Source organism: Pseudonocardia sp. WMMC193, assembly GCF_021728735.1.
In the GTDB taxonomy this organism is placed as follows: Bacteria; Actinomycetota; Actinomycetes; order Mycobacteriales; family Pseudonocardiaceae; genus Pseudonocardia; species Pseudonocardia oroxyli.
The window spans coordinates 1-57671 of sequence record NZ_JAKKDO010000002.1; the positions used below are offsets into that span (position 1 = coordinate 1).

At 71.0% G+C, this 57671-nt stretch carries 49 protein-coding genes (1 of these 49 running past the window's edge); 29 read left to right on the plus strand and 20 right to left on the minus strand.

Annotated elements, in window-relative coordinates:
* The first annotated feature begins 683 nt into the window (after positions 1-683).
* The 4 genes from L3X23_RS00620 (at position 684) to L3X23_RS00635 (ending at position 5834) form a co-directional block, all read left to right on the plus strand.
* Positions 684-1259, plus strand: coding sequence for a hypothetical protein (locus L3X23_RS00620; protein WP_237189975.1), 576 nt, complete (start codon positions 684-686; stop codon positions 1257-1259).
* 296 nt (positions 1260-1555) lie between these two features.
* Positions 1556-2680, plus strand: coding sequence for a MinD/ParA family protein (locus tag L3X23_RS00625; protein ID WP_237189974.1), 1125 nt, complete (start codon positions 1556-1558; stop codon positions 2678-2680).
* Between the two features lie 4 nt (positions 2681-2684).
* Entirely contained in the window at positions 2685-3896 is a 1212-nt protein-coding gene (locus tag L3X23_RS00630) for a glycoside hydrolase family 16 protein (RefSeq protein ID WP_237189973.1), read from the plus strand.
* Positions 3897-4529: 633 nt separating this feature from the next.
* On the plus strand, positions 4530-5834 hold the full coding sequence (locus L3X23_RS00635) for a transglycosylase family protein (RefSeq protein WP_237190055.1): 1305 nt from the start codon (positions 4530-4532) through the stop codon (positions 5832-5834).
* Positions 5835-5854: 20 nt separating this feature from the next.
* On the opposite strand, the gene L3X23_RS00640 is transcribed toward L3X23_RS00635, so the two are convergent.
* On the minus strand, positions 5855-7933 hold the full coding sequence (locus tag L3X23_RS00640; RefSeq protein ID WP_237189972.1) for a site-specific integrase: 2079 nt from the start codon (positions 7931-7933) through the stop codon (positions 5855-5857).
* Positions 7930-9033, minus strand: coding sequence for a tyrosine-type recombinase/integrase (locus L3X23_RS00645; protein WP_237189971.1), 1104 nt, complete (start codon positions 9031-9033; stop codon positions 7930-7932). The genes L3X23_RS00640 and L3X23_RS00645 overlap by 4 nt, the downstream gene beginning before the upstream one ends.
* 129 nt (positions 9034-9162) lie before the next feature.
* On the opposite strand from L3X23_RS00645, the gene L3X23_RS00650 reads away from it, so the two are divergent.
* From L3X23_RS00650 to L3X23_RS00700, 12 genes are all read left to right on the plus strand, one after another.
* Positions 9163-9330, plus strand: a complete 168-nt coding sequence (locus tag L3X23_RS00650; RefSeq protein ID WP_374204805.1) for a transglycosylase family protein — start codon at positions 9163-9165, stop codon at positions 9328-9330.
* Positions 9331-9419: 89 nt separating this feature from the next.
* A complete protein-coding gene (locus L3X23_RS00655) occupies positions 9420-10394 on the plus strand; it encodes a hypothetical protein (protein WP_237190056.1) in 975 nt (324 codons plus the stop codon).
* Entirely contained in the window at positions 10394-10729 is a 336-nt protein-coding gene (locus L3X23_RS00660) for a hypothetical protein (protein ID WP_237190057.1), read from the plus strand. The genes L3X23_RS00655 and L3X23_RS00660 overlap by 1 nt, the downstream gene beginning before the upstream one ends.
* Before the next feature lie 20 nt (positions 10730-10749).
* Positions 10750-11616 (plus strand): hypothetical protein, encoded by an 867-nt coding sequence (locus L3X23_RS00665; protein WP_237190058.1) that lies wholly within the window; start codon positions 10750-10752, stop codon positions 11614-11616.
* Between the two features lie 55 nt (positions 11617-11671).
* Positions 11672-13207 carry a hypothetical protein gene (locus tag L3X23_RS00670; RefSeq protein ID WP_237190059.1) on the plus strand — a complete coding sequence of 512 codons (1536 nt, stop codon included), beginning with the start codon at positions 11672-11674 and terminating at the stop codon, positions 13205-13207.
* Positions 13204-14727, plus strand: coding sequence for an SCO6880 family protein (locus L3X23_RS00675; RefSeq protein ID WP_237190060.1), 1524 nt, complete (start codon positions 13204-13206; stop codon positions 14725-14727). Before L3X23_RS00670 ends, L3X23_RS00675 begins: the two co-directional genes overlap by 4 nt.
* Positions 14727-16283: an ATP-binding protein gene (locus tag L3X23_RS00680; protein ID WP_237190061.1), complete on the plus strand. Its 1557-nt coding sequence runs from the start codon at positions 14727-14729 to the stop codon at positions 16281-16283. The genes L3X23_RS00675 and L3X23_RS00680 overlap by 1 nt, the downstream gene beginning before the upstream one ends.
* Before the next feature lie 13 nt (positions 16284-16296).
* On the plus strand, positions 16297-17460 hold the full coding sequence (locus L3X23_RS00685) for a C40 family peptidase (protein ID WP_237190062.1): 1164 nt from the start codon (positions 16297-16299) through the stop codon (positions 17458-17460).
* A complete protein-coding gene (locus L3X23_RS00690) occupies positions 17457-19331 on the plus strand; it encodes a type IV secretory system conjugative DNA transfer family protein (RefSeq protein ID WP_237190063.1) in 1875 nt (624 codons plus the stop codon). Before L3X23_RS00685 ends, L3X23_RS00690 begins: the two co-directional genes overlap by 4 nt.
* Positions 19332-19397: 66 nt before the next feature.
* Positions 19398-20021, plus strand: coding sequence for a DnaJ domain-containing protein (locus tag L3X23_RS36530; protein WP_374204804.1), 624 nt, complete (start codon positions 19398-19400; stop codon positions 20019-20021).
* Positions 20022-20327: 306 nt separating this feature from the next.
* Positions 20328-21077, plus strand: a complete 750-nt coding sequence (locus L3X23_RS00695; RefSeq protein ID WP_237190064.1) for a ParA family protein — start codon at positions 20328-20330, stop codon at positions 21075-21077.
* Positions 21077-21988 (plus strand): ParB N-terminal domain-containing protein, encoded by a 912-nt coding sequence (locus L3X23_RS00700; protein ID WP_237190065.1) that lies wholly within the window; start codon positions 21077-21079, stop codon positions 21986-21988. Before L3X23_RS00695 ends, L3X23_RS00700 begins: the two co-directional genes overlap by 1 nt.
* A gap of 1550 nt (positions 21989-23538) precedes the next feature.
* Here the strand turns inward: L3X23_RS00700 and L3X23_RS00705 are convergent.
* The 4 genes from L3X23_RS00705 to L3X23_RS00720 all read right to left on the minus strand — a co-directional run bounded on the left by L3X23_RS00705 (position 23539) and on the right by L3X23_RS00720 (position 25680).
* Positions 23539-23775 (minus strand): hypothetical protein, encoded by a 237-nt coding sequence (locus L3X23_RS00705; protein ID WP_237190066.1) that lies wholly within the window; start codon positions 23773-23775, stop codon positions 23539-23541.
* Between the two features lie 150 nt (positions 23776-23925).
* A complete protein-coding gene (locus L3X23_RS00710; protein ID WP_237190067.1) occupies positions 23926-24786 on the minus strand; it encodes a helix-turn-helix transcriptional regulator in 861 nt (286 codons plus the stop codon).
* A 22-nt stretch (positions 24787-24808) separates the two neighbouring features.
* Positions 24809-25381, minus strand: a complete 573-nt coding sequence (locus L3X23_RS00715; protein ID WP_237190068.1) for a DUF6879 family protein — start codon at positions 25379-25381, stop codon at positions 24809-24811.
* Positions 25378-25680, minus strand: a complete 303-nt coding sequence (locus L3X23_RS00720; protein ID WP_237190069.1) for a hypothetical protein — start codon at positions 25678-25680, stop codon at positions 25378-25380. Before L3X23_RS00720 ends, L3X23_RS00715 begins: the two co-directional genes overlap by 4 nt.
* Before the next feature lie 278 nt (positions 25681-25958).
* On the opposite strand from L3X23_RS00720, the gene L3X23_RS00725 reads away from it, so the two are divergent.
* The 8 genes from L3X23_RS00725 (at position 25959) to L3X23_RS00760 (ending at position 32686) form a co-directional block, all read left to right on the plus strand.
* Entirely contained in the window at positions 25959-26258 is a 300-nt protein-coding gene (locus L3X23_RS00725) for a hypothetical protein (RefSeq protein ID WP_237190070.1), read from the plus strand.
* Positions 26258-26581 carry a hypothetical protein gene (locus L3X23_RS00730; RefSeq protein ID WP_237190071.1) on the plus strand — a complete coding sequence of 108 codons (324 nt, stop codon included), beginning with the start codon at positions 26258-26260 and terminating at the stop codon, positions 26579-26581. Before L3X23_RS00725 ends, L3X23_RS00730 begins: the two co-directional genes overlap by 1 nt.
* On the plus strand, positions 26578-27822 hold the full coding sequence (locus L3X23_RS00735; RefSeq protein ID WP_237190072.1) for a hypothetical protein: 1245 nt from the start codon (positions 26578-26580) through the stop codon (positions 27820-27822). The genes L3X23_RS00730 and L3X23_RS00735 overlap by 4 nt, the downstream gene beginning before the upstream one ends.
* Before the next feature lie 32 nt (positions 27823-27854).
* Positions 27855-29486 carry a type IV secretory system conjugative DNA transfer family protein gene (locus L3X23_RS00740; RefSeq protein ID WP_237190073.1) on the plus strand — a complete coding sequence of 544 codons (1632 nt, stop codon included), beginning with the start codon at positions 27855-27857 and terminating at the stop codon, positions 29484-29486.
* The gene (locus L3X23_RS00745) at positions 29486-30337 is read left to right on the plus strand and encodes a hypothetical protein (protein WP_237190074.1); all 852 of its coding nucleotides are present in this window, start codon (positions 29486-29488) and stop codon (positions 30335-30337) included. Before L3X23_RS00740 ends, L3X23_RS00745 begins: the two co-directional genes overlap by 1 nt.
* Positions 30338-30982: 645 nt before the next feature.
* Positions 30983-31201, plus strand: a complete 219-nt coding sequence (locus L3X23_RS00750; protein ID WP_237190075.1) for a hypothetical protein — start codon at positions 30983-30985, stop codon at positions 31199-31201.
* Positions 31202-31680: 479 nt separating this feature from the next.
* The gene (locus tag L3X23_RS00755; RefSeq protein ID WP_237190076.1) at positions 31681-32151 is read left to right on the plus strand and encodes an Hsp20/alpha crystallin family protein; all 471 of its coding nucleotides are present in this window, start codon (positions 31681-31683) and stop codon (positions 32149-32151) included.
* A gap of 112 nt (positions 32152-32263) precedes the next feature.
* On the plus strand, positions 32264-32686 hold the full coding sequence (locus tag L3X23_RS00760) for a helix-turn-helix domain-containing protein (protein WP_308116850.1): 423 nt from the start codon (positions 32264-32266) through the stop codon (positions 32684-32686).
* Positions 32687-32776: 90 nt separating this feature from the next.
* Here L3X23_RS00760 and L3X23_RS00765 read toward each other — a convergent pair whose 3' ends face one another.
* The 4 genes from L3X23_RS00765 to L3X23_RS35820 all read right to left on the minus strand — a co-directional run bounded on the left by L3X23_RS00765 (position 32777) and on the right by L3X23_RS35820 (position 36748).
* Positions 32777-34057: an IS256 family transposase gene (locus L3X23_RS00765; protein WP_308116851.1), complete on the minus strand. Its 1281-nt coding sequence runs from the start codon at positions 34055-34057 to the stop codon at positions 32777-32779.
* A gap of 221 nt (positions 34058-34278) precedes the next feature.
* Positions 34279-35259 (minus strand): tetrahydrofolate dehydrogenase/cyclohydrolase catalytic domain-containing protein, encoded by a 981-nt coding sequence (locus tag L3X23_RS00770; RefSeq protein ID WP_237190077.1) that lies wholly within the window; start codon positions 35257-35259, stop codon positions 34279-34281.
* Between the two features lie 23 nt (positions 35260-35282).
* Complete coding sequence (locus tag L3X23_RS00775; protein ID WP_237190078.1) at positions 35283-35783, minus strand: hypothetical protein; 501 nt, start codon at positions 35781-35783, stop codon at positions 35283-35285.
* On the minus strand, positions 35780-36748 hold the full coding sequence (locus L3X23_RS35820; RefSeq protein ID WP_305080920.1) for an amidase family protein: 969 nt from the start codon (positions 36746-36748) through the stop codon (positions 35780-35782). The genes L3X23_RS00775 and L3X23_RS35820 overlap by 4 nt, the downstream gene beginning before the upstream one ends.
* Positions 36749-37046: 298 nt before the next feature.
* On the opposite strand from L3X23_RS35820, the gene L3X23_RS00790 reads away from it, so the two are divergent.
* Together L3X23_RS00790 and L3X23_RS00795 are read left to right on the plus strand one after the other, a co-directional pair.
* The gene (locus tag L3X23_RS00790; protein ID WP_237190079.1) at positions 37047-37766 is read left to right on the plus strand and encodes a hypothetical protein; all 720 of its coding nucleotides are present in this window, start codon (positions 37047-37049) and stop codon (positions 37764-37766) included.
* Between the two features lie 97 nt (positions 37767-37863).
* Positions 37864-38136 carry a hypothetical protein gene (locus tag L3X23_RS00795; protein ID WP_237190080.1) on the plus strand — a complete coding sequence of 91 codons (273 nt, stop codon included), beginning with the start codon at positions 37864-37866 and terminating at the stop codon, positions 38134-38136.
* Positions 38137-38267: 131 nt separating this feature from the next.
* On the opposite strand, the gene L3X23_RS00800 is transcribed toward L3X23_RS00795, so the two are convergent.
* From L3X23_RS00800 to L3X23_RS00810, 3 genes are all read right to left on the minus strand, one after another.
* A complete protein-coding gene (locus tag L3X23_RS00800; RefSeq protein WP_010227564.1) occupies positions 38268-38852 on the minus strand; it encodes a recombinase family protein in 585 nt (194 codons plus the stop codon).
* Positions 38853-39104: 252 nt separating this feature from the next.
* Complete coding sequence (locus tag L3X23_RS00805) at positions 39105-40526, minus strand: phenylacetate--CoA ligase family protein (RefSeq protein WP_139324237.1); 1422 nt, start codon at positions 40524-40526, stop codon at positions 39105-39107.
* A gap of 70 nt (positions 40527-40596) precedes the next feature.
* Positions 40597-41223 (minus strand): class I SAM-dependent methyltransferase, encoded by a 627-nt coding sequence (locus tag L3X23_RS00810; protein ID WP_237190139.1) that lies wholly within the window; start codon positions 41221-41223, stop codon positions 40597-40599.
* 158 nt (positions 41224-41381) lie between these two features.
* Between L3X23_RS00810 and L3X23_RS00815 the strand changes: the two genes are divergently transcribed.
* The 3 genes from L3X23_RS00815 to L3X23_RS00825 all read left to right on the plus strand — a co-directional run bounded on the left by L3X23_RS00815 (position 41382) and on the right by L3X23_RS00825 (position 45063).
* Positions 41382-41789 carry a helix-turn-helix transcriptional regulator gene (locus L3X23_RS00815; RefSeq protein WP_050802305.1) on the plus strand — a complete coding sequence of 136 codons (408 nt, stop codon included), beginning with the start codon at positions 41382-41384 and terminating at the stop codon, positions 41787-41789.
* Positions 41782-43776, plus strand: a complete 1995-nt coding sequence (locus tag L3X23_RS00820) for a cation-translocating P-type ATPase (RefSeq protein WP_029239386.1) — start codon at positions 41782-41784, stop codon at positions 43774-43776. Before L3X23_RS00815 ends, L3X23_RS00820 begins: the two co-directional genes overlap by 8 nt.
* A gap of 198 nt (positions 43777-43974) precedes the next feature.
* Entirely contained in the window at positions 43975-45063 is a 1089-nt protein-coding gene (locus L3X23_RS00825; protein WP_139324238.1) for a cytochrome P450, read from the plus strand.
* Between the two features lie 263 nt (positions 45064-45326).
* On the opposite strand, the gene L3X23_RS00830 is transcribed toward L3X23_RS00825, so the two are convergent.
* From L3X23_RS00830 to L3X23_RS00860, 7 genes are all read right to left on the minus strand, one after another.
* Positions 45327-46109, minus strand: coding sequence for a cytochrome c biogenesis CcdA family protein (locus tag L3X23_RS00830; protein WP_010242121.1), 783 nt, complete (start codon positions 46107-46109; stop codon positions 45327-45329).
* Positions 46106-46771, minus strand: a complete 666-nt coding sequence (locus L3X23_RS00835; RefSeq protein ID WP_083697440.1) for a TlpA disulfide reductase family protein — start codon at positions 46769-46771, stop codon at positions 46106-46108. Before L3X23_RS00835 ends, L3X23_RS00830 begins: the two co-directional genes overlap by 4 nt.
* An 89-nt stretch (positions 46772-46860) precedes the next feature.
* On the minus strand, positions 46861-47322 hold the full coding sequence (locus tag L3X23_RS00840; protein ID WP_202796465.1) for a signal peptidase II: 462 nt from the start codon (positions 47320-47322) through the stop codon (positions 46861-46863).
* A 295-nt stretch (positions 47323-47617) separates the two neighbouring features.
* Positions 47618-48226 carry a cadmium resistance transporter gene (locus L3X23_RS00845; RefSeq protein WP_029240027.1) on the minus strand — a complete coding sequence of 203 codons (609 nt, stop codon included), beginning with the start codon at positions 48224-48226 and terminating at the stop codon, positions 47618-47620.
* Between the two features lie 462 nt (positions 48227-48688).
* Positions 48689-51691 carry a Tn3 family transposase gene (locus L3X23_RS00850; protein ID WP_374204806.1) on the minus strand — a complete coding sequence of 1001 codons (3003 nt, stop codon included), beginning with the start codon at positions 51689-51691 and terminating at the stop codon, positions 48689-48691.
* A gap of 232 nt (positions 51692-51923) precedes the next feature.
* Complete coding sequence (mobF, locus tag L3X23_RS00855) at positions 51924-56432, minus strand: MobF family relaxase (protein ID WP_237190083.1); 4509 nt, start codon at positions 56430-56432, stop codon at positions 51924-51926.
* Between the two features lie 438 nt (positions 56433-56870).
* Positions 56871-57671: the 3' portion of a hypothetical protein gene (locus tag L3X23_RS00860; protein ID WP_237190084.1), read on the minus strand. Its footprint extends 18 nt past the window's final position; only the last 801 of its 819 coding nucleotides appear in the window; its start codon lies off the right edge, out of view — the gene reads right to left on this strand; it ends in the stop codon at positions 56871-56873.

Sequence of the window (57671 nt, forward strand, 5' to 3'; positions counted from 1 at the left end):
TCGTTTGCCCTTCCCCGCAGAAGCACCCTACTCAGCGATCGGCGCTGAGCACGTCCCGCCCGCCCTCCTGTATAGCTTCTTTCATTATCTATCGGTACAGTCGTACTCGCTTGATCACGACTCAGCCGTCCACTACGCCCCGAAGGAGGATCGGATGCCGCGGGCCGGACTCCCGATCACTTCGCATCGCCGCGGTGGCCACGCGCCCCCTACCGGAGTCCGCCGCGATCCGGTCGCAACGTGCTTCACCAGCATTGGCCCCTCAGGCACAGGGGGTTCCCATGCGGCGACGCAGTGAGGGTAGAGGCTCCAACGGCACCACAGAGGGGAACCACGGTGCGCCGCCTCCGTGGTGGCAGGATTCCCACGACGCTCCGCAGTCCGCATCTACCGCTGCGCAGACGCCGACGGCCAGTCCCGATGTACGGACCCGGGCGACAGCGATCGAGACACTCGGACTCCACTCCAAGGGTACGGATACGGAACCAGAAAGTCTGTACAGAGAGTCCGATCAACAGCGGCTGCTGACCCACGATGTCAGCGGCTACGGAGTTCAGCAGCCCACGCTGCTTCCCCGGGGGCAGTGGGTCGACCTTGAAGCTTCGTCGGCCAGCGGGGATGACCTTTGGGTCCCAGACTCTGCGGCGGTTCAGGCCACGTCCAAGAGGTCGACCCAGCTCGTCATGCGAGATGCCACCCCGGCAGGACCGGTTCTGACCGCGAGTCGGCCGTCCGACAGCCCTCGAAACGGGCGCAGGCGCACCACCGTGGATCGGCCTCTTCGTGCGCTCCGCCCCATCGATCCGGATGAGGCCGCGCAGCTCGCCGAGTGCTTCGCCCTGGACTATCTCTCCTGGGACGAAACCCTGCCCAGCCGCAGATCAGAGGCACTGCGTCACTACCTGCCCGGCCACGTCGACTCGACCCTGGGCTGGTCGGGATCCGGTCGACAGCGTGCAGACTTCGCCGCCGCAGGCGAGACCGTGCGCGAGGGGCACTGGCTGTCGGTCGATGTACGTGTGCGGGTGACGCCCTACGAACGCCTGGACGAGGAAGCAAGCGCCGAGGTCCCGAGCGAGCTGCCTGCTGGCGCACGTTGTTCGTCTGCACCGGCCCCGGAGGCCCCGGGATGGCGATCGGGCCCCTCGGTCTGGATGCGCCTGGCCATCCCGATCCGCCGCCACGACTCAGGCGAGCTCGTCGTCGACCTCGCCCCGATCTCCGACACCGACTACGACGAAGCCGAGGTGGACCTTTGAGCGAGCCGCAGGACAAGCCGACACCCCGCCCGCTTCAGCGCGGGTGGGACGACCAGCCGAGCAGCGCACCCCCAGCGTCGAGCCCGCCTCGGCGTCCTTCCCCCGCCGCGACTGACGTTGCCTCGCCGCCCGCGAAGCGCACCGACAGCGCCACGTTCGACGACACGGATCTCTCGACATCGCTGGACTGGCCGAGCCTGGACCCCCGAGACATGCCCTGGATGAAGGAGATCGCCCCGCAGACCGCAGGACACGTCCCCAGCCCGGGCCCCCGTCGCGCCGAGGAGCCAGCAACGATGACCGAGCCGAAGCAGCAGGAGCAGGCTCCGCCTACCGCCGAGCCCTGGCGTCCGCCTGCGGGTCGGCCGCACGAGGAGCCCCTGCACGACCGCGACCGCGACCTCGACCGCGACCGCGACCAGGCCTCGCCGCCGCAGAGCCCGGCCCTACAGGCCGACCACAGCCACGTCGAGACGCCCGCAACGAGCCTCTCGTTCGACTCGATCGTGACCCGCCGTAGCGCTCGCCCCGCAACGGGCTGGCGAGCCGCGGTCTACGCGTTGACGGCCGGGCGATGGAACCCCGGCCCCTCCAGGGCCGAGGAGCAGTACCTCGAGCGGGTCAGTCAGATCCGGACGCTGCTTCCCGGGCGCCATGTAGTGACCGTGACCTCGATGAAGGGCGGGATCGGCAAGACGACCACGGCTGCACTGCTCGGTCTCGCGCTCGCCGAGTACCGCGGTGACCACGTGATCGCCCTCGATGCCAACCCTGATGCAGGCACCCTCGCCGAGCGGCTGCTCGGGGTCCAGCCGATCCGCAATGTCCGAGACCTGTTGGCCAACGCTGACCGGATCGAGTACTCGACTGATCTGGCTCGTGTGACCGAGCGAGCGGGCAGGCTGCAGGTGCTGGCGTCGGAGCAGGATCCGCTGCTGAGCGAGGCGTTCACCGCCGCGGAGTACCACCGGGTGATCGGCGTGCTGCGCCGCTTCTGCGAGGTCATCATCACCGACACCGGGACCGGGCTAGTCCACTCGGCCATGCAGGGTGCCCTCGCAGAGACCCACAGCATCATCGTCACGGGTGCGCCCACTGCGGACGGCGCCAGCCTGGCCAGCCGGACCTTGGACTGGCTGGAGCGCAACGGGCATCGGGATCTGGTCGAGCGCGCGATCGTGGTCCTCTCGTGCGACCGCGTGTCTCGGGACATCAACCTCGGCGCTCTGCGACAGCACTTCAAGAGTCGCTGCCGCGACGTCGTCGAGATCCCACCCGACCCGCACCTGGCGAAGGGCCAGCAGATCCACCTCGACGAGCTCCGCCCGCGTACGCGAGACGCCGCCCTTCATCTCGCCGGCCTGGTCGCGAGTCAGTTCAAGGACATCAACGACCTGACTCACGGCCGAGAGCTCGGCTGACGGAATGGGCGTGGGTCTGATGGCGGTCGCGTCTGCGCTGGCCGTGGGGAGCACTCTGCTTCCCGCGGCCGCCCCGATCGACGACGCCTCATGCAGCTGGAGGTTGACCGCGAGGGTCCTCTACCAAGAGGTCCGTCTCGAGGCGACGGCTCGCGCGGTCGAGCTACGCAACATCCTTGAGGACGCCGGTGTGGGTGCCGCGGACTTCCTTCCCTCTTCCTGCACCGATGGCACAGCTGCCGGAGCCGGCGGCGGTGGATCCGGCGACGGGAGCTCGGGTCGGCAGGGAACAGGGTCTTCGGGCTCGTCGGTGGGTTCAGGCGGTGGCTCGCCCCGGCCGGGTTCTGGTGGGGCCGGGGCGGGCGGGGGGACAGGCGCGACCGGCGCCGGTGCGAACGGAAACTGCCCGACCACAGCTGCCGACGCCCTGGGTTGGGGAACACCGAACCGGGAGGACGACTTCGAGGGCGGCGTCGACGGCTGGGGCATCTACGACGGCGCCGGACACGCTGGCAACGGGACCCGCTCGCCCGCCGCGATCACCACCGCTGACGGGATCTTGACCATCACCGGGACCCCGGACGGTCAGAGCGGCGGCATGGCCTGGAACCCCGGCCAGATGTACGGACGTTGGGAGGGCTGCGCGCAGTCCCCACCCGGCGACCCCGACCTGCACTCGCTGTTCCTGCTCTGGCCGGATGCGGAGAACTGGCCCGAGGGCGGCGAGACCGACTTCATGGAGATCTCAGACCCGACCCGCCAGACCGTCGAAGGCTTCTTCCACTACGGCGCGGACAACCAGCAAGAGCACGCGTCGGTCGACATCGACGCCACCCAGTGGCACGCCTTTGCCGTGGAGTGGACCCCGCAGGGCGCGACTTACTTCGTCGATGGCGAGGAGTGGTGGAGCACCACCGACACCTCGATCCTCCCGCCCGGACCTCAGCACCTGACCATCCAGCTCGACAACTTCGGCAACCCGCAACAGGAGACCCAGATGCATGTCGACTGGGTCCGCCAGTACTCCCTCGACGACACAGGCGGCACAGGCATCGACGTCGGCGTCGGCGTCGGCGTCGGGGGTGCTGGTAGCAGCCAGAACGGATCCAGGGCAGGGCAGGACACCGGTGGTGGCCGCTCCGGCGGCAACGCTGACGACGGTCAGGACGGTGGCGAAGGCGACCAGTCCGGTGATCGCTCCGGCTCGGACGGCTGACAGCCGCGCCCCTCGCCTTCCCTCGGACTCACGTCGTCAGGAGATGACTCCATGTCAACCCCCCGGAGAGCAGGCACGGTCCTGCTCATCGCCGCTGCGCTGACAGCCGGGCCCGCAGCTGGCGCTGCCTGGGCCGAACCCACGCTCACCGACGGTGCGACCTGCACCCAGTCCACGAAGAGCGGGTCCGGCGTTCAGACCGCCGACCCGACAGGCCCTGACGGGTCACTCGATCCTCAGGTGCTCGCGCAGGCGCAAGAGCTCGTTGCGCAGACGCGGGCGCTGCTGACCACCCTGATCTCTTCGGACGACCCTCGGGCTGCTGCGCTCGCCGAGCAACTCCGCGGCATGGGAGTCACGCCTGCCGTCGCATCGGGTTGGCGTCAGCAGGCCCACGACGTCGCCGACTCGCTGCTGGCGCAGCAGTCTCCAGTCGCGCAAGAAGCAGCGGTCGTCCTCGCGAGCGCTGGGTTCTCTCCAACCCCCGCTGACCTTCGCGGCCCGTCGGACGCACAAGCCGTAGTCGAGCGAGACTCCCCGTCCCACGCTGCAGTTTCGAACGCCTCGCTGCCCGCCATGGCGGCTACGGCGCCCGTCTCGGGCACTCAGGCAGGGGCCACACCCATGAGCGCGATGAGCGCCGTCCTCGCGGGCGCAACTGAAGCCGCGGCGTCTCAGAGTGGAGATGGGCCCGTCCAGGTATGCGGCCAGGGACCAGTACAGGGCGCTCGGGGGTCGCTAGAGGATGACGAGGCCTCGCAGTCTGAGGACCGCGATGGTTCGTCGAACGGCGGCACGTCAGCAGACCTCCCGGACGACAGAGCCCCAACTGGCGGGCCATCGTCCGAGACAACCGAGGCCGGTTCCTCTGTCGGGACGTCGCCCTCCGCCTCCTCGGCATCGGGTGAAGCGACGGACGGGACTGCGAGTCAGGAGGAAGGCGATGACTCCGCGTCCGGGGGCAGGAGTACCTCGGCCTCGGACGAAGCGTGGAGCAAGGATCTGCAAGCGTTGACCGACGAGCTGAGCGCTCGGGTGGACGACCCCGACGCGCAGGCACTCGCTCAGCGGCTGCGCGGGAGCGGGCTCGATGAGAGCGCCGAGCCGAGCAGCGCCGACTCTGACCCGGCGTCGACTACGAGCGGAGCGGGCGCGGCCAGCTCGGGAACGTCGTCCGCTCCGAGGTCGCTCTCGCCAGGCCGTTCCACAGGCCCTGCTAGCTCGGCGGTCCCCGGAGGGGCGAGTGGCGATCTCGACGTCGAGATCGGCCAGCTGGCCAATGAGCTCGCGGCCGCACCCGACGATCCGGTCGCACAGCAGCTATCCCAAGCCCTCGGTTCAGCCGGGTTCGCCGGTTCCGAGCCCGGAGGCGCAGCAGACCGTGACGGGGGCTCCGGGAGCAGCGGCTCGACAGGATCCGCCACCAGTTCGAGCCCCGGCGGGGGTGTCTCCAAGCCGCAGAACGACCCCTCGAGCGACAGCAGTTCGTCTTTGAGAACTGGCGAAGGTGGCGGGGGCGGATCTGGCGAGGCTAAGAGCGCCGCGGCGAGCCCTTCATCCGCGTCCACCGGCGGCAGGGAGGCCGAGCCCACGTCCTCTGAGACGGATCCCGAGAGCTCTCCATCCGCCGACGCCTCCCCCCAGGACAGCAGCGAGCGGGAGAGCGACGGCGTCCCTCAGGCGACGCCCAGTGGCAATGACGAGACGGCCCCGGACCAGGCTCCGACTGCGACAACCGACGGAGCGGTCTGGGAACAATTGGCGAAGTGCGAGAGTAATGGGAACTGGGCCATCAATAGCGGAAACGGATACAGCGGCGTTATCCGAACAGCTGAGGTCGGCAGTGATGCAGATCACTGCGGCCCAGGGGAGCCGGCGGCTCTCCCGAGCAGCTGGTGGGCCAGCTTGAGCGCCCTTGCAAGCTGGTGGTCGAGATGACCCGCTCCCCCGGGCCGATGTCACTCAGCCTGAGCAGGGCGGGTGCCCTCGAGTTCATCGAGCAGCGTTTGGACGCGACTTGCTGTTCGTCGGTGCCGTTCGGCCTCACGATCCCATCCACGTGCTTCTGCGTCGCAGACGAGCTGCTGTTCGGTGTCGAGCCGGATGCGGAGTCTCGGGGTGTAGTCGGGGGTGGTGACGAACTTCGAGCAGGTCAGGTAGAGGTCGCACTCGCATGGCCCTTCCTGGGGCAGGCGCAGGCAGCGGCCGAGCTCGAGCTCGGTCTTGAAGAAGTTCGTCGACAGCCAGTTGACGGCCTCTGTGGTGAGGTCGCCGTTGCGGATGGCCTCGGCCTGCGGCCCGGCCAGGATTGCGCCGGGGGCGAGGACGGCCTGGTAGTCGGCGAGGACGACGGGGTCGGACAGGCTGGTGTAGGTCATCGACATACCCGCGGAGCGGTGCCCGAGGACCTTCATGATGGTCTGGATCTTCGCGCCGCGTTCGCCGAGCTGGGTGCCCATGGTGTGCCGGAAGCGGTGCGGGTGGACCAACGCCTTGCCGTCGTCGTCGACCAGGCCCAGCGCGCGGCAGACCTCGGTCAGGCCGGCTTTGAACAGGTAGTCCGGGCTGGCCAGGCGCCCGTTGCGCAAGAACAGGTAGCGAACCGTCCGGCCGAGTCGCTGGTCGAACAGCGGCTGGTCGGTCTGGGCGCGGCGACGGGTGATGAGGTCGCGGACGGCCTCGGCGGCCTCGGGGTGGATCGGGACGACCCGTTCCTTGGCGGATTTGCCCGCGGCGAGGCGCAGGCGGTGGGTGCTGTCGGGGTAGGTGTCGAGGCAGTCCAGGTCGAGCTTGCGGATCTCCCCGCTGCGGGCGCCGCTCCAGCGGGCGACCAGCAGGGCGGTGCGCTGCAGTGGGTCAGCCAGGGCGCGGATGCCGTCCATGAGCGGGTCGAGTTGCTCGGCCGGGATGAACCGTGGGACGCGCTCGATCCCGCGAGGAACGTCGGAGCTGGTCAGCGGGGGTCTGGTGGGCATGTGCGGCCACTCGTTGATCGCGGCGTGGCGGAAGAACCGGGCGACGTGGCCGATGACGTGATCGCGGTAGACCGCCGAGAGCGGCTGGTCGGGGTGCTTCCACTTGCGCTGGTGGGGCAGCCAGGCCAGGAACTCCAGCAGGGCGGGCCGGTCGAGCCCGGCCAGGGTGGTCTGCTCGGGCCGGGTCTCAGCGTGCCAGGCCGCCAGGCGCAGCAGGCCCGAGCGGGCCTGGGTGACGGTGCCGGGCGCGCGTCGGACGGCGAGCTCGCGCAGGTAGCGCTGCATCGCCTCCTCGACCGCCGAGACGGTGCTGATCGCGGCCAGCGGGCGGGGTTGCTTGCGCAGTGGCAGGGCTTCGATGAACCCGGCGTGGAACAGCGCGACCCCGGTCTGGGTGACGCTGCTGTGCCAGGCCATCGGGAACCCGGACCGCATCTGGACCTTCAGGTCGAGCTGCTCGATCTCGGGCAGCGAGGCAACGGTGCGGATGGTCGTGCGCAGCTCGTCGATCTCGGCGAGAGACAACGTCGTGAGATCGGGGTCGGCGCGGTGCAGGATCAGCCGAGGCAGCGCCCAGGGCAGGCTCTTGTTGACGCTGGGAACCGAGACACCTCGTCCGAGCTCCTGCTCGCGCAGGGCGGCCATCTGCGCGCGCAGCGGCAGACCCAGCCCGTCGGCGATCGCGAGGATCCGCAGGTTCGCGGCCCCGAACAACCACGGCCAGTCCAGACGCAGCCGCCCGGTCAACGACAGATAGAACAGGTAGGGCCGCGCTCGGAAGCTCGCCGCCGCGCCTGCCGGGTCGACCAGCGTGCCCGCCGGGGCGGGGCGCGCGTGGATCGTGGGACCGACGCGTTCCGCCAGCGGGCGACGGGCCCATCGCGTCATCGACGGGTAGTGCTCGACGAACTCGGCCCTGGCCTGCAGCAGCATCGGTGTCCAGTTCTTCGACCCGCGCAGCCCGACGCGCAGGAACCGCTCGTACTCCTCGACCGAGGCGTGCGAGGGACCCGAGTAGCCGTCAGTGGTGCGCGGTGACCGCGAACGTCCTGGCGCGCTCATCGCGCCGTCTCCGGCTGCGGGCCCTGCTCCAAGGCGGTCCGGTAGTCGTCTCGGACCTGGTGGTCGGTGAGCCGGACGTAGACCTTGGTCGAGTCCGGGTGGGCGTGACCGAGGCGGCGCATCAAGGTCAGCTCCCGCATCCCGAGCTCGGTCATCCGGGTGGCGTGGGTGTGGCGCAGGCTGTGTGGGGTCAGCCAGGGCTCGCGCACTCCGGCGCGGGTCGCAGCCCGCTGGAACAGCCGGACCAGGCCGTCGTAGCTCAGTGCGTGGTCTCTGCGGGCGCCTCGGCCGCCGATCAGGAACAGCAGCGGTGTCTGGGCGTCCGGGGGGCGTTCGAGCAGCACGTAGCGGTTCAAGGCCGGGAGTGCCCGGTCCTCGAGCAGGTCCACCACCCGATCTCGGCGGGACTTCTGCCGTGCGCCCTGCGGGTGATCGTCGCGGTGGCGGACGGTGACCCGTTTCCGACCGTAGGAGATGTCCTCCAGATGCAAGCCCAGCACCTCACCCGGTCGCAGGCCGCCCTCGTGCATGAGCTCAAGCAGCGCCCGGTCGCGCAGCTTGTCCAGCTGCCCCAGCAGCGCCAGATAGGTCTCGTCCGGGATCGGGCGCGGCAGCGTGTCGACGGTGCGGACCCGCAAGATCCGGCGGACCGGGCGCTGATCGGCGCTGGTCAACAGCGGTGGCCGATGCCGGCCCAGCACGCGGGACGAGGCCTGGTCGGCCTCGCGCAGGATCGGGTTCTCCACCTGCGTGTAGCCGCCGCAGCTGATCAGGAACTCGTAGAACGACGACACCGCAGCCAGCACCCGGTTGCAGGTGCGCGCCGACAACCGACGCCCGTCCCCGCTGACCAAACCGAGCTGGCTGCGCTGCGCCCGCCCGGCCGAGGACTGAACCCGCAGCCAGCCCAGGAACTCCGTGGCCAGCATCGGGGAGAACCCACTGACCGGCTCGCCACGCTCGTCGAGGAACTGCAGCAGCTTCATCAGGTCGTAGGCGTAGGCCCGGACTGTGTTCGGCGAGTACTCCCGCACCGCCAACGACGACAGGAACGCCGACACCTCTGCCACCGGCACCTCGCAGTCGTCGACCACAGCCACCGTCGGCTCTCCTGGCCGCTCCGGTTCGCATTTCACCACTCGCATGACCGCGAACTAGATCATGAACCGTCGTCGTCTGACCTGCAGCTTCCTCGTCGTGGCGTAGGAGATGTCCAGATAAGTGGTGGCCTGCAGTTCGACGACTCCACCTGGAAGGCCTACGGCGGCGATGCCTACGCCCCGTCCGCGGCGGCGGCATCGCGCGATCAGCAGATCGCGGTCGCGGAGAAGCTGCGCGAGGACCGCGGCGGTTTCTCGGCGTGGCCGGCGTGCAGCCGAAAGCTGGGGCTGCAGTGACCGCCATGGCCGAACGGATCACCCGACCGGCACAGGTGGCTGCCCCGTCCGCGTTCAGGCCTCAGGCGCCGGCAACGGTCGATGGCCTGTTGCACCCGATCGCGGCCGAGTTGCTCGCCGGAGCCGAACGCGAGGTCGACGATCTGGACGTCGAGCAGATCGTCGACGTCAGCGCCGGGATGGTGGCCGCCGGGCGCGGGGACGAGGTCCTCGCGGCCGTGCGGGAGGCCGGCCGAGAGCTTGGCGCAGCTGCCTCCCTGCAACTACCGGCGAGTGCCCACCAGCCGATCGACTGGGCTCCGTTCGGCACCGTCGTCCCAGTCCTCGCCGGGTCACCTGGCGCGGGTGCATCGTGCGTCGCTGCGGCCTTGGCCGACGCACTGCAGCTGGCAGCCCGCTGTGTGCTGATCGTCGACGCCGCCGATCCCGCCCGCTCCGGGCTCGCCGGCGCAGCCTCGGCCGAGGGCCCCTGGACCAGTCAGATCTCCGCGCACACAGCGATCCGCTTCTCCTGGCGGGACCAGGCCCTACTCGCCCGGGTGGAGACGGATCTCCCCGCGATCAGTCCGGGTCTGGTGCCGCCGCCGCCGGAGTGGCTACCCCGGGTCGACCCGCTGCATGTGACGGTGGTCGACATAGGCCACGACGGCTGGCGGACGACCGCGAATCCCCTGCTCGGGGCGGGGGGTTGGCTCCGCAACGGGGCACCCGCGCCGCGCCCGGTCTTGGTGGTGCGCGCGACCCGCCCCTCGCTGCGGCACGCCGAGCAGGTCCTGGCCCGCCTCGATTCCTGGGTGAGCTCCGGGATCGCCGTCCCTCCGGCACAGCTCGCCGTGGTGGGGGCGAAGAAGTGGCCGGCCGGGGTCGCCGGAGCCGCCGGACGACGCCTGGATGGGCTGCTCGACGACGCCGTGTTCGTTCCGCTCGAGCAGAGCCTGGAGATCGGCGGCATCACCGACGAGCTCCTCCCGGACAGGGTCCTCGACGCCGTCACTCCACTGCTCACCGGCCTGGGGCTGTTCCCAGAGTCGGATCGCTCGCGCTCACGAAAGGCACGCCGCTGATGTCCGCATTCGCCGCGATCACCACCGCGCTCACCACCGTTGCCCCGGGCCTCGAGGACCCTTTCGGCGCGGTGCTCGCTCTTCCCGGGAATCCGAACCCGCAGGCCCCGCCCGGAGCACAGAACATCGAGAACGTCCTGGGCTACATCAAGTGGGGTGCGGGCGCGGCCATCGTGGCCGGCTTCTTCGCAGGCGTCGCGCTCTTCGCCGGGGGCCGGATCGCCGATCATCACCGCTTCGGGCGGATGGGAGCCATCACCATGTTCGCCAGCGTCGGAGCCGCGTTCCTCTACGCGATCGGCTACTCCGTACTGACCACCTTCGCCGCGGGCTGAGTCGGACCAAGACCGAGTCGATGAACATGTACTGGCCCAACACCCCCGGAAATCGGACGCAGCAGGCCGACACTCCGCGGCCTGATGCCGCGGTGGCCCGCCGTCGGGCGCTCATCGTTCTCGTCGGCGGCGGCGTGGTCGCGGTGCTGCTCGTCGTCGGCCTGGTCTGGCTGGTGCTCGGACTCGGCGGAGCACCGGCCCCAGACCCCATAACCGTCCCGGCTCCCCAGGTGGCCGAGCCGGGTTGGGACACCACCGGACAGTACGAGCTGGCCACCCGCCCGATGCCGGCGTTCCCAGAGTCCGCTTCAGCCCCGCACCCGCTCGCCGCCGAGACCGCCGGTTCGACGATTGCCCTGCCGCAGCCCGGGACCACCGAAGGGCGCTACGTACCCACCGGCTTCCCCGCCACCGTCGAGGGCGCGATCGCCCAGCAGGCTGCACTACTCACCGCGGGACTCGCCGGCGGGGACCCGGCCACCTACACCGCCGCCTACGACTCCCTCATCGCCCCCGGAACGCCCCCGGCTTCGAGTAGCCGGATGGTCGAGCAGCTGCAGACCTTCCGCGCCCGCGCCGGACTGCCACGGTCCGGGGCCGAGCCCGGCCTGCAGATCACCTACACACCCACCTCCGCGCTGGTGAAGGGCACCACCGACGGTGGCCGCTACACCGTGGTCTGTGTGCTGGGCGAGATGACAGTTCAACGCAACGGCCAGCTCACCTCCGGCGGGATCGGAGACTGCCAGGCCCTGCGCTACTTCGCCCCCTCCCCCGCCGAGGCGCCGGACTGGCACATCGCCCCCGGCCCGGCCGCCGCCCCGTCGCCGGACCTGTGGCCCGGCACCGCCGAAGCCTTGGCCGCCGGGTTCCGCCCTCTCAGCTGATCCACGTCATGTCACCACTCCCCCCACCGCCCGTGCAGAAGGAAAGGAGCCGTCCGTGAACCTCCTCGGAGATGCGGCGGCTGGATTCGTCACCTCCGCCATGGACAAGATCGCCAAGGCGATGTGGAGCGCCGCGCTATGGGTGCTGCGGGGTGCCTTCGAGCTGATGGACTCCCTCCTCGGTTTCGGCGACGGTTCCGACCTCGTCGACGCCGACGGACGCCTCGCCGCGGGCACTCCGCTCGCCGGGATCTGGCCGACGCTGCTCTGGATCTCCGCCGCCGTGGCATTCGGGCTGTTCCTCTGGCAGCTCACGACCACCGTGGCCCGCGGCGGGGCCGGGTTCTGGCGGGCGGTGTCCGGGCCGGTCGCCTACGGCATCGCGATCGCGATGACCGCCGGCATTCTTGCCGCGCTACTCGGTGGGGCGGAGGGCCTGACCAGCATGCTGCTGCAGCAGGGCCTCGCCTCCGACAACTTTCAGACGATGTTCACCACCGGGAAGATGGCGGAGGTCTTCACCGACAACCCCGACCTGGGCGCGGCCGCCGCGAACACCGACGAGACCGTCCGTTCCCTGGTGTTGTTCATCGTCGCGCTGTTCGGCGTGATCCCGGCCGGCCTCGGCTTCGCTCTACAGATGATCTTCCGGCAAGGCGTCATCTGGATCCTGCTCGCCACGATCCCGATCACCGCGGCCGGGTTGATGACCCAGACGACCTCGGCGATGTTCTGGCGCAACGTCCGCTGGGCCCTGGCCGCGATCATCATGAAGCCCGCGCTCGCGCTGGTTCTCGTCGTCGGGGTCAACCTCATGTCCGCGCCCACCGGAGTCGGCGGGCTTCTCGTCGGCACCGGGGTCCTGCTGATTGCAGTGTTCTGCCCGATGACCGTCTACCGGCTGCTGTCTTTCGTCGAGCCCGGCACCCAGGCCGGAATGGCACTTCGTTCGCTGTCGAGTCAGGGCTCCTCGTCCGGCCCGGGCGGCGGCGGCTCCGGCGGCGGAGGTTCGGCCGAGCAGGCCAACACCGCCCGCTTCGACGCCGCATCCGGGGGCGCCGGGGGTGGGGCCGCCGCTGGCGGAGCCGCCGGGGGCGCGGCCCTCGGTGCGGCTGGAGCCGTCGGGGCCGTGGGCGCAGCGGTCTCGGGTGCTGCCCACGGAGCCTCCAACTTCGCCAACAGCCAGATGGACGCCACAGGGATGGGTGCGGGAGTCGGCGGCCGCAGCGGTGGTGGTGGAGATGGTTCGTCGCAGTCGAGTGGGGCGGGGTCAGGGGGGTCGTCCGGCCAGTCTGGAGGTTCGAGCGGTGGGTCCGATGGCCGCGATGTCGGGGGTGGGCCGTCGGGCGCGGTGCCGGGCGCACCCGAGGCGGCACCGCTCGAGGGCGGTGCGGCGAGCGGCTCCTCAGCGGCCGGCGACTCCGGAGGACCGCCTGCGATCGAGCCGGCGCCTGAGATCGGCGCCGGGGGCGCGCCCGGCGGGGGCGGTCACGCCGAGACGCCCCCGCCGGAGCAACCCACACAGGGCAGTAACCGCGGCGGCCCGAGCGCGGGTTCAGCGGGCGGAGCGAGTGAGGCGGTGATCCCGTGAGCCAGACGGTCGAGGGTCCGCGGGTGTATCGCGGGCTGAACTCCAAAGAGCGCGCGGGCTGGATCCTCGGCCTGACCCCGTGGCAGGCCCTCGCCTGCCTGGCGCTGGCCGCTCCGGTGCTACTGGCGATGTCGGCCGGACGGTGGTCTTCGGCGTTCGTGTGGCTGCTGCTCGACGGCACCCTCGCCGCGCTCGTCGTCGTCCCGATCCGGGGCCGCTCCGCGATGCGGTGGCTGGCCGATCTTCTGCTGTTCCAACTGGGGGTTCTCATGCGCTGGTCGCTCTGGCAGTCGCGCGCTGCAGCCGGAGATCCCGGCCCCGCGCAGGAACCCGATCTCCCCGGAGTGCTGGCTCGCCTGCGGTTTCCCGACGGCCCGCCACACCGGCAGGGCCGGATCTGTCTGATCCACGACACCGGGCAGGGACGTTGGGGTGCGACCGCGCGGCTGACCCACAACGGGGTCGGGATGTTGTCCGACGCGGACTGCGAGCGTCTCGCTGCCCGCCTCGGCACCCTGCTCATCGCTCTGGGCCACCGCGACGTCGTCGACCGCATGTCGCTGTACGTGCGCACCGTCCCCGACGACGGGACCGAGTACGATGTCTGGCGCGCAGCCCACGAGTCCTCGGCGGCTCCCCATCTGGCCAGGCTGGCGACCGACGAGCTCGACCGCACGATCGGGTCGGTCAGTGTCCGGACCGAGCTGTTCGTGACGATCTCCGGCTCGGAGACGGTGCTGGCCAAGCCGGCGAAGGCGGCGGGCGGCGGCACGAAGGGCCGCGCGTACGTGCTCTACCGGGTCCTGGACGGCATCGAGGACCAGCTCAAAGCCCTCGGTGTTCGCACGATCACCTGGCTGACCTCCGCCCAGCTGGCCGAGGCGATCCGCACCGGCTACAACCCGGCCGCGGCCGCGGGACTCACCGCCGCGCACCTGGCTCACCCCGATCCGGTTGGGGAGGACGGGCTCCCGATGGCTGCCGCCGGCCCGACGCTGGCCCCGACCCCGGCCGCGCGGGCCTATCACCACGACGGGTTCAGCTCGGTGTCGTATGCAGTGATGATGCCCGAGGCGGGCACCGTGTTCGGCAGCCTCGGACCGCTGCTCGCGGTCCGCACCGCCGGCGAGCGCCGCACCTTGGCCCTGCACTACCAGGTCTTGTCGCACAAGTCGGCGCAGCGCGCGGTCCAGCGCGGGCGGTTCCGCAATAACGTCATGACCGACTACAAGTCGTCCAAGGGTTTCACCACCACCGCCGTCGACGCCCGACGCGCCGGTGGCGCCCGCGCCCAGGAGTCTGCGGTGGCCTCCGGTCACGCGATGGTCCGGGTCAGCGCCGCGGCGTCGGTGACCGTCCCGGCGGACTGGAACCTCGAGGACCACGCCGCCCGGCTGGAGAACGACGCCTCGGGCCGCTTCCATCTGCTCCGTCTGGAGCTGGCACAGGATTCCGCGTTCGTCAGTGCCGCCGTCCCGGTAGGCCTCGGCCTGCCCCGGCTGAAGGGAGCCCTGAGCTGATGGCACGCAACCGACGCCCCAGCCGTGGCGATGTCCGGACCGCGTTCGAGCTCCTCGACTCCTTCGGCGGCGCACCGAACCTGTCCGGGCCGACGGTCGATCCGGCGGCTGCGGCGGAGGAACGCGACCGGCGGATCAACCGCCCTGCGGCGCCCCCGCGCGGGCCCGCCGAGCCCGGCCGCGGCTGGGCCCCGGTCGACGCCGCGACCCGGATGCCGGTCTACCAGGTCACCACTTCCGAGATCGGCGGTCTCTTCCCACTCTTGGCGGCCAACGGCGTCCCGGCCATCGGGGCCCGGATGGGATACGACGCCTTATCCGGTGGGGCGTTCTACTGCCACCCCATCGAATGGCTGCTGCGCGGGCTGGCCACCAACCCGAACATGGTGATCTTCGGCGAGCCCGGCCGCGGCAAGTCCAGCACCGTGGTGGCGTTCTGCCTGCGGATGATGCTGTTCGGGATCAAGACCCTGATCTCCGGCGACGTCAAGGGCGAGTACACCCCGCTGCTGCGCGCGCTCGGGATCACCCCGATCGCTCTGGGGCGCGGCTCCAGCGCCCGGCTCAACGCCCTCGACCTCGGCCCTCTCGCCGCGCGCTGGAGCACATGGCCGGTCGAACGCCAACGCGAGGAACTCGCCGGCGTGCTGGGGCGCTGGACCAAGCTGCTCGCCGCCCTCGCCGAGACCCAGGGCTACTCCCCCACCGTCACCGACGAGCTCGTGCTGGCCACCGTGCTGCGCCGCCTGGTCGGCGTCAGCGACGGCTACACCCGGCTACGCCCGGTCACCATCCCCGACGTCGCCCGCGTGCTGGCCGACCCCGACGACGACCTCTGGGCCGACGCCCGCTTCGCGAGCCGCCGCGACTTCCTCGACCACACCCGACTCATCACCGACGCGCTGTCCAACCTGGTCTCCGGGCCACTGGCCGGGCTGTTCGACGAGCCCACCAACTTCGAGCTCGACTGGGACGCCCCGATCCAGTCGATGGACCTGTCCCTGCTGCGCAGCCGCGGCGACCAGGCCATCGCCGTCGCCCTCACCTGTCTGGGCTCCTGGTCCTCGATGATCACCGATCTGCAAGACGACGGCGACATCCGCATCGTCGTCCGCGACGAGGTGTGGCGCCAGATGCGCCTTGGGCTGCGCGCGGTCCACGCCGTCGACTCCGACCTGCGCCTGTCGCGCGCCGAACGGAAGATCCAGCTCCTGGTCATGCACAAGCCCTCCGACCTGCTCTCGGTCGGGGCCGCGGGCAGCCAGGAGGTCGCGATCGCCAAGGACCTGCTCGCCCTGTGCTCGACCCGGATCCTGCTGGGCCAGTCCACCCGGGTCGCCGACGAGCTCGCCAGCGAGCTCGCGCTGACCGAACGCGAGCAGGACGTCGCGGGCGGCTGGGCGATGGAACGCCAGGGCCGCGCGCTGTGGAAGATCGAGAACAGCCCCGGCTACAAGGTCCAGACCGTGCTCTCCAGCACCGAGATGCGGATCTTCGACACCAACGCCCAGCTCCGTGCCGCCGCCCCGGCGGCGCTGGGCTCCTCGACCGGCTGATCCGGGTCGGTCAGTGAACTCCACGTCGGCGAAACTCGGTGCGCTCGTGGTCGCGGCCCTAGCCGTGATCACTGCGACGGTGCTGCTGATCGGGATGTCGCTGCTGGCCTCGTTCGGCGGGGGCGTGCTCGGGGGCGGTTGCGGCGGGGATGGCGGCCCCGGCGGCGGGACCGCGCAGGTGGGCCCGCGGGTGTGGTCGGCCGAGCAGATGACCAACGCCCAGACCATCGTGGGGATCGCCGTCGAGCGGCAGCTGCCCAAGCGCGCCGCGGTCATCGCCCTGTCGACGGTGATCGTCGAGTCCCGGCTGGAGAACGTCGGCTACGGCGACCGGGACTCCCTCGGACTGTTCCAGCAACGCCCTTCGCAGGGCTGGGGCAGCACCGAGCAGATCCTCAACCCCGCCTACGCCACCGCGACGTTCTACGACCGCCTGCTCGCCGTCCCCGGCTGGCCGACCCTGCCTCCCGGCCAAGCAGCCCAAGCCGTACAGATCTCCGGGTTCCCCGAGCGCTACGCACCCGAGGAGGCCGCAGCCGCCGCGCTGGTCGACCAGTTCTGGCAGGGCCCGGACAACCCGGTACCCGCCGCACCCGACGCCCCACCGGCCGGGCCGGGTGGAGGACAGATCGACCTCGCGGCCCTGGCGACCACTCTGTGCCCGGACCAGGGCGCCGGCGGGCTCCCGCCCGGCGGTCCCGCACTGGTCGATCCCGGGAAGCTCCCACCCGGGTTCGTACTCCCCGCCGACCCGCAGCAGCGCGCCGCGGTGTCCTACGCCCTCGCCCAGCTCGGCAAGCCATACGTGTGGGGAGCCAAGGGTCCCAACGCTTTCGACTGCTCCGGGCTGATGACCGCAGCGTGGGCGGCCGCCGGGGTCCCGATCCCCGCGGGCACGGTCAACCAGAAGTTCGCCGGCTCTCCCGCCGATTTGGCCCAGCTCTCCCCTGGTGACTTGATCTTCATCCCGGGGTCGCTGGGCTCCCCCAGCAACCCACGACACGTCGGCATGTATGCCGGGCAAGGGATCATCGTGAACGCCTACGACGACTCCAGCGGAGTCATCCTCCAGCCGGTCGCGAAATGGGCCGACCAGATCGTCGCGGTCCGCCACATCGCAGGCTCCACCGGCGAACCCACCGCCACCGACGTCCTCGCCCAGGAGGCCCCGGCATGAGGCGCTCCTCCCCCACCGCCGACCGAGACCTCGCCATGGCCGCGGTGGGCTTCGCCGGTCTCGTCCTCCTCGTCGGGGCCTCGGGGCTGCTCGCGGCCGCAGTGGTCCTCGCCGCTGGGTTCCTCGGCGCACCGCTGGCCTGGCCCGACGTCGGCGCCTGGTGGCCTTTGGTGTTTGCCGTGCTGGGTCATCCCGCTGATCCCGGGTCCGCCGTCGGCCCGCCGTGGGCCGACACTCTCGCCGGCCAACCGTCGACCTACTGGACGTTCGCGGCGTTCCTCGGTCTGCTAGGGCTGGCTGTGGCGATCGCTGCCGGGATTCTCGGGTGGCGGCGCTGGGGCCCGACCGGCCCGGGGCACGCCAGTCGACGAGAGATCCGACGCGACCTCTCCCTCGCCGCGGCCCGGCGCACCGCACGGTGGACCCGCCCGAGTCTGTCCACGCTGGAGTGCAAACGGGCACCATTGGAGGAGGTCGCGGCCCCACTACACCGCGGCGTCATCGGCGCGATGTGCAGCCCCTTGACCAGCCCCACCGGCACGCTCGCTCCGACCCAGACCGGCAAGAGCCGGCGCGACCTCGTCCACAAGGCGATCGGCGCTCCGGGCGCCCTGCTGTGCTCCACGACCAAGCCCGATCTCCTCGAGTTCGCCGGTCTCGCCCGCACCCGCCGCTTCCTCGCCGGCCCCGTCCTGGTCTTCGACGCCACCGGCACCACCACCTGGCCCGCGCAACTGCGCTGGTCGCCGATCCAAGGCTGCCAGGACTACGCGACCGCCGAACGACGGGCCCACACCATGGTCGAGGCCTCCGCGGTCGCCGTCGAGACCGGAGGGGGCGGTGGCGCCGGCAACGACAGGGTCTTCAGGGAGCGCGCCAAGGTCGTGCTCACCGCCTACCTCCATGCCGCCGCACTCCACAGCCGTGGCGTCAGCTCCCTCATCCGCTGGTCGACCGCCAAGCCCCTCGACCGCGAGCCCGTCGCACTCCTCGAGCACTACAGCCCCGACGTCGCCGCCAACCTCTCCGCCGAGATGGGCATGGTCGATCGCACCTCCGACGCCGTGTGGATGTCGGTGCGCCGGGTCATCGAGCCGCTCATGAGCCCGGCCCTGCGCGACCTGTGCTCTCCCGGACCCGGAGAGGGGTTCGACGCCCGCAGCTTCATCGGCAACCAGGGCAGCCTGTTCCTCATCGCCGGCCGTCAGCACGCCGCAGCAGCAGTCCCGCTACTCACCGCCCTCGCCGAGGAGTGGCTCACCACGGCCACCGAGATGGCCAAGTCCTATCCCACCCGACGCCTCGAACCGCCGGCCACGGCGGTGCTCGACGAGCTCACCAACGCCACACCGGTACCGAACCTGCCCGACATCGTCTCCGACTCCGCAGGTCAGGGAGTCGTGATCCACTGGGCCGCCCAGTCCCGCGCCCAGCTAGACGACGCGTTCGGCACACCCCGCGCCCGCCAACTCCTCGACAACACCACCACCCTCAGCCTCTGGGGTGGACTCAAGGACACCGACGCCCTCGAGTGGGCCTCCACGCTCAGCGGCCACCACGAACGGATCCGCCACCAGACCCATTCCGACGGGATCCTGTCCGCCGGCCGCGGCTCGATCGGCACCGAGACCGAACCCACCTATCGCCCGGGCGCCATCCGCACCCTCCAACCGAACAAGACCCTCATCATCCACAGAGCCTTGCGGCCGATCCTCGCCAAGACCATCGACGTCAGCCAACGGCGGGACTGGCCACAGCTGCGCGCAGACCAGGCCTCGGTTCGCGACGCCACGCCTGCCGTCTCCCAGCTGGGCTACGGGCTCGACGCTCCACACCGCCCAGATCAGCCTTCGGCTCGACTCCCGAGGTGACCGACCCGACCCTGACACGTGTGACGATCTACCGGCGAGGACCAGGACAGCAGGAGGAGAGGCCAGGTGACCCCTGACGAGGCCCGCGAGCTCCTCGGTGTCAGTGCAGCCGCGAGTCATGCTGAAGTGCGCGCGGCCTACCGTAGGCTCGCGAAGGAGTTGCGCCCAGACCTCGGGCGCAACGCCGCACTGTTCCGACTCGTAGTCGAAGCCCACTCGATCCTAACGACTGAACGAGACGCCACCTCGGACCGCGACGTGCGACCGTCGCCCACACGGCCGCCACGGCCGAGCACGTCCCAAGCTCCTCCCCCGCCGCCGCAAACCGGACCCTGTCGCGGAAGGCGAGATCCGAGCGGAGATTCGAGACGAGCCGCGGAGGCGCCCCTCATTCGTCCTTCCGCGTATCTCACGCGAACGTGGGAAGCACTGGTCAGATGCGCGCAGGCTCTACCCCTCCCCCGCACGCTTTACGGCGTCGCCGTGACGCTCGTCGGCTGGCTGATGACGTGCGCATTCGTCTCAGCCCTTGTGCGCGAGAGCGTCCCCAGTGCCGCAGTCGCTCCAGTCCGCGGAGTCGCCCTCGCCATCGTCATCGGCCTCCCCCTGACGCTGCTGGCCGTTCGCGTGCTCGCGGCAGCACGGACGAGACGGCAGCGCCGGGAGAGGCGCCCCGGAGTGTCGGAGTAACCGCGGTTACCCCGACATCCGGAGCTCTGCGCCTGATGCCCCTGAAGGCCTCGCCCTCCCTCAGGGGGTAACCGCGGTTACCCCCTGAGAACCGACCGCGGACGGACGGAGATGTGGGCGGGAACCGGTTCGGCGCGCGGTCGCCGTGAAGCGTGGCGGCAAGCCCCGTGACCACGGGGGAGGGGTAACCGCGGTTACCCCGACGAAGACCCGCGCGCCGCGAACGTCCGGGGGTGGAGCACCCATAGACTGCCCACGACCCCGAAGTACCGGCGCTCGCCGGGAAGTACACGGAGGTAGTGGCTGATGCCTACCCGAATCCATGTCGTCGCCAACCAGAAGGGCGGAGCGGGCAAGACGACGCTGGCGATGAACCTCGCCGCGGTCGCCTACGACGTCCTCGCTCGTCCGGAGCCGATACTGAGGCAGGCCGCTGAAGCGGTCGGAGATCCGGACAGTCCGGTCCTTGTCGCCTCGACCGACCCGCAGGCCTCGTCCCCGTGGTGGTCTGACCGTGTCCAGCGAAACGGAGGGCTTCCGTTCGACTTCACCGAGGTCGACCAGCCGGAGCAGCTGCAAGCGCTGCGCGGGCTGAGCTACGAGCACGTGTTCGTCGATACACCGGGCAGCTTGGAGAACGAGCACATCCTGGCGGCCGCGCTGGCGGTGTGTGACGACGTCATCGTGCCGATGCCGCCGGAGCCGCTGGCTTTCATCCCTACGGACACCACGATCAAGCAGGTGATCGAGCCGCGCGGGCTGCCATACCGGGTGGTGGTGAACAATTGGGACCCACGCGACGGGCGGATCGACCTCGATCAAACGGTCGAGTTCATCCAGGCCCGAGGCTGGCCTATGTGTTCCACGGTGGTGCGTCGCTACAAGGTGCACACTCGTGCGGCGGCTGAAGGGCGTGTGGTCACGCAGTACCCGAAGAACCGGGTCTCGATGGAGGCGCGGGAGGACTTCTTCCGGCTGGCCCTCGAGTTGGGTTACGGGGGAAGCATGCCCGTCCCGTCGGCTTACGCCTCGCTCGACTCGACCGAGGCGATCTGATGGCGGGGAAGAGGGTCAGTCTCGCCGACCTCGCCACCGCGGACACGCAACAGTTCTCGCGCGTTCCCGCTGGGCTGGCGGTGACGCCTCCGCCGTCCGAGCGTGTGGCCTCGCTCGGTGATGTCGCACCCAACCCGGTGAACGCTCGGGTCTCGCATCTGCGCGATCCCGCCTCGGTTGGAAGTCTCGCCGACTCCATCGCCCGTAACGGGCAGCTCGAGCCGTGCACCGTCGTCACCAGCAAGGCCTTCACCGCGATCTTCCCCGAGCACTCGGAAGCCATCGGGACCTGCCGTTTCGTGCAGGTCTCGGGCGCGCGCCGCCGCGCCGCCCTGAAGCTGCTGGGACGCGACTCGATCAACGTCCATGTATTGGATGCGGTCGCGTCAAGCCGCGCGAGCTTCGTCTCGGCTGGGGCGGCGGAGAACATCGACCGCGAGAATTACGACGCGATCGAGGAAGCTCACGCCGTGGCCATGCTGGTCAAGGAGGCCGGGTCGCGCCAAGCAGCGGCGGAACAGCTGGACCGGACCACGACGTGGATCACCCAACGGACCAATCTGTTGAAGCTCTGCGACGAGCTGCAGACTGCGGTTCGTGACGCCCGCATCCCGCTGCGGATGGTCCGTCAGCTTCACAACGTGGATACTCCCGCGCAGCTCGCAGCGCTGTCCCGATGGCAGGCGACCGCCGCACGTCGTGACCAGGCCGATCAGGCCCTGCTGGACGGAGATGGGGAGAAGAGGGCGTCTACGGTGCCTCGACGGTCGCGAACCGCCGCCGCGGTGGCCAAGCTCGGAGGCACACCGGAGAAGATCGCTGCCGCGCTGCGCTCTGAGCTCTCCGCGGACGACCGCCGTGAGTTGGCGACGGCGCTTCTGCGCGACGACGAGGCCGGGAGTCCCACGTAGCGGAGTTGGTCCCGGCCCACCATCTGCGCGCCGGGACCAACCGCGGTGAATCAGGCGTGAGACGGCTTATCCTGTCGACGAGTCCGGAGAGCGGCCAGGTGCCTCTCGACAGCAGCACGAGCCGCCTGGCGGATCTGGTCGCTCCCTGAGACCGACGTTGAGGGAGTGGGGGAGGGGCTTTGGTGATCGATGCGAGCGGCGAGATAGTCGCCGCGGCGGCCAGCGACGGCTGCGGGCAAGTCTCGAACCCGCCCCTGCCATGGGCGCAGCCGGTACCCGATGACACGGAGCGGATCACTCGCGCCACGGAGTGCGTCCCCTCGTGAGATGTCGGGACGGTCTGGGTGGTGGTCGATCGCGTACAACAGCCCGATCACCGAGAATCCCTCGTCCCACCACTGCTTGAGCAGCGCCCGGGCACGCCACGAAGGGACCTGGGATCCCCCCCGGCGGTCTAGGCCTGTCCTTTGTAGTAGCAGCAGCGAAGCTGCTGTCCGTTGTTTTGGTGACTCGGGGATACGGAACGCAGGCCAGGGGGGTGCGGTTGGTCTTTCTAGCCGTCTGCCGCCGCGCAAGGGGTTACTACTCACGTAAGACATGGGGAGGTCGCCAGTTTCATCCACAGGCGACAGGACAGGGTCCGAGGCGTTGCCTAAGGGCTGGGGGAGAGGGCGATCGCTCACGAAGGCGTAGCTGGGTGCACGGTTGGTCTGGCTGCCCAGGAACTCCTTGGAAGCTCCAGGCTCGACCACGACCAAGAGGCCCACGTCCCGGGCCCAGGCGAGCACCCTGCTGACGGTTCGCGATGCTCGTGCTCCGGCAGCTCCCAGGTGTTCCGCGGTCAGGCCGGTGACCAGGCCGCTGTCCCAGTCCATGTGGAGGACCAGCCTGCGCAGGATCTGACTCCAGCTGCGTCGTTTGTCGCTGCGCCAGTCCTCGGCGTCGACGAGCTCGGCGACCCGGGCGAGTGCGGAGGGCTGGGACGTGACGACGTGCCAGCCGGACTCGATGAAGTTGCGCCACCCGGGGTGCGGTGTGAAGCCACCCTTGTCGACCCTGGCACGCGCGCGGACACGGCCGCGGGCTCGGGCGCGCGACGCTGCGCGAGCTGACGCTTGAGGGCGGGTGCCCGGCCGGGTCGTAGACGGCTGAGAGGATGGGTGTGCCCGGGCCGCACGTCCACGTGGAACGCGTGACCCGAACGGCCGATCCGGCTGGACTCGCCCGAACGTGCACGGGTCGACCTCAGCGGTCGGAGAGGTGCGATGCAGAAGGCAGCGGTCATCATCACCAGCGGAAACGAGGGTGAAAGCGCCCTGCTCATGGCAGGGCAAGCACCATCCCGTGGCTTCGTGGGATTGAACAGCATCGTGTCGGGCTCGCGCACGATGCTGCCCAAGAGGTATCTTGGACACGCGAAAGCGCCCCTTTGCTGGCAAGCGGGGGTTTGGCCCGGCCTCGGCCGGGTGTCGCGTCGAACGGGAGTCGCGTCCCGGTCGGCGGTTAGCTAGACGAGGCGACCTCTTGGCAGGAGGTCGCCTCGTTCTGCGTTAGGAGGCCTTCGTCAGCGGCAGCTCCTCCTGAACAGGAGGAGGCAACGGGGTCGGCAGCGCCTCAGGGTGGCTGAAAGCGATCTGCACGAGGTAGGCGAGTGTGTCCGAATAGGTCCACTCGAGCGAGTCCGCCAGGTCCCGCACCCGCTTCCCATCCGTGAGCGAAAGTCGGGTCACCATGAGGTCGCGGGGGCCCTTGGAGGGCCTGCCGCCTCGTGCTTCCCGTTTAGCCATGCGCGCGATCATCGCCCAGTTTCTGATACAGGTCACGCGACACGCCGGTCCGCGCAAGCAGTTTCTGATACGAACCAACCCGAGTGGGTGATCCCGAACCGCTCCCGCGACGGGCGTAGGCGTTGCACACCAGGGGGAGTCGCGCGTCCGCTACTCGAAGATGCGGCCCTCGTGCTCACGGGCAAGGAGTTCGACGAGCTCCGTCGCCTGAGACTCTTTAACCGTTGCAGCCCAATAGATCTCATGGCGATGACGGTAGGCGCGTACACGATCAACCTCGCCTTCGCGGACCTCGGCGGCCTCGAGCTCGATGACCACGATGGACTCGTCATCGACGCCGTCGAGTCTCTCGAAGAGATCGAAGCTGACGCCGAAGCGGCTGGGCATGTCGGTGTCGAGGGGGATCACGCCCAGCTCGACAGTGGGCAGCCGGGATAGGTCCGCCAGCCGCCGTAGCTGCTCGGCCATGATCGCGGAGCTGCCCAATCGTTGTCGCAGAACGGCTTCCGTGACGATGACCCGGAGGTGCGTGTCCCGCTGATACAGCAGTCTCTGCCGCTCTATGCGAGTTCGCACTGCGTCCCCCAGCGCGTCTCTGTCGAGGCCGACGACCGTTTCCAGGAGGTAGCTGGTGTAGGCCGCGGTCTGTAGCAGACCGGGGATCAGCGCGTTCTGGAAGGTGAGCACCTGGCGGGCGCTGCGTTCGAGATCGGCGTAGTCGCGTTGATGGGCCTTCCAGCCGCGGGAGTGCAGGTCGCGCCAGGTCGACAGTTCGGAGTTCTGGCCGGCGAGCCGGCGGAGCTCGGCGGCGACGTCGCTCGGGGCCTCGGTGGCGGTGAGCCAACGCTCGATGAGCTCACTGTCGGCGCTGCGCTTACCGGCCTCCAGGCGGCTTACGGAGGTCTGCGAGATGTCGAGCGCGGCGGCCAGCTCGGCGCCGGTCAGCCCGGCTGCCTTTCGGACACCGCGTAGTCCGGCGCCGAGCTTCTCGCGGACGAGCAGGCCGCTCAATCAGGTCTCCAGTCGAGGTCGGTCAGCTTTGAATCGCAGGGATCTGCAGCCCGGGGGGTGGGCCGATGGGGGAGTCGACCCGCTGACGGGGGATGTCGTCGAGGTCGTACTGGGAGAGTGGGGTCGCCCGGTCTTGGAGCAGCCGGCGGATCTCGACGAACGGCGCGACGTCCTCGACTTGTTCCGCACCGAGGAAGGCGCCCTCGGCGTCGAAGAGCTGGACGAAGACCGTCTCGTCGTCGAACAGCCAGAAGTCCGGTACCCGATCCCACTCCGGCGCGAGCAGCGCTCGCTCGATCACCGCCACGTCTTCGCCCGCACGGACGTTGTCGGGGTAGGCGGCGAACTCGAAGCGGGTGTAGTCGGTGAGGGGATGACCGACGACGCGAACGCGCCCGATCCGGGCCTGCCGAGCCCGGATGTCCTCCACGGTCGCGATCCACCCGTTGTTCTCGCGGGTCTTGCGCGGCAGGACCCCACCGCGCAGGAACGTGGCGAGGCGTTCCTCTTCGCCGGTCACTGCGTAGGTGTCGCGACCTTCGTAGCGCCACGCCGTGTGTCGGAACGTCCCGTACATCTGGGCCAGAGTCGTCATGCGCGCGCCAGCTCGATCTCGATCAGGCCTTCGTTCCGCGGCAGGGAGATGCCCGGTAGCTCGGTTTCACGCCCGTCGACCAGGACCCACCCGGGGCCGTCGGGTGTGGCCGGGCCAGCCCAGGTGTCGTCGCCTTCGGCGCGGGCGTGTCGCTGCAGCACGTCGACGGACACGCGGAGGCGTCCAGCGATAGCCGTGCGATAGCCCTGCACCACCACGGTGCCCTCCTTCCGGATGTAGGTCGTCGGGCAGTTCCCGCCCTCGCAGTCGACCGTCTCCGCAACCACTCGGAACTCCATGCTGCCTCCCGAACTTGCCGAATATTCCCAGATCCCGGCATCCACGCTACCGCCGGGGGTCGGCGTGTCGGAAGGCTCTACAAGGCTCCGACGTTCCGATCTACTGCCAACGTCGGTCCTGGGAGCTGCGGGTAACGCTACCACGGCTTGCAAATTCCGGAATATTCCGCCAGTCTGACGGAGCTCGATCTTGAATTCGGGTGCTCCGGCAGGTGTCTCACCACCTGCCGGAGCGGTGGATCGCGACACCCAACCGTCATGACCAGGAGGAACGATCCGTGTCCATGTTCTCGCGCCCTCGGCGGGCGCCGTTCACCGAGTGCGGCTGGACGCCGGCGGTGGCCAGTGGATGTCTACTGGCCGTCGGCGCCACGTTGTGCCAGCTCTTCCCCACAGTGGCTGCAGTCGTGGCAATCGGCGCGATAGCTCTCATCGCCGCCGGGCTGGCAGCCCGGTTGATTGCACGCGAGCTGCGGGTCCGTGGACGGCTCGCCGCGGCCAACAGTCAACTCGCGGCTGAAGACGCCACCGCGCCCCAACGCGAGCCGAGCTCGGCGAGCGTGGCGGAGGCTGCGTGATGGCCGGTCGTACGCCGCGCATCCTGACCACGGCCGTCGCCGACGCCGAGGCTCGTGTCTCGCACGAGATCGCGGAGGAGGATCTGCTCGCAGGCACGTCACTGGGCCGGTACCGCGCACTGTGCGGGGAGACGATCTTTCCCGCCGCGCTCGGGGAGTCCGCCCGAGCGATCTGCGCAGGCTGCGCCGCCGCTCGCCTGCAGCCCGAGCTCCCGCAGATACAGGACTGCTCGCGTGCTGCTCGCCGTGGAATCGCCGGCGTCCTGCGCGAATGCGTCGGGGTCGCCCGCTGTGCCCTGCAGACCTCCGTGACCACGGCATGAACGCCGGCCGCATTCCACCGAGGAGAGCAGCCATGTCTCAGATGCCCACCGGTCCGCTTCAGGCTTGGCTCGGCGACCGGACATCTCCGGCCCGGTCCTTCGACGACTCTGCGGCCGATCGTCCGACACTCGCCCCGGTCGACACCACCCTCGAGCTCAATGACGGCGCGGCGGCGCCGACGACCGCTCCGCCCGCGGCGCCGCTGCCGCCGCTCCAGGATGCGGAGCGGGAGAAGCTCGACAAGCTGGAGCGCCGCCTGACGCTGCTGCGTGGGAAGGCAGCGCTCCAGCGGGACCCTGCCTGGCTCCATGTGCTCTCGCCGGTGGAAGCTGGACAGGAGCGCTGGGCGGCGCTCCGGATCCGTGGGATGCAGCGCCGCCAGCAGGTCGCGGCAGCCACTGCGGCGGTGCGGTTCTCCGCTCGCGAGCGCCGTGGTGATCAGGAGATCGCGCGGCTCGACCTGGCCGACCGGTTGTGGCAGCGCCGGGCGCTCGCCCGCCGCGCTCGGCTCCTCGACCCGGTATCGAAGCTGGCCTCCCAACAGCGCACAGCCCGCCAGATCGGTGCCGCGCTGTTCCTCGCCACGATCGCCAGCCTGGTCTGGACCTCCGTCGGTGTGCACGACGCCCTGGTCGGGCCCGACGGTTCGCCGCTGGCCTACCTGGTCGAGGGCTTGTTCGCCGTGCCGCTGCTGGTGCTGATGGGGCTCCGTGCCCGTGCTGCGCTGTGGGGCCGCTCCTTCCCGGCGGCAACCGCGCGCCGCAGGATCGCGTGGCTCGAGGGGGTGCTGCTGTTCTCCTCCATCGCGATCAACACCACTCCGGTCCTACCTGTCGTGGGGGAGTGGCGGTCGGTGACCACCCTGCTGGCGCATGCGGGTCCGCCTGTGCTCGTACTGGTGCTGGTGTGGCTACAGGCCACGACCAGCGCCTACTTCGCGCAGCTGCTCGCCGACGCCCACGTCGACGTCCTCGACAACGGAGGTACCCGGCTGTCCTCGGACGCCTTCAACGTGATGACGCTGGTCAAGAAGATCCAGGCCGCGCGCTCCGCCGGGGAGCTGCCGGACTGGGAGAGCACCGGGCTGCCCAGCGTCTCGGCCATCGCCCGTTACTTCACCTGCGAGAAGCGCCGTGCGCAGGAGGCGCATGACGCGCTGGAGCTGCTGAACCTGCACACCCGGTCTGAGCACGCCGTCTCCAGCGGTGAGGCTGCTCCGATGCTCGGGAAGGCCGGCTGATGGATCGTGTGAAGACTCCACCCGCCACAGCCGTGCCCTCCGGATCCCGGCGGTGGACCCGCCGGGACGGCGTGGCCGCCGCACTACTGGCGACTGCGGCGTGGGCGTTCATCCAGCCCTGGACCGTCATGGTGGTCCTTTTGCTGCTGGTGATCGCCCTGACCGGTATCTGGGGTCTGCGCCGCCACCCGACTCTGCGGCTTCGACGCCGGATCGGTGTCGACGGTTTCCTCGACCTGCACCAGTACCGGACCGCCGCCGGACGCCGCGGAGCCCGCGGGGGCACCAGCGTGGGGCGGCTGGTGTCCGGGACGGCCCTGCTGTTCGGGCGCCGGGTCTATACCCCGCATCGCCGGGGAGTGTTGGTCGTCGGCCCGCAGGGAGCGGGGAAGAGCTCGCTTCTCGTCGACCCGATCCGCCACTTCCCTGGACCCGCGTACGTCACCAGCACGAAGACCGAGCTCGCCGATCTCACCGCCGCCACCCGCGCGCTCGCCGGCCCGGTGCACGTGTTCAATCCGACCGGGCTCGGCGGGGTGGCCTCGACCCTGCGTTGGGACCCGGTCGCCGGGTGCCGGGATCCGGCCGTCGCCGACGCCCGGGCGCGGGCGCTCGTGCGTGGGGGCGGGGGCGCCACCGGCACCCAGAACGCCGACTTCTGGGCGGCCAAGGCCTCGGAGATCCTGCGCTGCTACCTGCTCACCGCGGCTCTGACCGGGCAGACGATGAGCGCCGTCATGTCCTGGGCCCTGCATCCCGACGACACCACCCCCGCGAGCACGCTGGCGCAGTGGGGGCCGCACGTGCCCGCGGGTTGGCTGGGCACGCTGCAGCAGAACCTCTCCGCCGCCCCCAACACCCGCTCCGGCTACTTCGCCGCCCTCGGCCCGGCCGTGGCGTTCATGGACAACCCGACCGTCGCCGCCTGCTGTCGCCCCGGCCCTGACGAGAGCTTCGACATCGCCGGGTTCCTCCGCGACAACGGCACCGTCTACGTCGTCGCCGGCGACTCCGACCAGCGGCTCGCGCCGCTCTTGACCGCCTTCACCGAGGCCGTGTTCGCCACGGCCAAGCAGGTCGCCGCCGCTCGCCCCGGCGGGCACCTCGACCCCCCGCTGGGGCTGTTCCTCGACGAGATCGCCAACATCACCCCCGTGCCGCTCGACAACTGGGCCGCGGACTCGCGCGGCTGGGGGATCGAGGTCTGGGCCGTGGTCCAGGACCTCGCCCAGCTGGAGACCCGGTGGGGAGCCAGCCGCGCGAAGACCATCTTCGCGAACCTGCCCACCAAGATCGTCCTGCCCGGCGTGGTATCGCGGACAGACCTCGAGCATCTCGCGTTCCTCGCCGGCACCCGCACCATCACCCAGACCAGCCGGGGTCGCAGCGACTCCGGCGACGGCCGCACCAGCCGCTCGTCGAACACCAGCACCGCGCTGGAACCGGTGATCAACGGCCCGACCATCCACGCGCTGCCCCGTTGGCACGCCTACGTCCTCGGCCTCGGTCCTAAGCCGGCGATCATCCGCTTCCGCCCCGGCTGGCGCGGCGGCCGCCAGACCCCGCTCGACCAGGTTCTCGCCCACGCCGGCCTGGGCTCCATACAGACGACGCCGGGCCCGGCACTCACCTCGGTGCCGGAAGCGGTGGAGGATGCTGCCTGATGAACGACTCCACCCCGCCCGGGCACGACTCGCAGCGCGACGGCTCCGAACCGGAGCCCGACACCGCAGCCGGTGGCCGTTCCGCCCCCGACGGTGGCCCGCTCAACCCGACCCCGAGTGCGGCCGCGGCCGCGGCGCTGCTCGAGGTCCGGCGGATGCGGGACCGGCTGACCGACCTCAGCGGAACACTCGACCGTCTGCGAGACCTGCCTGGGCGCGTGGCGGAGTACACCGAGCATCACCAGCAGCTCGCCGCGGCCGTCTCCGAGGACCTCGCCCCCGGCCTCGCCGCCCTGCGCCAGTTCACCGAGGCCGAGTTCGACCGCCAGCAGGCGCAGCTCGAAGAGGTCCTCGCCGAGCTGCGCCGCGAACGCAATTCGCCCGTCGACTGGCCCGCACTCACCGCCGAGCAGGCAGAGCAGCAGTGGCCGGTCCTGGGCCGCTGGATCGCCGAGGTCCTCGTGCCCTGGTACGAGATCACCCGCGACGAGCTCCCCGACTGCTGGCCGCTGCACCGCCCCGCCCTCGTCGAGCTGTCCTGGCTACGCAGCGCCCACGTCCAGGCGTACCTGCGTTCCTCCCCGCCCAGCGTGGCAGGGGAGTGGCACCAACGCTGGCGTCCCGGGGTCGTCGAGCGCCTGCGCACCGTCATCGACCGCAACCTCTGCGGCCCCGGGTTCCACCTCGTCGCCGAGGCCGACCGACAGGTCCCGCGCCTCCCGCCGAGTCCCGGCGGCCGGGTGCCGATGTCGCCCGGCCGTCAGCTAGCGATGGCCCAGCACTGGCAGGCCAACTACGACCACGCGTTCCAGCAGGACCTCGCATGGCGTCATCAGCGCGAAGACGGCTGACACAGAGCCGGATGCCTGCCTGGGAGTTCGGGGCGTAGCTCTCCCCACCCCACGGAGTGCACCCGTGTGGCCGGCGGTGATCCCCGGTGACCGACTCGGCTCGCGGGAAGGTCGACGACGTCGCCCACCTACCGGGGTCGCCCGCTGCTGGTTGCGTCGCCAACCGAGCACGGACCGAGTCATCCGGACGGGCGCTGTGACGCGCCGACCGGGCGCCCGACCACCTGCCGGCCGAGCCTCTCGTCACGGGGAGCCCGGTCGGGGTGTCCGAATCCGATCTGAAGCAGCCAGTGCTCGTAGCGCTCGAGCAGGATGCAGCCGATCAGGATGGCGCCGGGTACCACGAAGGCTATCCACATGAGACGGCTGTACCCGGTGGAGAACGGCAGTGTGCTAGCCGGTGTGGAACGCCAGCCGATCGTGTCGCAGTGGGACCTGCCGTGGCAGAGCGGGGTGGTCGACGGCGGCAGAGGGCCCTCTCCGCCGTGTTGGGCGAGTTCCCCTTCGATGCGCAGCTCCGTGGTCGGGAACGTCCGGCCCCAACCCGCGGCCACGCCGTGGACCAAAGGCTCGCCGCTCCGTCGCAGAGCGCGAGGTGCGTGTTCTTCGCCTGTCGCTCTTGCTGGTCGCCGTAGGGTTCGGCCCATGCCAGACCGACCCGAGCTGCTGCAGCAGCACTGCGTACGCTGCGGCGCACGCTGGGCGGGCATGGACCGTGCCCACTGCCGGACGTGCTGTCACACCTTCGATGACACGGACCTGTTTGACGCGCACCGCCGCGCGGGGACCTGCCTCGCCGGGAGCGACCTCGACCTCGTGCAGACGAAGAACGGCATCTGGGTCCGGCTACTCGAGTCCGCCTGAGGACCGAACCCGATGGCGAGCCGACACCGCCACCGCGGTAGCCGGCGAGTGCGACCCCCGGTCGGCCCCGACAGGCCGCGGCGATGGACAGGCGCCGGCGATAGGCGGGCGCGCCGCGGGGAACCGGCCCGGGTCAGCCCGCTCGTCGAGCGCCTGCCCGAGGGCTGGGCGACCCCGCGTCGGAAAGGCGGGCGGCACGCTGTCCGGCGGCGAGCACCAGCGGGTGGGCGCTTCGCCGACTTCTGGCAGCGTCAGGCCGCCGCTGGCGGCTGGCGGCTGGCGGCTGGCGGCTGGCGGCTGGCGGCTGGCGGCTCAGAATCCCTCCCGTGGAGGCCGTGTGGCCCGTCCAGCCCTGCAGCCGGTCGCATCCGACCGTTGCGTGCGTGATCCCTAGACCAGCGGGTTGCGATAATCTGCAGTGCCCGCTATAAATATGTGCGTCACCTCTGGTAAGCAGCACCACGAGAGGAGAGATCACGATGCTGCTGAACTACGAGCCCTTCACCGACGCCGCCCGACTCTTGGACAGGGTGGCGACACAGGTCGGTGTGCCAGGTGGCATGCCGATGGACATCCAGCGGCTCGACGACCACTTCGTGGCGGCGTTCGATCTGCCCGGCGTCGACCCCGGATCCATCGACGTCACCGTCGAGAGCAACGCGCTGACCGTGCGCGCCGAGCGCAGCACCCCGCACGAGGGCGGGGAATGGCTGACCCGAGAGCGTCCCCGCGGCTCGTTCGGCCGCCGCCTCATGCTCGGCCGCGACCTCGACACCGAGCGCCTCACCGCGACCTACCGCGACGGGGTCCTCACGATCACCATCCCGGTCACCGCACGGGCCAAGCCACGACGAGTCGAGATCAGCCACCCCCACACCGGCCGCACCACCCTCGCCGCGGACCCGGCGCAGGACGGGATCGAGCAGCCCGAGCTGACCTCGAGCACCTGAGCCATGCTCACGCCCGGCCGACCGGCCCGCACGCAGCGCCGAAAGGTCGAGGACCAGCAGGGGACCACCAGCACCACGGGAGGACTATGACGAGACCGGAGACCGAGAACCCTTGACCGACAACCTGCGCAGGCTGGACGACGAGGACTACCCGGCCATCTCGATGGGACAGGCCGCCGAGCTCCTCGCCGTCCAGCCTGCCTTCCTGCGTAGCCTCGACACCGCCGGGGCCCTCCACCCCCACCGCACCGACGGCGGACACCGCCGCTACTCCCGACGTCAGCTACGTACGGCGGCACGACTGCGCGAGCTCCTCGACACCGGCCACCCCCTGATCTCCGCCCAGACCATCCTCGACCTCGAGGACCGCCTCGACGACACCACTGCGGCACGGCAGCGCGCTGACGATGCCCGAGACCACGCCACCACCGAGCTCGACACCACCCGCGCCACCCTCCACACCCGCACCGAGGAGCTCGCCGCCGCGCACCACCAGATCGATGCACTCAACAGCCGCATCCGCGAGCCGCGCTGAAGCCACACCGAGCCTGCGCGACGACCAGAATGAGTCCGGCGCGGACCGGGCATAGGGTCTGTCTCGTGATCGGTGTTTCCGGCGTCGTGTTCAGTAGGTCTCGGCTCCCGGCCAGCGGTCACCGAACGTGATGGCGAAGGCGTTGATCACAGGCTTCCAGCGCATCGTCCATCGGGCACGGCCTGTCCCGGTCGGGTCCAGGCTGCGGGTCACAAGATACAGGCACTTCATCGCGGCCTGCTCTGTCGGAAAGTGGCCTCGTGCTCGGACGGCCCGCCGGTAGCGGGCGTTGAGCGATTCGATCGCGTTCGTCGAGCAGATCACCTTCCGGATCTCGACGTCGTAGTCCAGGAACGGAATGAACTCCTCCCAGGCGTTGCGCCAGAGCCGGATCATCGCCCCGTACTTCCGACCCCATTTCTTCTCGAGTTCATCCAGGGCGACGAGCGCGGCGTTCGGGCCGGGTGCCGCATAGATCAGTTTGATGTCCCGTTTGACCGCATCCCAGTCCTGGCGGCCGACCAGACGGAAAGTGTTCCGGACCAGGTGCACGACACATGTCTGGACGATGGTCTGCGGCCACACGTTCGCCACGACCTCCGGGAGGCCTTTGAGGCCGTCGCAGACCAGGAACAGCACGTCGCGCACACCGCGGTTCTTCAGGTCCACGAGCACACTCATCCAGAACTTCGCGCCCTCGCCGCCCACGCCCATCCACAGACCCAGCACGTCTTTGCAGCCGTCCACGGTGACCCCGATGGCGGCGTAGACCGGCCGGTTGGCGACCTGCCCGTCCCGGACCTTCACGTGGATGGCGTCGATGAACACTGCCGCGTACACCGCGTCGAGCGGGCGGCCGGCCCAGTCGTTCATCTCGGCGACGACTTTGTCGGTGATCCGTGAGATCGTCTCTTTCGACACCGACGCCCCGTAGATGTCGGCGAAATGCGCGGAGATCTCCCCGGTGGTCATCCCCTTCGCGTACAGCGAGAGCACGATCTCATCCACATCAGTGAGGCGCCGTTGGCGCTTCTTCACGATCTGGGGCTCGAAGGTGCTCTCCCGATCCCGCGGCACGTCGATCTCGACTTCGCCGGCCGCGTCCGAGAGCACCGTCTTCGACCGTGACCCGTTCCGCACGTTCGTGGAATCCCGTTCCGGGACCGCTTGATTCTTGGCGTGCCCGAGGTGCTCGGTCATCTCCTCGTTCAACGCGGTTTCCAGCACATTCTTCGTGAACAGCTTCAGCAAGCCATCCGGGCCGGTCAACGCCAGCCCGCGGGCCTTCGCCTCGGCCACCATCGCCGCCGCAGCGGCCTGCTCCGGGGAGAGCTCCCTCGGCGGCTTGGACTCAACCTTGCGTGGACTCACAAGATCCGATGTCATCACTCACAGTGCCCATCCCGCCGGAACCCAGCCCGGCGTGTCGGGCCGAAAACACCGATCTTGAAACAGTCCCCGGGCATACAGAGAGCTATCGGCGTCCGACGGACCGGCGTCCGGAACCTCGCCGCCCTCGGAGGTCTGGGAGGTGTGGCAGGTCGATCAGTAGAAGTCCTGCCCAGCCCCTGTGCGGGGGCTCTGCTGGGCGCTCAGGGATCGTGCTCGATTCCGAGTTCCCGGCTGGGTCCTTCGATCTGTAGGGCGCGCTCGTGTTGGGCTGCTACTTCGAGTGTCGCGGTGGTGCGTTGTAGTTCGGGGTGGTCCAGGGTCGGGCCGAGGTAACGCCACGATCCCAGGTCTGGGGCGGCGACTTGCTGTGTGAGCCGTTCGGCGAGGGTCGCCATCTCCACTGGCCCGATCCCACCGGGCACGGGGGTGATCGCGCGGGGGAGGTGGGTGGCGCTGGGGTGCACGTCACCGATCACCCCGGAAGGGTGGGGGACGAATCCAGAGTCGATGACGAGTAAGTGCTCGCGGTGCAGGTGTTCTGCGGTGAGCAGGCCGCCGCGGCCGGTAGTGGAGATGACGACGTCGACGTCGCGTGCCTGACGCAGGTCGTCGCCTTGGTCGAGTTCGAGGGGGTGGTGGCCGGCCCGGCGCAGGAGGGTGGCCACTCCGGAGCCGACGAAGCCTCGGCTTCCGATGACGGCGCTCGTGGCTCCGTGTTCGAGGTAGGGAGCGGCGATGCGGGTGATGCCGTCCGCGGTCGCGCACGCCAGACGTGGGGAGTTGCTGCTCAGGGCGTCGATGTCCTTGTCGGGGGCGATGTGGTCCAGCAGCGGGACGAGGTGCCGCGGGGGCGGGGTCTGGACGATGACCGCCGCGATCTCCGGCGTCTCGTTGGCCTCGGTCAGCTGCTCGTCGAGTTCGGCCCACTCGGTGTCAGGGCCGAGGATCCGGATGTCCGCGCTCACGCCGAGCTGCTCGAAGGTGCGTTGTTTCTGCTCGGCGGAGACCTGGGAGGCGGCCATGCGGAGGGCCCAGTCGTCGGGGGCGCCGGATGCGGAGTCGAAGCGAAGGACGAGCGCGCGAGTGTGCTGGTCGGTGACGATCTGGCGGTAGGGCTGGTATGCCTGGACGACCTCGCGCAGAATAGCGCGGCCGGGTACGCGGTACTGCTCTGTGCTCATCCAGCCGCTCGTCCTTGAGGTGCTCAGCGAGCCGGAGGCCGCGGACCGGGCATCGGGGCGCTGTCCCAGGTCCACTGGCTCAGCAGGGCGTCCACGGGTTCGAGCTGGAGCAGGGCGCTGTACTCGGTGAGCTGGTGGGTGCTGAGCAGGTGGTGGTCGGTGGGCGTGGGGTCGAGGTAGTGCTCGCCGTCCCAGCGCAGGTCGATTTTCGTCAGTGTCTCGGGACCGGAGGGGTCGTAGCTGGAGAACTCGCCGTGGTGGGCGTACCAGACCACCGCCTGTGGGGGCACCGCGGCGGGGATCAGCTGTCGCAGCGCGGTGTTGGCCAGGGCGGCGAAGTCCGAGCCGATCTCGTGGCCCCGCGGGTTGTCGCGCAGCTCGCTGGCCACCACCGCTGTCGCCAGACCGGTGTCGGTGCGGATGGTGCGCAGCCGGACGAGGGTGCGGGCTCGGCCGCCGCGGCGGTGAGACCAGCTCAGCAGGGCGGTCGCAGCGGCGACGATCGGCGCGTGTGCGCTCGTCATCGGTGGCCTCCCGTCCTGGTCCCGGTACCGGTACCGGTACCGGCCCGAGTGTCGATCACTGCGGCTTCTGCGGGTGGACAGTAGCGGGCCAGGAACTCCAGCAGGGCCGTGTCGGCGTGCGGGCGGGCGATCAGCTGCAGCCCGACCGGTGTGCCGTCGCGGGTGAACCCGGCGGGGATGGAGGCGGCGGGGTGCCCGGTCAGGTTGAACGCCCAGGTCAGCGCGACGCTCAGATGCTCTCCCGGGCCGCCGTGGCCGTGCGGGCGCCCGGGCGTGGTGGGAGTGAGCAGCAAGTCGACGTCGGTGAACAGGTCGTCGAGCTTGGCCCGGTTCCGCGCGGTGTGCGCGTCACCCGCAGCGAGCTCCGCCGCCGAGGCGCCGGGGTCGCGGGCGGTGGTCCACGCGCGCTGTGGGTCGCTCAGCCACGGCCCTGCCGTCCCGTGCAGTAGGACGGGAAGGGCTCGGGCTCTGGCGTGCGCGATCGCGACGACCTCGTCGTCAAGCCAGGGCTCGGCGTAGCCGAGGTCGACCGACCACGCGGCGGTCCTGATCGGGTCCGCGGCCGGGAGCGGGTCGAGCGCCGCGGCGGCCCAGGCGCGCAGGAGGGCGGGGTCGCGGGACAGGGCACCCGGCACCGCCGGGGCTCGGCCGGGTCCTGAGGTGGGCTTGTATCCGTAGATGCCGCACCAGGCCGCGGGGATGCGCAACGAGCCGGCCCCGTCGCTGCCGGTGGCCAGGTCGACGATCCCCGCCGCCACGGCGGCAGCGGATCCTGCGGAGGAACCGCCGGGAGACAGGTCGGGCCGCCACGGGTTCCGAGTCGGGCCGCGGTCGGTGTACCCCCAGGTCTGATACCCCGCCCCGCGCGGCACGGAGGTGCCTCCGATCGGTACAGCACCGGCTCGCTGCAGACGGCGGGCCAGTGGGTTGCTCAGACCGCGGGCACCCTTCACTGCGATCGGCATCCCCGCCAGGCTGCCGTGCACATCCGCCCCGTACGCGACGTCGCGCGGAGCGATGTCGGTGACGAAAGCGCGTAGCCACGGGTCGATGCGGTGGGCGTACTCGAGCGCCTCGGCGACGTCGGCCGAAACCAACTGCGGGCTGGTCGTGGTAACGGCGACAGGCTCCGATCCGGCGAGAAACGGCAGGTCAACAGTGTAGCCGACGGCGAGGTCGGCCCATCGCTGTCGGCTTCAATGCGTCCTGGTTGCGCGAGATCGGTGGTGGGTCGTCGTACCCTTCTGGGCAGGGGGACGGGAGGTGGCGGTCGTGACGGTGTCGGAGGGCTTGGTCGATGAGCGGTTCATGCCGCTGTTCGACCCGACGACGATGTCCCCGCCAGCTGGGGCGATCGAGGTGTACTTCGAGACCCCGGTGTCGCTGGGCATGTTGCTGCACTTCGCCGAGGAGCGCGGCCGCGACGAGCTCGTGGAAGCGGCCGTCCGTGCGCACACCGAGGCGACCCGCGCCATGCTCCAGTCCTTCGCGCTCGACATCCACCTGAAGGTGGGTGAGCACATTGAGATCCCGGGCAAGCCGTCGATGGGCCGCTACCTGCCCGGCCGAGTCCCGCTGACGGTGGTCTCGCACACCCACGTCCCCGGCCAGACCGATGTGGCGCGCATGCACGACCACGTGTTCATCGGCCGACGTGGCATCGCCGACGTCGACGGTGACTGGTGGCCGGTCGATCTCGACAGCCTCCGCAAGAACATCCTCGTCCAGTCCGTCGCCCACGTCGCGGCCTTGAGGTTCTACCTTCGCGACGTGTGGGGGATGGAGTGGTCCGCACCAGAGGATCGGACAGAGCTGGGATTCCAGGAGCTCGTCGGCCCGAACTTCGCGCCGAGCGTGTCCGACTTCCCGCGCAGGATCTGCTCGTACGGATACGGTGCAGGCTCGCCGGACCGGTGGAACGTCGTCGACCTCGTTCTGCCACAGGCCTTTCCGCGACGGCACACCGAAGATCGCCTGTACTGAGCCGTCGTCACAGGCGGTCTGGGCGGCGCCGGAGTTCACTCGACCGACGTCACGCCCCAGCTAGGGTATCGAACTAATGTTCGATATGGTGTCGTGAGTGAGCGAGGACTTCCACCAGACCCGGGCCGGCGCCGAGAAGTGGCTGTTGGCGACGGGCGCTGATCAGCTGCGGCACCTGGCGTTGCAGGGCACCTACGCGGGCATGCACGGTCAGGACGTCGGGCTGTCCTTCGCATCCGCGCTGGAGGCGCTGGTCCAGGGGCGCGACCCGCGGTCGTCGTTGCTGCGCGCAGCCGAGCGGCTGGTTTACGGGCCTGACGGCCCCAACGATCCGCGAGGGAAGCGGAAGTCAGGGCTGGGAGGCGTGTAGGGGTCGCCGTAGTTCTCGCCGAAAATCGGGCGGATATAGCTGAGTAGCCTCTTGAGCTGCGGATGGTGGTTGCGCGGGAGACCGCAGTCGGCGACGGCCCGAAGTGCAAGGTAACGGCCGAGCCGGTCGGATCAGACCACCTTCGCGCGAGCGCGGGAGAGCGCTCGGTAGACCGTGGAGCGGGTGACGGAGAAGAGCTCCTCGAGCTCGCTGATGGTGTGCTCGCCGGCGGCGTGGAGTGAGACGAGGTGCGCTTCCTGCCGCGGCGAGAGCTTGGGCTGCTTGCCGCGCAGCCGGCCCTTGGCTTTGGCGACCTTCATACCCTCTCGTGTCCTCATCCTGACGAGATCGGCCTCGAACTCGGCGATCATGGCGAGTGCGTTGAACAGCAGTCGGCCGATTGGGTCGGTGGGGTCGTGCACCGAGCCGCCGATGCAGAGCTTGATCTCGCCGGCAGTGAGCTCGTCGGCGATCGCACGGGCGTCGGGCACCGAGCGGGCGAGGCGATCAAGCTTCGTGACCACGAGGGTGTCGCCGGCGCGGCATGCGGCAAGGGCTTCGCGTAGCCCGGGCCGGGCGCGGTTCGTGCCGGTGAGGCCGTGGTCGACGTAGATCCGCTCGGTCGCGACGCCGAGCGCGGTGAGGGCGTCGCGTTGAGCGGTGAGGTCCTGGGCGTCGGTGGAGCAGCGGGCGTAGCCGATCAGCAGTCCGGTCACCGGGGCAGTCTGCCGGTTATGGCCCCCTCACCGGAACTATTCACCGAACCAGGCTTACGGGACACCTCGTACTGGGCCGATGCTTCGGCGCTGGCCGGGGCGGGGGTGTCCCGGTAGGGGTTCGGCCTACGAGACGATGTCGCGCTCCTCGCGCCGCGACGCCGCATCTGCGTCGTCGACCAGATAGAAGATCGTGAGGTCTCGACCGAGCAACCGACAGCGCATGGCCGGTCGACGCCACGTGTGGCGTGGTCAGCCCGGTGTGTCGGCCAACGGTTGAACCAGTCGGTATTTGCCGCCGGTAGCGGGTTGGGGGACCTGCTCGGCGCGTCGGACGATGACCTGGGCGAGGCCGTGGGCGGCGAGCAGGTCGGTGAGTTCGCGGTGCACGTGGGCCCAGGCCTGCTGCGGGGTGGCGCCGGGTGCGGGCTGGATTCGCACCGACAGCTCGGCCGGGGAGATCTGCAGGATCTGAAACAGCGCCACGGAGGGCAGCCGGTCCAGGCGGGTCGAGAGGGTCAGCGGGGTGAGCGTCACGGTGGTGCCGTGGGTGGTGGGGAGGGTGAGCAGGTCCGCGGTGCGGCCCTGCACCCTGATCGCGGGCAGCGGGCTGCCGCAGTCGCAGGGGTCGGGGCGGGCCAGGACGCTGTCGCCGAGGTCGTAGCGCAGGATCGGCTGGACCCGGTTGGCCAGGTTGGTCACCAGCACGGTGTGGGACTGCCGGCCGGGCGGGGTGGGCCGGTGGTCGGCGTCGACGGGTTCGACGATGGCCCAGTCGGCGTTGACGTGCAGCCAACCGTGCCGGCAGCTGTAGGACAGGAACGGGCACTCGGTCGCGGCGTAGGAGTTGCCCACCGCGGCGCCGAACGCGGCGGCGATCCGCGCGATCTCCCGGTCGGGCAGGCCTTCGGCGGCCAGCGCGACCAGGGCGGGACGGATGCGCAGCCGCCCGGCCTGCTGCTCGGCGGCCAGCAGGGCCGCGGTGGTGGCGTAGGGGGCGAGCACGGCGGGCCCGAACGCGTTGAGCTGGGCCACCAGCTCCGGCAGCGGGGTGTGCACCGACAGCGCCCGGACCCGGCGCCAGCCGCGTCTGCTGCGGCGCAGCCGGGCGGCCGCGGCGGTGGAGGCGAAGTGCCCGCCGGTGGCGGTGACCATCGCCAACCGTCCCCGTCCGGCGATCAGCCGGGGCAGCGCGCTCGCGGTGAGCCAGCTGCCGAGCATGCGTGCGCTCAGCGCGGTGGCCACCGCGAGCGCCCGCTCGTCGAGCAGGAACATCCCCCGGGTTCCGGTCGTGCCCGACGTGGTCGCCACCGTGTAGCCGGCGCCGGAGCCCGCGCGGGCGCCGGGTGGGGCGCCGGGGAACGGCCGACCGATCAGGGCGGGATCGGCCACGAACGCCTGCATCCGCTCCGCGGTCACGTGCGGGTCGGCGACCCAGTCGTCGAACCGGGCCATCAACGCCGCCTTCCCGGTGACCGGTAGCAAGCGCGGGTCTTCCACCCGGTCGGGCAGGCCTTGGTAGAGCTCGCCGTAGACGCGGGCGTGAGCGCGGGCGAAGTCCACCAGCTCGGCCAGCCGGGCGCGTTGCCGGGCGGCGATCGCCGCGGGGCCGTGTCGGTAGGTGCGGCGGGCGTCGAGCAGCAGCCGCAGCACCCGGTCCTCGCCAGCAGCCACGCCCGACGTCCCACATGCCGTCACGTTGTCGTCTCCGCACCGGTCGAGGTTCCACCGCCCGCGGCGCTCATCACAGCGCCGTGCCGCTGGCGGGGCGCTCGGCCACCCCGAGCAGGTAGTGCCCGCGGACCCGGGTGCGCCACCGCGCGCCCACCTGCAACCCCTGTCGTTCCAGCTCGGCGACGAACTCGCTCGCGGTGAACCGGTCCTCGGTGGGGTGGTCGAACAGCCACCGGTAGCCGCGGGTGGCCAGCGCGGCGGCGGTGACCTCGTCGAAGTAGAACCGCCCGCCCGGCTTGAGCACCCGCACGATCTCGGCGACCGCGGCCCGCCAGTCCGGGACGTGATGCACGATCGCGAAGTCGAACACCGCGTCGTAGCTGCCGTCCTCGGCGTCCAGGGCGGCGCGCAGGTCGGTCATGTCACCGGTGGCCAGCCGCACCCGGCCCCCATAACCGGACAGCCGGCGCTTCGCCCGGGTGACCATGGCCGGGTCCAGGTCGATCGCGTCCACCCGGGCCGTGGCGAACCGGCGCAGGATCAGCTCGGTGCCGTACCCCGCCCCGCACCCCACCTCGAGCACCCGCGCCTCCGCAGGCAGCGCCCCGCCCAACCGCAGCAGCGTCGGGATCTCGTAGAACCGCTGCAACGCCCGCCGCGGTGGACTGTTCACCAGCGCCGTCTCCACCCGGTTCATCAACACGACCCGACCTCCAAGCTATCCAACCCAACCGGTGTCATCGCTGTAAAGCGATGAATAGCAGAGGTGCGAGCCGCTGTCCAGCGGGTATCGGCCGGCACGGTGCGACCCGGGAGTCGGTGCCGATCACTCGTTCCGTGCGTTATCATCGCTGCATGACGATGCCAGATGCGGTGGCGGTGTCCCCGCGCCAGGAGTTGATGCCGGCCGCGGCGTTGTTCCACAGCCTGTCCGACCCGACCCGGCTCGCGATCGTGCAGCATCTCGCCGGGGGCGAGGCGCGGGTGGTGGATCTGACCGAGCGGCTCGGGTCGGCGCAGTCGACGGTGTCGGCGCACCTGGCGTGCCTGCGCGACTGCGGCCTGGTGACGGGCCGGCCGCAGGGTCGGCAGATGTTCTACTCGCTGACCCGCCCGGAACTGCTCGACCTGCTCGCCGCCGCGCAGACGCTGCTGGAGGCGACCGGGTCGGCGGTGGCGCTGTGCCCGAACTTCGGCACCGACTCCGGTACCGGCGGCGCGGGCGCTTCGGTCGGAGAGGGTGTGGGGGTGCGCGGTGAGTGACGCGTGCGGGTGCGGCGACGACGAGCCCCGGGTCGATGCCGAGACCGGTGAGGTCGTGGCGGAGCGGGAGCCGGAGCGGTTGTGGGAGGTCTCGGAACTGCGCGCCGCGGCGGTGGCCGGGGTGCTGCTCGGCGCGTCGCTGATCGTCGGCTGGTCCGGCGGGCCGGCGCCCGTCGAGCTCGCCCTGCAGGTGGCCGCGCTGGTGGTGGGGGCGTGGACGTTCGTGCCGTCCACGCTGCGCCGCCTGGCCAAGGGCCGGATCGGGGTCGGCACCCTGATGACCATCGCCGCGGTCGGCGCGGTCGCGCTCGGCGAGGTCGGCGAGGCCGCGATGCTGGCGTTCCTGTTCTCCATCAGCGAGGGCCTGGAGGAGTACTCGATCGCCCGGACCCGCCGCGGCCTGCGCGCGCTGCTGTCGCTGGTCCCCGAACAGGCCACGGTGCTACGCGGCGGCCAAGAGGTCGTGATCGCCCCCGGCGAGCTGCGGGTCGGGGACACCATGCTGGTGCGCCCCGGGGAGCGCATCGCCACCGACGGGACCGTCCGGACCGGGCGGACCGCGCTGGACGTCTCGGCCATCACCGGGGAGTCGGTGCCGGTCGAGGCCGGCCCCGGCGACGAGGTGTACGCCGGGTCGATCAACGGCACCGGCGCCCTGGAGGTGCAGGTCACCAGCACCGCCGCCGACAACTCCCTGGCCCGGATCGTGGCGATCGTGGAGGCCGAGCAATCCCGCAAGGGCGCCGCGCAACGCCTCGCCGACCGGATCGCGCGCCCGCTGGTACCCGGGGTGATGATCGCCGCCGCACTGATCGCCGTAGTGGGCAGCGTGTTCGGCGACCCGCTGGTGTGGATCGAACGCGCCCTGGTCGTGCTGGTCGCCGCGTCACCGTGCGCGCTGGCCATTTCGATCCCGGTGACCGTGGTCGCCGCGGTCGGCGCGGCCAGCAAGATGGGGGTGCTGGTCAAGGGCGGTGCCGCACTGGAGGCCCTCGGTGCCGTTCGCCAGGTCGCGCTGGACAAGACCGGCACCCTGACCCGCAACCGGCCCACCGTGGTCGAGGTCGCCACTACCGGTGGCGCCACTCGCGAGGAGGTTCTCGCGCTGGCCGCCGCGCTGGAGGCGCGCAGCGAGCACCCCCTGGCCCGCGCGATCCTGGCCGCGGTCGACGACGTCACCCCGGCCGCGGAGGTCGAGGCGGTGCCCGGCGCCGGGCTCACCGGTCACCTGGACGGGCGTGCGCTGCGACTGGGCCGGCCCGGCTGGATCGAGGCCGGACATCTGGCCGAGCCGGTGCGCAGCATGCAGGAGGCCGGGGCGACCGCGGTGCTCATCGAAGCCGACGGGCAGCTGCTCGGCGCGGTCGCCGTGCGCGACGAGCTGCGTCCCGAGGCCGCCGAGGTGGTCGCCCAGCTGCGCCGCGACGGCTACCGGGTGGCCATGCTCACCGGGGACAACCACGCCACCGCCGCCGCGCTCGCCGCCCAGGCCGGGATCACCGAGGTGCACGCCGAGCTGCGGCCCGAGGGCAAGGCGGACCTGGTCCGCACGCTGCGCGCCGAACGGCCCACCGCGATGGTCGGCGACGGCGTCAACGACGCCCCCGCCCTGGCCACCGCCGACCTGGGCATCGCCATGGGCGCGATGGGCACCGATGTGGCCATCGAGACCGCCGACGTCGCGCTGATGGGAGAGGACCTGCGCCACCTGCCCCAGGCGCTGGACCACGCTCGCCGCGCTCGGGCGATCATGCTGCAGAACGTCGGGCTGTCCCTGGCCATCATCATCGGGCTGATGCCCCTGGCCCTGTTCGGCGTCCTGGGCCTGGCCGCGGTCGTCGCGGTGCACGAGCTCGCCGAGATCCTGGTCATCGCCAACGGCGTGCGTGGCGGACGCACCCGCGGCCTGTCTCCCACCGCCGCCACCGTGCTCCCGCCGTCGGCGCCGACGCGCCCGCAGCCGCTCGACGCCGCCCATCGCGCCTGATACCGGTGGCCAGCGGACGGGTTCACGAGGTTGAGGGGTAGGTGCGCGACGTGGTGAGGGACCAGACGCTGCAGTTGATCCGTCGGGGGTACCGCTGGGCCGGCGGGCTGCGGCCCGCCCCCCCCCCCGGCGGCCCCGTGGGCGGTAGCGACTCGGCTGCTGGGCCGCCGCGCGGTATTGATCGGCGGCCCGGCCGGGGTGCGTCGCTTCTACGATCCGCGGCTGCGTCGCCGCGGGTCGCTGCCCGCCCCGGTGCAGCTGGTGCTGTTCGGCCGGGACACCGTGCACGGCCTCGACGACGCCGAGCACCACCACCGCAAGGCGCTGTACCTGCAGGTGCTCACCGCCGACGCGGTGGCCGACCTCGGTCGGCGCGCCGAGCAGGAGTGGCAGGCGGTCACCCGGCGCTGGGCGAGCGGTGCGCCGGTGCGGCTGTTCGACGAGGCCGTGCAAGTCCTGGGCGCGGCCGTGCTGCCGTGGGCCGGGATCCCGGTGGCCTCCGCGGAGCTGCCCCGCCGGGCGCGGCAGCTCGCCGATATCGTCGACGGGTTCGGCACGCCGGGCCGGCCTTTCGCCCGGGCCGCGCTCGCCCGCGCGCAGCTGGGCCGGTGGGCGGCCGGGCTGGTCCGCCAGGCCCGCCTCGGGCAGATCCACCCGGCGCCCGGCACCGCGCTGCACGCGGTCGCGACCGCGCGCGACCTGCGCGGGCGGCCGTTGCCCGCCCGCGTCGCCGGGGTCGCCCTGCTCAACTTCGTGCGCCCGACCGTGGCCGCGGCCTGGTTCGTGGCCTTCGCCGGCCTGGCCCTGCACGAGCACCCCGAATGGCGCCACCGCCTCGCCGACCCAGGCTCCGAACCCGATCTCGGCGCCGCCGAGCGCGTTGTCGTCGCGTTCGCCCAGGAGGTGCGCCGGTGCTACCCGTTCGTGCCGGTGCTGGCCGCCGTGGCCCGCGAGGATCAGGACGTCCTGGGTGTCGCGGTCCCGCGCGGCGGGCTGGTGGGTGCTCGACGTGCACGGCACCGATCACGACCCGGCGCACTGGCCCGACCCCGACCGCTTCCTGACCGGCCCGGTCGACCCGGAGACCCTGGTACCGCAGGGCGGTGGCGACGTGGCCACCGGGCACCGCTGCCCCGGCGAGGACGTCGTGCTCACCATGATCGCCGTCGCCGCCCGCACGCTCGCCCGGCTGGACTACACGCTGCCGCCCAGGACCTCGACATCGACCTGTCCCGGGTCCCGACCCGCCCCCGCAGCGGCGTGCTCCTCATCCCCACCAACCGCTGACGCGGCGGCACTCCGGGTCGGGAGCGGGCGGGGGAGGGCCACGGCGCGGTGGCGGTCACTGCTGCCGCAGAGCCGCCTGGACGGCCACGGCGACTTGGTCCGGGCCGCGGAACACCAGCGGGTCGGTAATCCGTACGACGGAGCCGTCTGGGCGCAGGACCCAGTTGCTGGGCAGCACCGGCGGCGCGGTCAGCGCGGGCGGTGGTGGCGGCGGATCCGGCACCGGACGCTGTCGAGCGGGCCGCCACCCCGGGGCTCGGGCATCACAGCGGCAGGGTGTAGCCGCCGATGGGGCCGCGCATCCAGGCGATGAACGCCCCCCACGCCCCGGTGACCAGCAGCCCACCCAACAGCAGCAGCATTACCCCGCCGATGATCTGCAGGGCGCGGATGTGGCGGCGCATCCAGCCGGTGGTCCGCACCGCCCACCTCGTGCCCAGCGCGATCAGCACGAACGGCACCCCGAGCCCGGCGCAGTAGGCCAGCACCAGCACCAGACCGCGCAGCGTGGTGGGGCCGACCTGGGTGCCGGTGGCCAGGGCGATCACCCCGGTCAGTGTGGGGCCCAGGCACGGGGTCCAGCCCAGGCCGTAGACGGCGCCCAGCACCGGCGCGCCCGCCAGCCCGGCCCGCGGGAGACGGTGGATCCGCACGTCGCGCTGCAGGGCGGGGACGAAACCCAGGAACACCATTCCCATCGCGATGGTCACCACCCCGCCGATGCGCTGCAACAGCAGCTCGTTGCCGATCAGCCAGTCCGACAGGCCCAGCACCAGCAGCACCCCGCCGGCGAACACGACGGTGAACCCGGCCACGAACAGCATCGCCGCCCCGGCCACCCGCCACCGGCCCGCGGTGCGGGTCGCCGTTGCGCCCGCGACATCGGGGCCGGGTTCGTCGACGCCGACCAGCCCGGCCAGGTAGGCGACGTAGCCCGGTACCAGGGGCAGCGCGCACGGCGAGGCGAACGACAGCACCCCCGCGGCCAGCGCCAGGGCGACCGCCACCAGCAGCGGCCCCGAGATCGCCAGCTCGGTGATGCTCATCCCGTGCCCTCCGCCGGTGCGCCCGCTCCCGGGGTACTCCCCGACGGGGTGCTCGACGCTGCACCGGCGACCGGCGCGTCGGCGGGTTCGGCGGCGATCCGCTGCACCACCGGCAGCAGCTCACTGACCCGCACCGCGGTCAGGAACACCGCCGCGACCCGGTGCTGGCGATCCAGCACGATCGTCGACGGCACGGTGTTGCGCGGGAACCCCCCCAGCGCGGTCAGCGACCGAGCCGGGTTGTCGAAGATCGACGGGTAGGTGATGCCGCGGTCGCTCATGAAGTCCCGCGCAGCGTCGGCGTCATCGCGGATGTCGATCCCGAGCAGGGTCACCCCGCTGGGCTGCATCTGCTCATGGATCTGCTGCAGCCCGGGCATGTCCTCCCGGCACAGACCGCACCAGGCACCCCAGATGTTGAGCACCACCACCTGACCGGGGAAATCCTCCACGCCGACCGTGGCGCCCGGCTCGAGCAGGCTCTCCCCGGACAGGCCCGCCACCGCGCCGCGCTGGGCGGGCGCGTCGTAGAAGATGCGGGTCTGGCCTCCCGGCGCAACGAAGGTGAACTCCCGCGCCTGGCTCGGTTCATCCCCGGTCGGGGAGCCGTAGGAGCACCCGACCAGCAGCACCGCGCCGGACGCCACGGCCAGCGACCTCAGCCCGGCCGCACCCCACCGTGATCGCCGCGGTGTCGGCGGCCGGTTCGCGCGCGCGGACGCCAGGGCCGCGCTCACCAGTCGCCGTCCGCTCACGAGACGCCGCGCGACGGGGGGCGGCCCTGGTCTGCCGGTTCCTGCTCCGCGGCGTGCCCTGTGCCGGTGGAGCTCTCGGTGCGCCACGACGCCCACAGCAGGGCGAGCAGCCCGAGGGTGATCGCGGTGTCGGCCAGGTTGAACGTCGGGAACCAGCCCAGCCACAGGAAGTCGGTCACGGCGCCGTCCCCGGCCCGGTCCACGATGTTGGCCACCGCACCGCCCAGCACCAGGCCCGCCGGCACCGGCGGGCGCAACCAGCCGGCGACGATCGCCACCAGCACGCCACCAGTAACCACCCCGGCCAGCCCGAGCACCGCCCAGGTCGGCAGCCCGTCGCCCAGGCTGAACGCCACCCCGGTGTTGTAGCTGAGCTGCAGACGCCCGATCCCGAGATCCACCGGTGCGCCGGGCAGCCGAGTGTCGGCCAACCACTTGGTCACCACATCGACCAACACCGCGACCACCGCCGCGACACCCGCCACGGCGACCGAGCGCCATCTCGGCCGGACTCCTATCGCGACTCCGTCCCGTCGCTCAGCTTCGCGCCCGACAGGACTCCCATCGGAACCAGCGGGAATCGTCATGCGGCGATGATAGACAGCGGTGCCGATGACAGCGTCGGGGCGGGCGTCGACAGGAGGGATGAGGCGCTATCGCTACAGGCTGCGGCCATCGCGGCGCGGGCCGGCACGGATCACTGCGACGCGCGTCGCTGGCACCCACAGCGCTGGCACCTCCAGCGGGGGGCGCCTACAGGCCGAAGGCGCCGCCCTCGACCAGGATCACGATGCCCAGACCGATCAGGACGATCGGGAACAGCACCCGCTCCCAGCGCTCCAGCACCTCGGCGATCGGCTTGCGCGTGGCGACGAAGCGCGCCGCGGCCACCAGCACGGCCACCAGGGCGAGGAACACGATCGAGTAGGCGATGATGCCTGCGGTACCGACGGCGGCGAAGACCGGCACGTACACGCCGACATTGTCCCCGCCGTTGGCGAAGGTGACCGCAGCGATGGTGGGCACGCTCAGGGCCCGACCGCTCACCTCGCCCTCGTCGTCGTCGTCATCGTCGCGCCAGGCACGCCAGGTCCGCCACGCCGCGAGCAGCCCGAGGACCAGCGGAATGAGCCCGAAATACGGAATGACCTCCTCGGGCAAGAAGCTGCGCGCGCCCAGAGCAACGAGCACCGCCGCGGCCAGGATGGCGCCGAAACCGAGGTACTGACCGCCGAGGATCCTCGCTGTGGTCCCCCGAACGCCGGCGCCCCGGGCGTAGAACAGCGACAGCACGATGACGTCGTCGATGTTGGTGACCATGAACAGGCCGATGGCCTGCAAAGTCCAGGTCAGGGGTTCCATGGCAGCTGCCTTCTGAATGATCACCGGCATCGTTCGGCCGGCAAGAGTCGACCGCCGGGGAGCAGGCGGTATGGCGGTATGGCGCTTCGGGGCACGCCGTTCGGTCAGTTCTCCGGCACGTGACGCAGCGCGGACATACCCGCGCAACCCCGAAACAGCATGACGAGCTGCGAACACCGGTTGACCATAGCCCACAGCATCGTCATACAACGATGCTAGCATTGAGGAATGCTGTCATAGTTGGCTACCGATGAAAATATCGGGGCCGTGCTCTGCCGGCGACGGCCGGCACAGGCACCTCGCCCTGCGGCGTGAACACCGCGGCACCAGGGTCTCATTGACGATCACTGAATGACCTACCCGCTGCGACGCTGAGCGCCTCCGCTGCGTCCCGCATGCGGATCGGCTTACGGCACACTTTCGGACTCGCTGCTCGGCTGGCTGCGGCCGGCTTGTGATCGATCAGAACAGGGTGTCGCGCACGCGCAGCGGCCGGTACCCGGTGGGCCCGAGCTGGGCCAGCTCGCCATCAATGTCGACGTCGATCGTGCCGAAGAAGTTGATGTTCTCGCTGTGCGCCGGCGAGATGTGCGCGAGCACCTCATCGTCGATGCGCCGGCCCGCCGCGCGCATCGACTCCACCGCCAGGCCGTAGTACTCGGTCGTCCACGCGACGACGGCGTTGGTGACCAGGGTCAGACACCACGCCTGCTCGGTCTGGGCCTGCAGCTGCCGGGCCCGCACGGTTCCCTCGTGGGCGTAGAGCAGGTCACGCTTGAGCGCGTGCAACGACTCGCCCTTGTTGAGCTGACGAGAGATCCTGCGCCGGTAGGTCGGGTCGGACAGGTAGCGGGCGGCGTAGATCGTGCGCCGCAGCGCCCCGTACTCCTTGAGCGCGGCGGCCAGCGCGTTCTGCCGAGACGACGCCGAGAGCTTCCCGACGATCAGCGACGCGGTGGCGTGCCCGAACTTCAACGACCCGGCCAGGCGCAGCAGGTCGTCCCAGTGCTCGGCGATCAGCTCGACGTTCACCCGCCGGGTGAGCAGCGGCCCGACGTGGGGGTAGTCGGTCTCGGCGCGGGCCTTCGCCGCGACCCGGTGCAGGGTGATCTTGCCCAGGTCCCGGATCCGAGGCGAGAGCTGCAGCCCGAGGAGGTCGAACAGGCCGAAGTTGACCAGGGTGACGCCGTGGGTGTCGGTGGCGTGCTCGGTGATGGGGACGTCGGTGGCGTTGCCGAGGATCTCGTCGAGCACGTAGTGGGCCTCGCGCTTGGTCGCGACGATGATCTTCGTGCCGTAGGTGGTGTGCTGGTCGGTGACGTGGGTGTAGGTCGAGAGGACCTGCCCGCCGTGGATGGTCATCTCCCGCCCGGTCGTGGTCTTGCCCCGCACCGGGAACCGTTGCCCGTCCGAGGAGGACAAGGTGCCGGTGCCGAACACCTCGGCCAGCGGCATCCGCTGGTGGTGGCCGATGATCGCCAGGTTGGCCGCGCGCAGCGTCTCCTCGCGCACGTACCACTCCGATGTCCAAGCGAGGATGTCGTAGGAGATCCCGCACGCATCCGCCATCCGGGTCAGCCCGAGGTTGGTGGAGTGGCTCAGCAGCACCGCGATCAGGTTCCGCTTCAACTCGCGCGTGCGGGCCTGCTTGCCCCCGGCGTGGGTGAAGCAGTCCAGCAACCCGATCCGCCCGTCGAGCTCGATCAGCAGCGACACGATCGGGGCGAACGGCAGCATGTCGGTGAGCTCGGCCTTGAGCGCGACTGCCTCGGCGGGGATGTCCTCGGCGGTCAGCGGGGAGATCACCAGCTCGCCGGCGTCGTCGAGGCGGACCGGGCCGTCACCGGCGGACAGGACCTGCTCGAGCTCGCCGAGCGCACCGGCCAGCTCGTCGGTGACCGCGGCCAGCGCGACCGCCGGGTCGGCGGACTTGTCGACGAGCTGGCAGAACGACGCCCGCTGCGTCGCCCACGCCTCGGTGGTGAGCAGGTAGGCGGCCGGGTCGGCGTAGCGCCGCGAGCCCGGCACCCACACATCACCGGTGCGGAGCCCGTCGCGGAGCCCCAGCAAGGTGCACAGCTCCCAGAAGTGCCGGTAGGCGCTGGTGTTCCCCGACGCGTGGGCCGCGTCGAGGTAGCCGCGCCAGCGGGTCGGCACGAATCCTGTCGGGGCGCCGACCGGGACCCGGCGGGCGCCGGAGGTGTTGAGGGCGCGCAGAACCTCCACCGCCGCGAGCAGCTCGGCCGCCGCGGTGCCGCCGGCGAACCCCACCGCGGCCAGGACCTGCGGGGTGAACTGCCGCAGATACCCATACGAGGACACCTCCAGCGCGCCCAGATGGCCGTGATCGCGCGGGAGCCGCGGCACGGCCTGCGCCATCGCCGCCCGGATCCGCGCCCACCCGATCCGTTCGCCCCGGATCACGCCGCCGATGTCCTCGTCGGCGATCGTGGGGTCGGCGATGACGGCCAGCAGCTCGTCGAGCAGCGCCTGGCGGTCTTCACCGGCCTTGCCCCGTTCAGCCAGCGCGTCGCGCATCGTGCGCTCGGCCTTGCCCTCGCGCGCCGACACCGCCTGGTCGAACAGGCTCACGACCTCGTCGAGCACGTCGGTTGCGGACTGGGCCAGCAGCGTCAGCAGGATCGGGTAGCGGCGCTGCGGCTCCCGCCGCTCGAGGGCTTGCGCGGTCAGCCGGCGCCCGACCGTGGCCAGGAAGCGGCACCGCTCGGCCGGCAACATCGACAGATCCAGGGCTTCGGCGCCCAGCCCGCGCAGGAACTCCAGCTTCGTGACCTCAGCCTTGATCCCGGCCGGGGAGGCCTCGACCGGGGCGGTGCTCAGCCATCGCAGCCGGGTCATCCCGACCGCGGGATCGACCACCAGCAGCCCGTCGAGCCCGGCACAGCGCTGCTCCGTGAACTCGTGCGCGAGCCGGTCGTAGGTCTCTCGCTGGGCCTCTGCGCGGGCGTGCGCGACCCGCTCCAGCACCGTCACCGGGCCCGGCCGGATCACCTGTACCGAGATCAAGTACTCACACGCCAACCGGAACAACAACGTCGGCGAGTCGTGCTCCATCGCCCGCGCCAACAGGAACTCGTCGAACTCCTTGAACTCCAGCGACGTCGGCACCCGCCAGCCGCGGAACTGCGCTACCAGGCGTAGATGCTCAGTGCGGGTCTTCGCCCGCCGGCCGTAGTGCCGCAGCACGCCCGGATCGACGCCGAGCTGGTCAGCCAGCCGGGCCACCGCCACTGACGGAGCGGCGGCGACGTCGTCGGGCACGAACCCCAACCACGGCAACGTGCACAACGCCACCGACAAGCCCAACCGGTCCGCCGGTCCGCGGCCCCGGCCCGGGTCGACGAACGCGACATCCGCCGGCGCCAGCGTGAAGAACCGGAACAACTCCTCCCGGCCGATCTCCGGGAACCCCCGCAGCCGCTCCAGCTCCTCGTCCGAGAACACCTGCGTCGCCAACCGCGACCTCCCCCGCGCAACCACCATCCGCAGCTCAGGAGGCTACTCAGCTATATCCGCCCGATCTTCGGCGACTACTACGGTGACCCCGTGTAGCGCTCACCGAGCCAGCCCTTGTCGAGTCCACCTCCGGCGTTAAGTCGCACCCAAATCACAGGCGATTCGCAGTGGTGGCCGTCTCGACGGTGCTCTGCGGGGTGGCCCGGGCACGGTGGTCGTCCTAGTCGTAGTCCAGTCCGATCTCCGGGCCGGTCTCGACGAGCCGCTCACGCTCCTGGGAGTGGGCGCGTTCGACAGTCTCGTTGCGCTCGATGCCCTGGTCGCGGCGGTCGCGGTCGTGCTCGACAGTCTCGGCACGTCGGGTGCGCTCACGCTGCCACTCCGCGACCGGGTCGGGCAGGCGGGCGCCACGCTGGGCGTTGAGATCGGTGAGGATCTCGGCCTGGCGCCGGGCCTGCCCCACGGTGAGTCCGTCGGCGGTCTGCTCGGGGGTGGGCTCGCGCAGCGGCCGACCGGCGGCGACGTCGGCGGCAGTGGGAGTGGCCTCGAAGATGGGTTCCTGGGCCGGGTCAGTGCTCATGCCGTGCTCCTCGAGGGTCGGGGCGACCGGTTCCGTGCCACTGGCCGGCTCGGCGGTCAGGTAGGGCTCGCGCGGGTCGATGGCGACGTCGAGGACCTGCTGAGCCGGGTCGGCCGGGGCCAGGCTCTGGTCGAGCTCGGCGGCTTCGTCAGCGGTCAGGACGGTGAACAGCGACGTCTGCTCTCCCTCGATGCTCGGTGCCGGGTCGCGTGGCAGGCCTCGCTTGACCAGCTCGTCGCCGGCGAGTTGGGCGCGCTGTTCGGCCCGGGCGGCGTCGGTGGCCCAGGTCTCGCGGACGGCGTGGATGGCGGTCAGGTGCTCGACGCGGGCCTCTAGCTCGGTGGCGAGCGCGGCCGCGGTCCGCAGCTCGGCTTCGGCCTGGTCGCGCTCGGGGGAGCCGAGCGGGAGGATTCCGGTCTCGGCCCAGTAGAGCGCCTGGTCGTCACGGTAGCGGGCTGCGGCGATGCGGGTGTCGCGCAGTTCCTGCGCAACGTAGGCGGGAGCGAAGGTCCGTTCGCGGACTGCAGCGTCGCGCATGCCGCGCAGCTCGGTCTCCGATGCCGCGGCGTAGTCGAGCGCGTCGGTCGGTGCGCCGAGGGCGGCGTAGGCGCGCTGCCACAGCGCCCGGTGGAAGGTCTGCTCTCGCGACGGGGCCTCCCCCAGAGAGATGCTGGTCTCGGGCACTGTGCGCAGATCGCGGTAGGCCGCAGCGATGCCCGCCCGGCGGACCCACTCATCGCGGTCGGGCCCGGCGTCGGGCAGCGCACCCAGGTGCGCCACGGCCCACTGCGGCTGCGCGTCGGCGACCTCTCGGGCGAGCTCACCCTCCCGCATCTGACAAGCCTCGGCGAGGGTCGCGGCGTACTGGCCTGCGGCGCCGTCGACCCGAGCGGCGAGATCGGCCCAGCTGGCCGGGGCAGCCGCCTCGAGCACATCGGCCGCAGCGTGCTCGGGGGTGCGGGTGTCGAGGGTGTGGGTCCGCAGCCGCCACCGCACGACATCGGACACCGACGCGGCATCCCCGAACCCGCGCCCGTCGACGGCCTCCGCCAGCGTCGCGGCGACATCGTGGCCAGCGAGCTCGGCCTCGCGCAGGGTCCGGTGCAGCCGTCCGCGACCGTCCTCGCCGCGGATGATCGCGGCGTACTTCTCACCGAGGGCCTCGACCAGGAGCTGGTCGTAGCGGGTGCGGCCGTACTCCTCGCTGAGCCGGTCGAGCTGGGTGCCCAGGAACGCCAGCGAGCGCCCCTCATCCTCCCCGGTGCGCCGGGCCATCTCCGCCGAGGAGTCGGTGACGTCGCGGTCGCGGCCGAGGATGTCGGCCAGCGCGGCGCGCGGGGTGGTGTCGAGCCCGGTCTGGTTGTGGGCGTCGGGTGCGCGGCTGGTCTCGACGTAGGCGATGTTCTCCTCGCGGCCGCGGGTCATCGCCACGTACAGCGCGTGCGCGTCGAGGCGTCCGTCGATCAGTGCGCGTGCGACGTCGACGGTGCGGCCCTGTGCGGAGTGGATGGTGGAGGCGTAGCCGAGCGTGACGTGCTTGCTCACGTAGTCGGCCGGCAGGTGCGCGACCAGCCCGTCCTCGGCGACCACCCGCAAGGTGCCGTCCTCGGCGTTGCGGCCGGTGACCCGGTAGGCGACCCGGTTGACCACCGCGCCCTCGCCTTCGACGCGGATGTTGTAGTCGTTGCGGCGGGCCTGGATCAGGTCTCCGACGGAGATCAGGTTGCCGTCGCGAGTCTCGCCCAGCACCTCGGCGTCGACGTAGCCGCGGGCGACCAGCTCGCTCCGGATGAGCGCCGACAGCTCGGTGGCGGCCTCGTTGTCGCCCACGATCAGCAGCGACTGCTTGTCGCGCACGGTATCGGCGAGGTAGCCGCGCACGGCCTGGTCGGTCATCTCCTCACGAGTGCCGCCGTGCAACCTCCCGGAGTCCTCGTACAACCCGAGAACGCTCGCGTCCCGGCCGCGCAGGTGCAGCGAGGCGGCGCGTTCCCACGGCTCGTGGAAACGGTGGATCCCGGTGAGTTCGTATGCGCCGTTGTCGCGCACGATCAGGTCCAGCATGCCGCCCGCACCCACAGCGACCAGCTGTTCCGGGTCGCCGGTATAGAGCAGCTTGCCGCCGGCTTCGCGCACGAGCAGCGCGATCCGGTCCAGCTCCCCGGTCCCGGCCATGCCAGCCTCGTCGACGACGACCATGTCCCCAGGGCGCAGCCGGTCGCTGACCAGACCGCGCGCGTTCGGGGTGAACCGGGTCAGGAACGCCGCGGTGTTCACCGCTTCCAGCCCATCCTCGACGAGAACCTGGGTGGCGCGCTGCGAGGTCGCAACGCCGATGACCCGCCCGCCCACGCTGTGCTGCCACGCTCGCGCGAGCGCCCCAACGGTGTGCGACTTCCCCGCCCCGGCCGGGCCCAGGAGCACGTCCCCAGCCCGCCCAGAAGACAGGATCCCCAGCGCCGCATCGAGCTGATCCGTGCCCAGACCAGCGGCGACGAGCTCCACTCGGGCCACTTCCAGCTCCGGCCCGGCCAGCGCGGGCGCACCCGGCTGGCGCGCCGACGCCACCAGAGCAACCTCGGTGGCCAGCTGCCCGAACGTCGCGTACCGCTCGTGCTGGTGCGAGCGGTAGATGCTCTTCCCGTCCCGACGTCGCAGCTCCGCAGGCACCTCTCCCGGGTCCGGAGCAGACACCGTGACCACACCGTAGCGGCCCGCGTCCCGCAGCACCTCGTACGCGAGCTCGACTGGCCTACCTTCCAATGAAGGCGTCCGATCCTGCTCTGTCTGGATCGCCTGCACGAGCTTTCCGTAGTCCCACGTCGCGTGACCCGACTGAACCTCGTCCACTGCAGCTTGCAGTGTCTCCTCGCGCGAGCGTCCGGTATATCCGCGCTGGTCTGGGTGCCCTTCGCGGCGGGCCCGAGCGGCCTGCGCGGCGACCTCGTCGAGGGTGTTCGCGAGCTGGTCCCGACGCGGGGCGGCCCAGTTGTCGAGCTGCTCGGCCGGCGCGATGTCACCGGTCTTGTGGGCGCGGTCCTCGAGCTTCGACAGCCCCCACATGTTCTTCCGCTCGGCGGGGGAGGGTTCGCGGCCGTGCCGTTCACGGAACTCGTCGACGCGCCGGTCAAGGTTCGCCTCGACCTGCCGGGCCCGCGACGAGGCGGCGTCACAAAGCTGCTGGTCCACCCCCAGGATCTCCCGCGACTTGCCGTCCGGTCGTAGCGCCATGACCACGCCGAGACGGGCGGCGAGTCCCCTCTCCAGGGCCCGGTCGTAGACCGCGACGGCCCCGAACTTGATCGCTTTGAAGCCCTTCCCGTCGAGGGCCTGGATGCCGCCGGTGCGCCGGTTGAGGACCCGGTTGAGCACGGCGACGTGGGTGTGGAGCTGCGGCTCCTGGTTGCGGTTGGTGGAGTGGTCCCAGCGGGTCCAGACCAGCCCGGTGGCCTCGTCGAAGCGCCCCACGGACTCCCCGGCCGCAGTCTTCCCGTGGTAGCCGGAGCGGGTGTAGCCAGCCTCCCGCTCGACGAACTCCATCGCCTCGGCCAGCGCCGCCCGGTGCACATCCACGACCGCCGCGGCGTCCTCGGCACGCCCCTCGGAGCGCAGCGCGGCGTGCAGGATCGACACGCTCTTCTGCGGGGAGAACGTCAGGTCGTAGTACGCCACGGCCTTGCGACCGGACCCCGCCGCGACCGCCTCGATCTCCCGGCGACGCTCCTCCCCGGCGTCGGGCTCCTTCGCCAGAGCGACCCGGATCCGCTCCTCGGTGTTCTTGAACTTCCGCGGCGGCCGCCCCAGGAACCGCGGCTCGTCCGCGGTCGAGGACGGGTGCAGCAGCTTCCCGAACACCATCCGAACGTCACGCTCAGTCGCTGCCGACCCGGGCGTGATCCCGAGCATCTCCTGGGTCGCCGACCCGAACCACACCCCCGGAGGCTCCTTCTCCGCCGCCGCCACGAGGTACTGGGCACCGTCCGCACGACCGGCCGCGCCGGTTGCGGTCACCGCAGGGGACGAGCCCTCCCGGTCGAGGTCGCGCGCTTCGGCCGGAGAGGGCTGGTGCTCGTGCTCCGCGCAGCCGCTTCCCCGGAGCAGGTAGTCCACCGCGCCAGCCGAGACGGCGGTGATCCCGAGGAAGCCCACGCGATCATCGTACCAAGATCATTACGCTAATGCATGGGTCTGTAGCGGTCAGAGAAGTGCGGCAGGAGGAAGTGCGAGCGGGGAGGCGGGTCATGTGTGAGGAGGTGCAGGTGAGGTGCGGTGTGCGCGCGTTCGTGGGCGGGGATGGTTGAGGCAGTGAGGCGGTGAGGTGCGAGCGTTGAGGAGCGCAGGGAGAGGGGAGCAGGGCGCGTGCCGTTGGGGCTCGGCTGTGGGAGATCGGGACGGAGAGGGGGCAGCCGAGGTAAGGTGCGGCGCTGTCGCGCCGAGGCCGGTCCAGGGTCGCGCCCACGTGATCCTCTCCGGTGTCCGGTGCAGCATCTGGATGCCTGGTTGTGACTTTGAGTGATTTGCGCGTCCAGTAGCCGGGCATGCGAAAAGGGCCCCGCGGCGGCGGGGCCCTTCGTCGGTGGTGCTGGCTCAGATGGTCTGGTTGGCCACCCAGTGGGTCATGGTCGCCCGGTCGGCTCGGCTGAGCTGGCGCCAGTCGGCGCGCAGCCGAGCTCGGCTCTCGGCGGGCGTCGCGGAGGTGTCGTTGATGTAGGTGCAGCGGGCGATAACCCATGCCTCGCGGGGCGCCTCGGCGGCCGGGGAGGTGATGCCGGGCCGGCCGCTGTCGCGGCAGTCCTCGCAGAGCCCGTCGTCGTTGCGGCGGTGTTGGTCGCGGGAGGATCGCTCGGTGCGGCAGACCACGCACGGCAGCCCGCGAAGCGGCGGCACGGCGGCCAGGTCGTAGTCCAGCGGCATTGCCTCGTCGCGGTCGTCGCGGTCCTGGTCAGGCTCGACGCGGTCGGCGAAGTAGCGTCCGGCTGCGGTTCCCGCGTCCACAGAGCGCTGGCTCGGGCGAGCCTTCGGGGTCGTCCAGCGGGTGGGCAGGTCGCGCGGGGCCTGCCGGGTCCGGTCGCGGCGGCCGGTGTCGACTCGGGGGCGGGGGAGTGTGTGGGCGAGCTGGTCACCTCGGGGTGCGCAGGCCTCGACCAGGGCGCGGCCCTCGTCGTCGCTGATCTTCCAGAGGTGGCGCAGCTGGGCGAGGCGCACACTCGGGTGGCGCTCCAGCGTATGCAGGCACTGGGCGAGTAGCTGCTGGGTCGCGTCGTCGGCGTCGGCGAGGATCCGCTCGGTGCGGCGCCGGGCCTCGCGCAGCGCGCCACGCTCGACGAGATCGGCGATCTCCGCGAGGCGCTCGGCCACGACGTCGGCGCCGGTGTGGGGCTCGGTGGT

Excerpts from the sequence above, each read along its gene's own strand:
- L3X23_RS00830 (WP_010242121.1), bottom strand. The coding sequence starts at position 46,109 with ATGAGCATCACCGAGCTGGCGATCTCGGGGCCGCTGCTGGTGGCGGTC.
- L3X23_RS00695 (WP_237190064.1), top strand. The coding sequence starts at position 20,328 with ATGCCTACCCGAATCCATGTCGTCGCCAACCAGAAGGGCGGAGCGGGC.
- L3X23_RS35820 (WP_305080920.1), bottom strand. The coding sequence starts at position 36,748 with ATGCCGATCGCAGTGAAGGGTGCCCGCGGTCTGAGCAACCCACTGGCC.
- L3X23_RS00775 (WP_237190078.1), bottom strand. The coding sequence starts at position 35,783 with ATGACGAGCGCACACGCGCCGATCGTCGCCGCTGCGACCGCCCTGCTG.
- L3X23_RS00720 (WP_237190069.1), bottom strand. The coding sequence starts at position 25,680 with ATGGAGTTCCGAGTGGTTGCGGAGACGGTCGACTGCGAGGGCGGGAAC.
- L3X23_RS00745 (WP_237190074.1), top strand. The coding sequence starts at position 29,486 with ATGAACGACTCCACCCCGCCCGGGCACGACTCGCAGCGCGACGGCTCC.
- L3X23_RS00620 (WP_237189975.1), top strand. The coding sequence starts at position 684 with ATGCGAGATGCCACCCCGGCAGGACCGGTTCTGACCGCGAGTCGGCCG.
- L3X23_RS00690 (WP_237190063.1), top strand. The coding sequence starts at position 17,457 with ATGAGGCGCTCCTCCCCCACCGCCGACCGAGACCTCGCCATGGCCGCG.
- L3X23_RS00715 (WP_237190068.1), bottom strand. The coding sequence starts at position 25,381 with ATGACGACTCTGGCCCAGATGTACGGGACGTTCCGACACACGGCGTGG.
- L3X23_RS00635 (WP_237190055.1), top strand. The coding sequence starts at position 4,530 with ATGAGCGCCGTCCTCGCGGGCGCAACTGAAGCCGCGGCGTCTCAGAGT.
- L3X23_RS00625 (WP_237189974.1), top strand. The coding sequence starts at position 1,556 with ATGACCGAGCCGAAGCAGCAGGAGCAGGCTCCGCCTACCGCCGAGCCC.
- L3X23_RS00750 (WP_237190075.1), top strand. The coding sequence starts at position 30,983 with ATGCCAGACCGACCCGAGCTGCTGCAGCAGCACTGCGTACGCTGCGGC.
- L3X23_RS00640 (WP_237189972.1), bottom strand. The coding sequence starts at position 7,933 with ATGAGCGCGCCAGGACGTTCGCGGTCACCGCGCACCACTGACGGCTAC.
- L3X23_RS00700 (WP_237190065.1), top strand. The coding sequence starts at position 21,077 with ATGGCGGGGAAGAGGGTCAGTCTCGCCGACCTCGCCACCGCGGACACG.
- L3X23_RS00705 (WP_237190066.1), bottom strand. The coding sequence starts at position 23,775 with ATGGCTAAACGGGAAGCACGAGGCGGCAGGCCCTCCAAGGGCCCCCGC.
- L3X23_RS00660 (WP_237190057.1), top strand. The coding sequence starts at position 10,394 with ATGTCCGCATTCGCCGCGATCACCACCGCGCTCACCACCGTTGCCCCG.
- L3X23_RS00735 (WP_237190072.1), top strand. The coding sequence starts at position 26,578 with ATGAACGCCGGCCGCATTCCACCGAGGAGAGCAGCCATGTCTCAGATG.
- L3X23_RS00665 (WP_237190058.1), top strand. The coding sequence starts at position 10,750 with ATGAACATGTACTGGCCCAACACCCCCGGAAATCGGACGCAGCAGGCC.
- L3X23_RS00630 (WP_237189973.1), top strand. The coding sequence starts at position 2,685 with ATGGGCGTGGGTCTGATGGCGGTCGCGTCTGCGCTGGCCGTGGGGAGC.
- L3X23_RS00845 (WP_029240027.1), bottom strand. The coding sequence starts at position 48,226 with ATGGAACCCCTGACCTGGACTTTGCAGGCCATCGGCCTGTTCATGGTC.
- L3X23_RS00770 (WP_237190077.1), bottom strand. The coding sequence starts at position 35,259 with ATGAGCACAGAGCAGTACCGCGTACCCGGCCGCGCTATTCTGCGCGAG.
- L3X23_RS00680 (WP_237190061.1), top strand. The coding sequence starts at position 14,727 with ATGGCACGCAACCGACGCCCCAGCCGTGGCGATGTCCGGACCGCGTTC.
- L3X23_RS00815 (WP_050802305.1), top strand. The coding sequence starts at position 41,382 with ATGACGATGCCAGATGCGGTGGCGGTGTCCCCGCGCCAGGAGTTGATG.
- L3X23_RS00755 (WP_237190076.1), top strand. The coding sequence starts at position 31,681 with ATGCTGCTGAACTACGAGCCCTTCACCGACGCCGCCCGACTCTTGGAC.
- L3X23_RS00730 (WP_237190071.1), top strand. The coding sequence starts at position 26,258 with ATGGCCGGTCGTACGCCGCGCATCCTGACCACGGCCGTCGCCGACGCC.
- L3X23_RS00810 (WP_237190139.1), bottom strand. The coding sequence starts at position 41,223 with ATGAACCGGGTGGAGACGGCGCTGGTGAACAGTCCACCGCGGCGGGCG.